Here is a 57,671-nt window from a genome sequence, read left to right on the forward strand (position 1 = left end):
ATCGCTCGTATTATCTTTAATTTCAGTGTTCTGCTTTGCCCAGAATTTCCATGATACTAAAGGAAATATTGAAGTAAACAGAGTTGGACAGCTGCAGTTTTCATTGCCCCTGGACCTTCCTCCGGGAATAAAATCAGTATCACCACAGATTAGTTTGGTTTACAACAGTGAATCAGGTAATGGTATAGCTGGATATGGATGGAGAATTTCAGGAATAACCACAATCAGCAGAACATCTAAAAACATAGAAAATACCGGAGAGGTAAAAGGACTTCAGATGGACTTCTCTGATTATTACAGTTTTAATGGTAAAAGACTGGTACTCAAATCAGGAGAATATGGTAAAGACGGCGCTCAGTATGTAACAGAGAAATATTCCAATGCGAAATTTAAATCTATAGGAACTGCCGCTGGATGGTATGGTCCGGAATATTGGGAAGTGACTTTTGAGGACGGTTCTCAGGCCTGGTATGGCCGTAGTGCAGATGCCAGAATTCCAACTGAATATAATATAAGTGAATGGCAAGATCCACAGGGAAATTATATTTCATACAATTATGTACAGGGAACTGGTGCTGCCCTGATAAGCAGCATAAGGTGGGGTGGTAATAAGGATATGAACACGCCTCACATGAACACCATACAGTTCACCTACAATGACAGAGATTTAAAAGAAGAATCTTATGTACAAGGACTCAGATCTTACCAAAACAAGATTCTTTCCGAGGTAAAAGTAATTACAGGTAATAATCAGTTTAAGAGATACAGCATAGAGTATACAGGTAATGGAACCAATTACCAGTTTGCTGGAAAAATTACTGAGTATAATGCCAATAATGAACCTGCGAATCCTGTAACTTTCAACTATCCTCCTATGGTAAATTCTTCTTATGCAGAGTATACTGCGGAGCCTGAGCCTTTTAATGATGTTAAGTTGGTAGGGGATTTCAACGGAGATTCTTATCTGGATTTTCTGATGAATAACGGTACAGTAAAGCTGGGTGCATTCAATGAGACTTTTTCAACTGTTTCTACAGGTAAAAATTTTGCCGGTAATGCTAAAGTAGTCAGTACATTATTAGATGAAGAGGGACAAGTGTATAACGGGAATGGGATTGTTGAATATAAAGACAGCAGAATTTATGGCTATATTTTTAGAAATAATGATTTTGTAAAAGTATTCGATAAAAGTCTGGGTAATACAGTATTTCACGGTTCAGGTGATAATTTAATCCTTGAAGTAGGTGATTTCAACGGGGATGGCATACCTGATGCCTTTCTTGATGATGGAGCTCCGGCTGGATTTAATGTAAAGGGGATTGTAGACCTTAAAAATCCAGCTATTCCATTAATTTCCTTGCTGCTCGCTCCGGGAATCAATGAAAATATTTATAAGGAACGGAAGTATCTGGATATAGACGGAGATGGAAAAGTGGAAATTATCAATGTCTCTGATTCACAGTATACCGTTTTTGAGTTTGTAAAATATGACGCTACGCAGTACCAGCAAAAAATAAGGTTTTCCGGAAACCTGCTTGAAACTAAAGACCCTGAATTTCCGGTCTTATACGGAGATTATAATGGCGATGGAAAGCTTGACTTTGCGATTCCTGTTACAGATTATGCCATAGGAAAACCTGACGACTGGAGATTTTACATAGGAGTAGACAATGGGTTTGTCCCTTTCCTGAAGAAGAAATTCTTTACCTACAGGAAGTTCCAAAAGGAAATGACCGGTAATTATGCCAAATTTGCAAAGCAATATTTCTTTTCGGTTACGGACATGAATAAAGATGGGAAATCTGATATTGTTCAGGTGTTTTCCTATAATCAAATCAATATGTTTAATACCAACTATAGGAATTTCGGGTATACGATAAGTGCTAAATTGGCTAATGGATCTGACGTTAACGGAACTCCTAATTTTACTTCCAACTGGTCATTCCAAAGCCCGCAGTATGAGATTCAGGACCTGTTGGATCTTACGCTGTTTACTCCAATTACCAATTCTATAAAATCCGGGAATAATTATTACAATGTTTTTTTATACTGGAAGCAGTTCCTAAAAAAAATAAAAGGACCTACTGCTGTTTCTGAGTTAGCAAGAGTGGCTTCAATTACCCAGGGAGGCGTAACTACCTCTGTAAAATACCTGGAAGTAGTTCCCGGTAATACAACTACTCCTGATTTTTATAAGAAAGAAAAGAAGGAGCTTTATCCTTACTACTCCATGGGCAGGGTCGATCAGGCCTATGCCGTTTCCCAGCTTGCAGAAGAAGGAAGAAAGCAGGATTTCCGTTACAGAGGGCTTATAGGAAATCTGCAAGGAAAAAAATTATTGGGTTTTCATCAAATCGCCCGTTCATCATGGTATGCTGAAGGTTTTGAAAACACCAAAATATGGTCGGGATCACAAATAGATCCAATTTTGGATGGAGTGCCAGTAAAAGAATGGAGCATTAGAACGAACAATGAAAGTATTATTTTTCCGGCAGATATTTCAGAGAATAATACCCAGCTGTTAAGCTTTGAATCTGTAGAATATAAAGCAGATAAGCTGCTGAACGGTCAGGTAGTTACTTCTGTACCTTCGGGATATCAATCCAAAATTGTTACGGCAATTGTTCCTAAGTTTACCAAAACAAAAGATTTCTTAACCGGGACAATCACTCAAAAAGTAACGACTTATGAAAACTATTATCTGCCTTCCAAAATAGAAGTGAGTACCAATTACGGTTACGCTGTATCTACCACAGAGTTCGACTATGCCCATAATATCTGGGGTACAGGAAAAGACTATTATTTAGGAAGACCTACCAATAAGGCTGAAAAAACGGAAGCTTATGGTGATATACAAAATACCTTTACTACTTATTCCTATGAGAATAACCTTTTAAAAAGCAGCCAGTTTTTCCCTGGAAATAATACAACCCAAGCAGTGACTGAAGGATATTCTTATGATGGGTTTGGAAACATTATATTCAAAAAAACGGTATCTGGTATTGATGGGAATTCAAAAGCTCAGAAAGATGCGTATGATTCTACAGGAAGGTTTATTGTTAAAAAAACTGATAATCTAGGACGAGAAACGCAGTTTACCTACAACAGTCTAGGGCAGATACTAACCCAAACAGATCCGGATGGCAACACTTTAGCCAATACCTTTGATGTGTGGGGTAAGCTGGTAAGTTCTGCTTCCAGCCTTGCAGGAACAACGACTTACAAGTACGCTAAAGACAACCAGTACAATGAAATGATTACCCGCAATGATCCTGATGGTGATGTTTCAAAAATTTATACCAATAAGCTGGGACAGGAATATAAAACATCTTCCAAAGCCTTTACACAGGGACAATATGTGTCTAGAGACATTCAATATGATATATTGGGTAGGAAACTCAAGGAATCAGAGCCTTATTTTGAAGGGCAGTCTGCCAGCTATTGGAATACTTTTGTTTATGATGATACCGTATTTCCGCCAAAGGTAAAGAGTACAGCATTTACCGGAAAACAAACAGAGACTATCATATCAGGATTTACTACAACGGTAAAGGAAACCAGTCCACTGGATTACGGAAGGACAACTTCCCAGACAATGGATGCTTTAGGAAATGTCATATCATCAACCGATAAGGGAGGTACGGTACAGTTTTCTTACAATGCCGAAGGCCAGCAGATCCAGGCCAAATACGCACAGCATATTGTGACCACCAAGTATGATGACTGGGGGAATAAAATACGGGTAGAAGACCCTTCTACCGGGGTATATGAATATCAGTACCTTGGTTATATGGGATCACTTTCAAGAGTTAAAAGCCCAAGAGGTGAGAAAAGATATAAGTATAATACCCTGGGACAACTTATCAGCCTAGAGGAGAAATCTACCACGGGTAACCAAACTGAAAAGATGATGAGTTTTTCCTATAATAATAAGGGAAGACTCAATGAAAAAGCAGGAATCTCCAATGGTAAAAAATATATTTACACAATAAACTATGACCCTCAGGGAAGGACAGTTTCCTCTTTCCAGGAGACCCCTGAAGCATATTTCTCAGACAAAAATATTGTTTATGACAACAATGGAAGGATAAGCTCATATGAAAAAGCAATACAGACTTCCACAGTAACAACCAATGTTGCTGTAGAAAATCTGTACAATGCATGGAATGGTGAGTTGTATCAGGTTAAGGATAAGACTTCAGGGAAAGTTTTATGGGAGCTGAAAGAAATCAATGCAAAAGGACTGCTCGTAAAGGCTAAATTGGGAGCGGCTGAGATTAATAATGAATATGATGGTAATGGATTTTTGGCAAATGTCAATCACTCCTCATCTTTAAAACCGAATATTCTTAATATTTCTTACACCTTTGATGCTATTAGAAATGAACTCAAAAGCAGAAAATCGGGAACTATTGAAACTGAATATTTTGATTATGATGATAACAACCGCCTGGTAAACTGGACCGATCCGGTGACAGGACTTAAGCCTTCTACCAATAGAAATACATATGATGTAAAAGGAAGAATCATGGAAAATGATCAGGTTGGAAACATCAAGTATGAAAATGCAGACAAAATATATCAGGCGACCGGAATGACTCTAAACAATGAGGGAATGGAAAATTATGACCAGGATCTTGTTCAGACTGTTCTTTACAATGAGAATAATGACCCGGTATATATTGCTGGGGAAAAAGGTTCTGTAGCATTTCAGTATGGACTGACCGGTATGAGACAAAGGGTGACGTGTAAAGGAGTTTTTAATCCGGAAGATGACGGAGAATTCACCAAGCTATACAGCGAAGAAGGAAGCTTTGAAGTAGTAAAAAACAATATAACTGGAAAAGAAAAACACATCATTTATATTGAGGGGAATGCATATGAGAGTAATATTGTATTTTTGAAAAACTTTGATGATAGTAACGGATCATTTAATTTTTTGCATAAAGACTATCTGGGAAGTATCTTAGCTATTAGTGATGAAGCCGGAAAAATGCTTGAGCAAAGGCATTTTGATGCATGGGGCAACTTAACCCATCTTCGTATCGGAAAAAGTAAATTAGCTGTTGGTAAAGAAAATATAGCCATTCTGATAAACAATTCCGAAGGAATGCTTATAGACAGAGGCTATACCGGACATGAGCACTTTATAGACGTGGGAATTATCCACATGAACGGAAGACTCTACGACCCACTGCTGAGAAGATTTCTGAATGCGGACGAAAATATCCAGGATCCTTTTAATACCCAAATCTACAACAGGTACGGGTATGTGATGAATAATCCAATGATCTATAATGATCCTAATGGAGAGTTTGCGTGGATCCTTGTAGGAGCAGTTGTAGGAGGCTACTTAACAGGAGTAAAAGCCAATGGCTCATGGAACCCTGTACAATGGAATTGGGGAGCTACCTGGGGGAAAATAGCAATGGGTGCTGCCGTAGGAGCATTTACCGGAGGGGTTGGAGCCGCTGTAGGTTCTGCTGCTCTTACCGCAGCCGCATCATCCGGAATACAGGGAGGTCTTTTAGGAGGAGCCATTGCCGGAGCATCTGGAGGAGCTGCTGCAGGTGCTATCAACGGATTTGCAACCGCAGTAATGTTTGGGGAAAATGTAATAGAAGGAACCATGATGGGTGGTTTGTCAGGAGCCGCTATAGGAGGTGCTGGAGGCGCACTATTAGGAGCTGGAGGGCAGATTGTCAAGAATATAAAGGCGGCTGAAATAGGTGCTCCGCAAGGAACAATATTAAAGGGCGCTCCTATTGCTCAAGGTAGAAGCGCATGGACTTTAAATAATACACCGAAAACTACCACTGTAGGGGTAACAGCGCTAAAACCACAAACGGGGAACCTTGTCGTTGGAGAAGTTAATGGTGGATACGCTGATGAAGTTGTTGGTTACCAGCTTGTTGATGAGGGAGCTGCCAAAGTGCCAATATATAAGGAAACGCCTAAATTTAGCTATCAAGGTAAGAACAATTTTACTAAGACTTTTGCTGCTAAATCTACAGACGTTGTTCATGGAAATTCATTGAAAAGCGTTAGACCAACGTGGGGGTATAAGCTTTACTCAAATGATGGTACCTTTTTGAAAAATGGAATTACTTCTAAGCAAATACCAGAAACGAGATATACTCAAAAATTTATGCAGGATAAATTTATGATACGCGTCAAACAATTTGAAAATAGAAAAGCTGCTTGGGATTGGGAGTTTGATGAAAATCAGGTAAATAAAGGGCCTTGGAATAAAAATAATCATTAATACAATGGAAAATACAGATAATAATATTTTGGGATGCTTCTTCAGTATCGGCTATAATCCCAAATTAAGCGAACAAGAGAAACTTGATTTAGCTAATGACTTTAAATTATACATATTTAATGAGAAAGGTATTAGTAATGATCTGGCGAAGCTAAAGTATGAGAAGTACGGAAGGGATATAAAATTTATTCTGTTTAAATTCTATGTGAACTTCAGTCCACTTGAATTACAGCAAATAAAAGAAATAGAATCTTACCGCAAAAATGAAAAAGCTATAGGCATTCCTATCATCGTAAATGATGAAAATTTCTTCAATAAAACAGAAGAAGGTAGGTATGAATTTTTAAAACAATCTATTTTGCAGAAAATGGATTTGCTTGCAGAAGTTGTGAAGAAACGAAAACTGGACACCAATATGGATTTATTAAAATCTAATTTGGAAAAAGTTTTGCAAGAATTCATTATCAAGTAGTAATTTTTTAAATGAAGCTATCCGGATTTTCGGATAGCTTGTTTATACTTTTGGGGTCAGCTCCCGAAACGGAAAATATTTAGGGTTAAGGATGAAATCTATCATAATATTATTTTAATAGATAAAAAGTTGATTGTGCTATATTTTCCTTTTTCGTTGATCTACCTTTTTTATCCGAATGTATGTTGAGAGAATTTATACTCCTTTCAAAAGACTTAATAAAAAGTCCAATAGGAGATATAAATGAAAATGAAACAGATCAATATAGACGAATATTTGACTTTGATAATCCATTAGATGATTCTTTAAGAATTGAAAAATTAAAAGAATTATTTACGACCGCTGGTGCTCTTAGTGGATTTGCTACCGCAGTAATGTTTGGTGAAAATGTAATAGAAGGAACCATAATGGGCGGTTTGTCAGGAGCCGCTATAGGAGGTGCTGGAGGCGCACTATTAGGAGCTGGAGGGCAGATTGTCAAAAATATAAAGGCGGCTGAAATAGGTGCTCCGCAAGGAACAATATTAAAGGGCGCTCCTATTGCTGAAGGTAGAAGTGCATGGACCTTCAATAACACCCCGAAAACTACTACGGTAGGAATAACTCCAGTGAAAACAACCCCTGTGGTAATTGGAGATATTGGTGAGAGTGTTGATCAACTTGCCGGCTACAATCTTGTCAATGAGCAGCCAGTTCCAATATATAAGGAAGGACCTCAAAAAATATACGAAGGGAATTATACAAGCAGTAAAGGAAGGCTGGGAAATGCAGAGACAAGAGCACAAATATCTGAAATTTCATCAACGTTGGAAAGTAGAGGATATAAAATAGAATTTGGAGGGCAAAGAGGCTTTAAAGAAGAACATCTCAAGCCTTTGAATGGAGGAAGAAAAGGAGGCTCTTATCTTGATATTACTGCTACGCATCCTAAATACCCTACATTAAGGATAAATACGGTAGATGTATTGAAGGATGGTGTTACTCCTAATGCAAGAGAATTGAGAAATGCGATAAGAATAAGAACCCAAATTCAACCAGGAGAACATTTATTATTAATACCTAAAAAGAAATAATTATGGCAGGCAAACAATTAATGTTTTATGCAACAAAAGAAGATTTAATTCCAATATTATCCCATATAGAATCTATATTTGATATAAAATATGTATTGACAGGTCTATTTGAATATAATATTCCCACTATTTATGAATCATATGAGGAAATTCTAGACTTAGGATATATTGATAATCCATACTATGGATCATCTCAAAATAGCTTAATGATAATGGAAAAAAGTAATGAGGTTATCGTTCGAGATATTCCCCAAAGAAAAGGAGGTATTTTATATGCGGTTGATCCAATGAAAAATCTTCAAAGTATAGAACTGAGATTAGGAGGTATTTATACAAAAAAAGAAAATATATTGGTCGTAAGTAGGACTGCTTATGTTAACGAAAACTCATTTTCAGAATCTACCTATAAAGAACTTATAAAAAAGATTAAAAAATCTTTTAAGAAATATGATTTTATGGAATGGATTGGTCCGAATGCAGAACAAAAACTAAAAGAAGGTTGGCGTTTAGTAGAGGACGCAAGGCGTTCAACAAATTATGATTTGAGATATAAGGGATAGCATAAGCATTATTTCAGGCGGTATGAAAACATATCACCTGTTTTTCACCCTATTCCTTACCTGAATAAAATAGTTCTAAATAGTAAAATTAATATTATGGACATTTTAAAAGAGTTAAAAAAGGAGCCGGAGATATGATTCCAGGATTAGTAAGGAGAAACTTTAATTTACTATAACATGCTAAGGCGTACTTGTAGGCTTTATTGTATAAAAAAATAATTATGAACAGTAAAGAATTTAAAGAAATATTCGGAGAAATAGCAAAAAATAATGGATTTGAAAGTGCTTTTGGAGGTTGGTTTAATGATGGAGTTGAAAGTATCGTAGTACTTGATTTACAGAAATCAAACTATGGAGAATATTTTGAATTGAATATTAAAATTTATGTTCAGGGTATGTTTGGTAATAATTATTTTAGAAATAAAGATTTGGTAAAAAAAGAGATAGGAAATGTTTCAAGAAGGCAACCGTCTGAATATAGATCTTTATTTAATTTTGATGAACCAATGAATGATCAGGTAAGAAAAAATAGATTAGAACAATTTTTCACTGAATTCATTACTCCTTTTACAGAAAGAGCATTATCTATTTCGGGACTTTTAGAACTGGAAAAGCGTAAAGAAATTCATATTACGCCTGCTGTAAATGAAGAGTTAAATAGACTTTTAAAGTAACTATTTATAAAACACATACTTTTAAATCAGGGGCTGCCTGTATTTGCGGGGTAGCCCTTTTTTATAAAGTGCTTTTAAGTCTAAGAAATTATAAACATGTTTAGAGGTTTATTGTTAAAAAGAGATTTATCGAAAAACAAGAATTGATCAAACTTTTAGATGACATATTTATTACGGCTGGATTTAAAAGGAAGGGTAATAATTGGGTAATGAATGGAGAAGAAATTAATAAGATAATTAATCTTCAAAAATCCCAGTATAATAATTCATTTTATATTAATTATGGTTATGTAATAAATAGGTTACCATTAAACGGTTTTGTAAATCATGTAGATAATCGTTTAAGTTCAGCAAGCAATTTAGAAGATATACGAATATCAGAAAATATGAGAATAACCTATTTATTGAGTCTAGAATCAGACATAGCGGATAATGACAGGCTTGTTCAGTTGAAAGAACTCATAAATGATAAAGTATTAACTGAAATGAATTCCACAAACAATGAGCAGGATTTATTAAGCATTTTAAAAAATGGAATTACTTCTAAGTAAATACCAGAAACGAGATATACTCAAAAATTTATGCAGGATAAATATATGGAGCCTATCAAGAAATTCGAAAATAGGAAAGACGCATGGGATTGGGAATTTAATGAGAATCAAATTAACAAAGGACCTTGGAATAAAAATAATCATTAATATAGAAACATGGAAGAGAATACAAATATATTAGGTTGCTTTATGAAAATTGGATTTGATCCTAACTTAAAAGAAAATGAATTTACAGCAATATCGGAAGCATTTAGACCTTACATTTGGGGAGAAAAAGGCATTAGTAAAGAACTGAAAAAGCTTCACTGGAAAGATTATGGCAATGATTTAGAATTAGCTCTATTTCAATTTCATGTAAAGCCATATATAACAGAGCTCCAATATATAAAAGAAATAGAATCCTATCGCAAGAATGAAAAAGCTATAGGCATTCCTATCATCGTAAATGATGAAAATTTCTTCAATAAAACAGAAGAAGGTAGGTATGAATTTTTAAAACAATCTATTTTGCAGAAAATGGATTTGCTTGCAGAAGTTGTGAAGAAACGAAAACTGGACACCAATATGGATTTATTAAAATCTAATTTGGAAAAAGTTTTGCAAGAATTCATTATCAAGTAGTAATTTTTTAAATCAAGCTATCCGGATTTTCGGATAGCTTGTTTATACTTTTGGGGTCAGCTCCCGAAACGGAAAATATTTAGGGTTAAGGATGAAATCTACCATAATATTAAACGCAGTATTCATAAGGGTTTGTAGAGATTGACTATTTCCCGATACAGAAAGTTTCTCCTTACTGTTTATGGGCTGTTATAAAGATTTAGTATCCAATTTGTAAAAATCCATTATCTCATTGTAATTATTTCGTTTGATTCTCTACTAAGTTTTAAGTATTTAAAATCATATATAACCTCTTCCCAATTGTTGTTTTTAGCCTTTAAATAAAAATCTTTAAACTCAAATTTCAAAGGAGTTTTCTCTTCATCTATATCACTAAGAATCAATTTTTCAAAATTTTCTACATTATCAAAAATATCTTCAATTGTTTTTAAATGAATTTTTCCAACATCATTATCCATACCCCTCTCAATAACTGATTTAATGAAAAATTCAGCATTCTCCTCATCTTTCAGTACATTAATAATTTCCTCCTTTACTTCTTCATATATAGTAAAAACTTTAAATCCATTATCAAAGCTAAGTTTCTTACATAGTTTAAATAGTGTCCAAAAACTATTATCTAAAACAGTAGTTTCTTTTAAATATTTCAAAATATAAGATTTCAAAATACTATTTATTTCATCTGTATTTAAAATAAACTCTAACTCTTCTCTAAATGCATTTGAGTTTATAGCATATAGCACTTGCGCCAGATATGTATACGGATATACTGCATTAGTAAATATGCCATTAATAAATTGTTTAAGTTCATTTTCAGATTGATATAAGCTAATGATTTTTGTATCACCTTTATAATATTGAATTTTATATCTGAATTGTTGCAAATCAAATCCTATTTTTTGATTTTTATTTATTTGAGAATCAATGTAAACAAGCTGTAAAATAGACTTTATTGTATTTTCAAATCCAATACTATTTTTATAATTGATATTACCTAATAAGCTAAATTTCAAATCTTTTTCTTTTCCAATATTAATCCATTCAGAAATAGTTTTTCTTCTATTTTCTTCGTCAAAACTTAATAATTTTCCGAAATCAACCTCTGATATATTCCCCCTAAAAACTGTACTTGAAAAATATCTTTCGAATTTATTTGAATAAGATATTGATAGTTTTTTCTCTTCACTTTTTGATGTTGAAGAACTAATTCCAGTTTTATCGTAAATTCCAAAAAGATTCAACAATAATAATTTTATCTTTTTCTTTTCAATCTCTATTATATTATTTTGTATGCAATATTTCTCTAATATATCTCCTATAACTGTTTCTTCAAATTTAGCTTTATTTTTTGCATCTAAAATTGAGCTTTTTTTTGTCTCAAAATATTCTGCTAAATTATTTTTCTCATCTAAATATCTAAAGTACAACATGTTAGACCTTTCTCTTAATAAAGTCTCTTTCTGTGAATATAATATTTTATATAAATACGGATATTTTAATTTTAATAATTCAATGTAAAAAAGATCAACAAAGTTTATTTCATCGAAAAAATCATTAAAATTTATATAAATGGAATTAATCAGCTTTTTAATTTGCCTGATATTGTTAACCCAATTATTAAAGTTATTATTTATATTTTCTTCATAATCAAAAACATCAGAATTATCCATTCCAATATCTAAAGCATAATCAACTCTTTCCTTATATTTTTCACCAATTTTTTCTATCAAATTTATTCTGAATATTTCTTTAAGAATATTTCTATCAAAATATGGAAGCATTAGTTCTGTATTTATAATTTTATCTAAATAGTTTATAGAAGAATATTCATTTAAACCATTTATGCTACTAACAACATATTCTCTATCATAGGCCATAATAAAATATGTCCTCTGAAAATTTGCTGTGTTTCTTATCAATTTCAATAATTGAAAAATCTCTTCATTATCTAATCTGTCAATATCATCTACAAAAACGACTATTTTTTTATTCAATAATTTTATTTTGTTATTGATATTATTGAATAAAGTTTCTAAGGATTTTTCTCTGTAAAAAATATTCTTTATCGTTTTCAAAACAGAATTATCTGTTACACTAACTAATTCTTCGGAGTATTGATAAACCTCATTTGAAATATCATTTTCTGTGAGTGATTCAGATAAAGAATTAAAGAAATCCTTTATCAAAACTTTTTTATCAAATCCCATCCAAGGATTAAAATCTACTATAATTTTATCTGAATCATTTTTTAATTCATTTTTCACCATTTCTAAAATAGTAGATTTCCCATTTCCCCATTCACTATTTATTCCAATGGTATAAGAAGTTTCAAAACTATTTTTGTCAATTATTTTTTTTATTTTTTCAACAGTTTTAGAAAACAAATTATCTAATTGATCATCTCTTCTATTCTTAATAGGAGAATCTTCTTCCAACGTGTTTTTTTCCTTATTTTTTTTAACTCCAAAATATTTTAAATAAGTTCCTAAATAAACTAAGACGATTATGAAAATTACATCAAAATACATTAAGCGATGCAATAATTCAAAATTTAAAAATTCAAAATGATTATTTATAAATCTTTGGTAGTAATAAAATCCACCAATTAATAACAATAAAAGTGTTGACCTTATATTCGGAATTAATTTTATTGTTATTAATATGGTAGCTATTAAAAATCCTATAAGCAAAGAATCTAATAAATATGAATTTTCTACATCATAGATTTTAGAATTCTCAACTATATAATCAAATGTTGATTCCAACAAAGGGGTAAATATTATGATTGAAATAATACTTACAATAATTAAAAAAATGTTTTTAACCGGCGGCTTTTTAAATATAAATTTATTAATCAAATTATCTTAAATTACGTTGTTTTGGATTGTTGAGGCAGCTAATCAATGGATAGAACAACTGCTCTAATTTTACTGAGAATATCTAATAGCTCCTTCTTATAGGGTTCAATAAACTCACTGCGTATAAAAGCACTCAATTCTTCAAGTTGTTCTGATGATAGTTGATAATCCATCGGATTTCTACCGTCAAATAATCCAATTTCAATTTTTTGGGAAATATTTTCAAAAAAATCATAAATGGATTGTTTTCTTGCATTTAAACTGTTAAGTATATTAATATAGGGAACTTTTATATTGTTTTCCGTAAATTCTTGATTTAATTTTAGCTTTACATGTTTATTATTTATACTACAAATAGTTTGAATATCACTTAAACCTGAAGTTTCATAACATTTTCCAATATCACTAAGAGATAATTGGCTTTTATGATATATTGAATCAAAAAAAGTTTCCCAAATACAACCCGAGTAAAGAGATAAAATTGTAGTACAACATAAATCTATATCCTTTGGAAGTTCCCAAGAGTCAGAACCTTCTTTTGCTGTGTATTCAATTCTACCCCAAGGTTTTTTATACTGCTTACTCCACGATATGACTATCATCTCAACCTTTGGTTCAGGCTGTATATCATTTAAAAGAATGTTAGCTATTAAATGACCCGTTTCATGCGCCAAAACTTTATTAATTAATCTAACATCTCTTTTTTTAGCTAAATCTCCCATAAATCTCATCAATAATTAGTTGTAACTCTCTGATTTTCAAAATTAAATTTTATTATTAAATTCTTATAATTAATAAAAAATCAAATATTAAGCAAAGTTCTTAAAATATATTTTCGCAACTCCTTCAATATAGTTTTCACTTAAACTTTTATATAACTCTTCTTTCAATTTTTGGGATTTTCTAAATCTATCAAAATAGTATATTGTTTTACATTCTAATATCCAATAAGGATCAAAGTTTGAGTAATCATAATTATCTATATCCATTAGCCAACGATAGTATTCAAAATACTTTTTATGAGATTTATTTAATAGATTTTTTAAATCTTTATCAAATTCTAAATCGTATTTATATGCTAAGTTTATTATTTGTGATAATCGTATATTATCATAACCTCCCCAATAATTTTCATCTTTAGACATATCTGGAACTGTAGATATATATTTTTTGAACATATCTTTATCAAAATCTATTAAATCATAAATAACAGAATAGCCATAAAGCTCATCATCAAATTCTTTTTTTAGACTTTCAGTTATTTTAAATTTAATATTCTCTTTCAGTTTTTCACTCAGTAGTGTAAAAGAATAAAATAAGCTTCTAAAATACTCGTTTTCAAAATCTATTTCTATTTCCTCTAAATTCTTAATTTTTAAGATATTTTTTATGAAGTCTTCTAATTCTATTTGAGTACATTTCTCTGCATAAATATTAATTGACTTACCAAAACCATATCTATTGTAATCATCATAAAAAAATAAATCTAAAATATTTTTTATTCTTTCTTTATTTATGTTCACTTCATTTTGCTCTATAAAACTTACTAATTGATCATGCGGAATATTATTCTTATTCTTTATTATATTACTGAGTTTAATGATGTTTGATACAATTATATCTTTTTCTTTAAATTCAACATCTAACAACGATATAATGACTAATATTTTATTTAGAATTTTTTCAATCTTAATAGGCTTAAATAAACCTCCTAAGTTTTCTATGCATTCATTGGAATCAATAAGATTCAATATTAATTCATTAATTCGTTTTGGAATTTCATAATGGTCATCTAAAACAATTCTCTTTATATTATATTTCGCTAAAAGGTATTTTGAATGCTTTTCATCAATATTAAAAATCCACATTTTTATCACATTCCAATCGAACTTTTCATACCTATCAGTTGTAGAATTTTTTAGTGTATATAAAGCAAACATGCATTCTAATATTTTTTTTGACAGTTCTTCATATTCAGAATAATGGTTGAATATTATAAAATTATGTTCCAAATAAGATTCAAATCTTAAAAATGAAGATCTTAATATATCATATTTGTTATTTCCATATGCATTTCCATACTTATCTCCAAAAGAAATCTTTTGAATTTCAGAAAAACATTCATCTATACTGTCTTTGACATCCTCATAAAATCTTTTTTCCTTGATATTTTTAAAAATATCTAAAAAATATGGTGTTTTCTTCTTAATTAACGGTTCATCAATATCAAGATTTATTGAAGATAATTTTTGTAAAATTTCTTTTTCATCTTTCCCATAGTAAGACCATTTAATTAGTTTTCTTAGCTTTGTTAAATTATACGTTAATATTGTATACTTAATAGGGTTATCAATTCTATCCGCTTCATCATAAATATTATAAAAAATATCCGCAGAACTTTTGTACTCTCCTAACAAATAGTAAGTATATCCCTTTCTTAGCGTTTCGTAAAGAGTATTATTATCTTTTGTAGTTTCATTTAATAGTTCAATAGTTCTTTTAACATCTAATCTTTCTAAGCTACATCTCTCACAATTGCATTTATTAGATTGAAATAATTTATGTACACAAATCTGTTCTTTTTGTCCTTTTCCCCTCCATCTGATATGGTGAATATGATTTATTAGTAAAAAAGAAACTATATTTTTTATTTTTTCATTTTGATTATCGACAAGGTTTTCATCATCTGTTAATGTGAATTGGTCATTTGACAATTTTACTTTTTCCATTAAACTGAAAAACTCTTCATTATAAGTGTAAAAACTAAATCCACTTATGTGGCTTTTACTATCTTCAGATTCACCAAATGATAATAATTTACAAATTACTTTTGTAGGAAAAACCTTTATTCCTTCAAATAAATTTAATGTATAATCAATTTTATCAATAATATGTTTTTCACTTATTTCAGTTTCTATTTTGGAATAATTAGCTTCGTAATTTTCATTTAAAATATTTTTCTTTCTAATTTGAATTAATTTCGCATTTTCAATCTTATTAAGAAAATCACTAAATGTATTCTCATTCAAAATATTTTCTGTTGGTATATATATTTGAATAGCACCAATATCATTATTTTTTTGTTCTAAAATTCTATCTCTTAAAGTAATATCATTTTGTATATCATACCAATAAATATTATTATTCTTCAAATCACATATTGTGAAAATTATTGCTTCGTCAAATTCAGCATAATAATTAATTGCGTTTCTTAGACTAATTCTATGAGATATTTTACCAAAATTTAAATCGTCATCATTCTTTATAATCGGTAGGTCAGTAAAAGTTCCTTTATTCTGATTTCTAAAGAAAAAGATATGTTCTTCATTTTCATTTGTTACATCAAAATAAAAGTCTGTTCCATTATCTTCTCCTGCTGAAGCTGAATGTTCTTTTAGCTTCATATTATTTTGTAGAAAAAGGTTTCTGAATTTACCTTTCAGTTTGTCATCAGCTTCTTTTCTAATATAGTCATTATCATATTTCATATTATTTAACTTAAAAAAGTCTTCTTTACAGGTTTTTCTTTTAGAATAATCAATTTAACCACACTAATAATTTCCTACAGCTCTATATAGGTTTTCATTTCTTTTATCAATGTCTAAGCTGTTAATTAATTCTTTTGATTTTAATGTATTTAACAGTTTATAATTATACTCTGTTTTAGTTAATATTTTTTGGAGCAAGCGAACTTAGTAGAGTTTTGGTTTTCTCCACATCAACTTCTCTATTTCTAAAGAATTTCGAAAATAAATTTCTCTTCATAAATATGTGAATTGTACATTCTTACAAATTTAATTAAAAAAGTCCTCTTTTCAAAAGAAGACTTTTCCACAATCATCATAAAACCAATTACTTCATATCTTTTCAACTAATTTGAGAACATCTCGTTTTTACTTTTAATATTATCCTGTTCCCACTGCAATAGTTGTTTGGGAAAATCATCTGTCTCACCAAATTTATTTATTTCTCCTTCTACTATATAACCCACATATAAAATATCCTTTTTCAAATCTACTACTATAATGAAATTAGTCATATCACAATTATGAGCCTCACAACCTCCTGCTTCTAAAATGTCATTTTCGACCATAATCCCTCCTTCAACTGCCCATGTAGTTTTCATATACTCATATCTTTTCTTTCCAATTAAGCTTATTAATCTTTTTTTTTAAATAGGATTACTTAAAAGTTTCACATCATAAGAGTATTCTCCATTAAATTTTCTAAGAGAGTTCAATGAAGTTTCTTCTGTTTTTGTATTCGAAATATTATTCCTCTTAACATTTTCTTTTTTAGTAGTGTTTTCAATGGTATCTTCTACAGGCTGCGTTTCATTTTCTTTTTTCCGAAATAAGCATCCCATTAATCCAATTGTATTTTCATCAATTATATCAAAAATTAACTGTCCTCCTTCTGAATTATTAATTACAATTTTATCATTTTCAACTTTAAATGGAAATCTCATAGTAGATTTAGTTATTCCATTATAATAATATCCATCTTTTAATTCAATATAACCTACGCCAGAACAAGCACTTTCATAAACATTGTTGTTTTTTTCTTTATTTTGCACATATTCGTAAATTCCATCTAAGGATTTGCCTTGTTTACACGAAAATAATAGTGCCAAAACAAAAAATAAATATATTTTCTTCATTTTAATTGTTTTTTGTTAAATCATTATCTCCTGAAATCCTTACATAATGAACTTTACCTAAGGTTGGAACATTTAATACTAAATCGCCATCAACATATGTAAATATCATCTTGCCGTTTTCAACATCCACCTTATCATCATATTGTTTACAATTCCAAATTTCATCAATGTATTTAATTTTGTTTCCATTAATTATCAAATCTTTCTTAGAATTAGCCATTCCAAACATCTGAATATTCATAGAATACGAACCATCATATTTATGGTTTGTGGATTTATTACAGGCAGTAGTTATTAATGTTAAAAAACACAATAAAACAATTTTGATTTCTTTCATAGTTAGGGGTTTTAATATTCAATTTTATAATTCTTTTTTTGATATTCCTTGCGGAAACCCGTAATAATGTGTGAAAACAAAAAAACAGGCTTGAGACATTATCTCTACCTGTTTTTGAGGTGGTCGAATACCTATCCACAAAGTAAAGCAACGCTCAAGCCATAGCCTGAACATTTCGCTTAACTTATTCCTGTGGATATTCTGAAGTTTCGACCTTTCAAAAACAGATTTCAGTTCGCTAAATGTATTTTTTAATATGTAATTATCTTATTTCTATCTAATAATATTGGTTTTGTGGGGTAAATCTAAAACTTTTATCTAATTCTTACAACGTTTCTATTTTTTAATTTTAATTCAAGTCAATTTAAACACTGTTCTCAGTTCGATATTTCATTTAATGATAATATATCAAGATTTTATAATAAGTTTGGAGAAAATGAATTAAAACATCTCCTCCAAGCATATTATTTGTGTTACTTAATTAAATTTCATCTATTTTATAAATTGTCTCTAAGATTGTAATCATTCCTAAAATAAACATTTCCTTATCGTTCTCTGTTTTCAGTTGCCCCATCACATCTTGATATTTTTTGGAAAATGTGATATTGAGTTTAGAAGAAAATTTTTCAAAAACAGAAGTTTCTGATTTAATTTCAATTTTCATTTTAATATCCCTTAACAATTTCGGTCTCCATTGTCCAAATTCATATTTTTCACTCATATAACCATTCCCTAATGTAAATTCAATTTCATACTCAGAAAACCCATCTTCAAAATATTTCATAACACAATATTCAGTGGCTAAAACCTTATCTATCCCATAACCATTACAATTTTCGCCTAATAAGTATATAAATTTATTTCTGTATCCTTCTTCAAATTTTAAAACATTATTTGTAAACTTAATTGCATACTCTATTTCTTTTACAAAATCTTTATCAAAAATTTCTGGTGGCACTTCTTCCTGAGAAACTTTTTCCAAACTTTCAAATTCAAAAATTTCAGAATTTTCATTATAGAAAATTTCAGGATCGTAAGAATAAAAACAGAGCCGATTGACTTCATAAGTGCTTTCATCAAACTTAACATTCAAAACAGATTCAAAATATTTCATCAGTCCTTTATAAAGTTCGGGGTGCTTTTCAGAATCATTATTATTAGTTATCACAATGATTTTCATCCCTTTACCCGATGGTGACCGAAATACTACTCTAACAAAGGAGTATTTCTTAATCTTATTAAAAATTCTTTGATATTCTTCTTCATTTTGAATATTATCAATATCAAACACCATCCAACCATTATAAAACTGTAAATTTTTGCTTTCTCTACTATTTTTCAAATATTTACCAGCAATAATGAACGCAGGCAGTTCACTTTTAAATCTTTTGAAAATTGAACTTTTACCCTTTTTCTGCAGTTCATTTCTCAACATCTTAATCTTTGCTTTGATTCGATATCCAGTCCTTATTTTTTCAATAATTCCTTTTTCAGATACCTCTTCACTATTTGTTGCAAAAGAATTTTTGTATTCGTTAAACATTAAATTTTCCATCTTTTAGAGACTTTAAAGTTCAACATTGAGGCTACTTCTCTCGCTTTTTCTACACTGCTTCTACGTTTTGATAATAGATACTCATCTAAATCTGAGATTTCAAAATATAGTTTTCCATTGTTTGGTCGGTAAGAAATAATCTCTCCTTTTCCTGCTTTTCTTCGTACCGTAATCACACTTAGACTTAAATAGAACGCTGCTTCTTTTGCTGTCAACATTCTTTTGTTGAAGAAATCTAAAATATCTTCACATTCATTTTTATTACTCATAATCTTAACTTTTTTAAAATTTTCAGTAATATTAAGGTTGTGAAATGAACGTGTAATGCACGGTTTGTGCATTAGAAAATCTTTGAGAAAATATCTTCTATATTTCGATATGTTTTATTTGGTCTATTTGGTTTAAAATTATTTTCTCTCAAACGTTTAATCGAACGTGGAATACTATTACTATAATTAAACCCAGTTTCATTTTCATCTTCGGGTTCAAAACATTTTCCAATTTTTTCCGTAAATAATGCGATTGTACTATTGTTAAAATATGTATCAGAAAATCCACATATGTTTTTTAGAAAAATTATTAAGCTATCCCAATTAATTCCTTTTGTTGATAGTGGTAACCATACAATTTTATTTTTAATATCTTTCAAAGGAGATTCTGTAAAAATCAATTTAAAATCTTCAAAATTCATTTTCTGAATGATATTTTTTTCTTCTAATAAAGATTGTATCTTCCTTAATTTTGGAATATCATAAGTTGAGTTAAAAGTTTTATTTTCAGAAAAAACTTCATCAACAGAAATTTCTTTTTTATTCTGTGATTTTAGAAAAATCAAATATTTGATGTAATCATAAACGAAAGATAATTCAACAGCGAAGTTTTGTAAGGATATAACCATTTTTTCTCCCTCACTAATTTCTAAATCGGATAAAACATTTGGTTCTCTTAGTTTGAGTTTTACATACTTATAAACATTCTCACTAACTCCCGTTTTTTTAATTCTATCATAAGTTATTTTTTCCTCTGATATTATAAGTTTTGAACGAATTTCATTTGATTCAAAAAAACGTTTTTTAAGAATTTTAAACGTAGGCGTATCGAAATTATACTTTTCTGAATTGTTAGAGTACTCCTGATGACATTCCTCAATAATCCAATTTAAATATTGTAATTTTTCTTTATTCCTTTTGGGTATGATTGATATTACAGGTTTAAACTCTGTATTGTTTTCATCATAAACTATGAATTCGTATTGAAGTTTAAACAGAGAGAGATTATTATCTTTCCAAAACAACAATTTCTCTCCGTAATCTTCAATTTTACAAAATTTATTTTCAATAGATTTAATATAATCTTTAGTTTGTGGTTTACTATTTACTAATTGTACCCAAACTGCTCCTATATCAAATCTAAGTTTTGATTCTAAATATTTTTGTTCTTCAAAAGAATCCATTAAATTGTATTTCTACAAATATAAATCAGGAATTTTAGATACAGCGTCAATTTTCTTTTTATCAATCACTTTTCCGTAGATTTCTGTGGTTTTCAAATGTTGGTGTCCTAATAACTTACTCACTGTGTAAATATCAGTACCCATTGTTAATTGTAATGTAGCAAAAGTGTGTCGTGAACTATGGTAAGTAATATGTTTATCGATTCCAGCTTCTTTTACCCATTTATGTAATTTTTTGTTGTGATACGCACTATAAGTTAGATTTTCAAACAACAGTATATCCTCTTCTTTCCTTTCTCCTAAAAGCTTTATAGCCTGTTCATTTATCGGAAGGTTTTCTACACCTTTGGTTTTCTGTTGTATGTATTTTAAAATCCACCCATTTTCAGAATCATAGTACAGATCCTTCCACTTCAAAGATTTTACATCGGAAAATCTCAAACCTGTCAGTGAACTAAAAATAAATGATTCCTTTAAAATTGGTACCTCACAATCGGTTCTCAGTAATTTTTGTAATTCTTCAAAAGTAAGATACTCTCTGCTTGTTTCTTTTTCTTTTATTGTTTTTACTCTTAAAATTGGATTCTCCGAAATCATTTTGTTTGTATACGCTTCTTTCAATGCTGTCCTTACCTTATTGAAGTAAGATAACGCCGTATTCTGTGATAATCTTCCTCCGTTATTTGAAATTTTATCTTTCAAAAGATATTCTTTGAAATTCTCCAAGAATATTTCATCGACTTTACAAATCTGAATATCAATTCCTTTACAAAAAATTGTTAGATGTTTCAACGTACTATACCAATTTCCATGAGTTCCTTTTGAATCATATTTCTTCTCTACCAATTCATTAAAGTAGTTCAGAAATCCAATCTTACCACTCGCACTACTTACAAATCCGTGTTTTCTCGAATTAAATTCCAACACCTTTTGAGCTTTTATAGATTCAGCAAGTTGTAATGTTTCTCTGTTGTGGTCTTTCTCAATTATCGTTTTTGGTTTATCGTAGATATAAAGTTTCAAAAATTCATAGCTTCTTTTTTGATTTAAACTATCGTGAAACATCAAAAACAAACTATTCATTTTTACACGTCCTTTTTCAATACTTTTTTTACTAAGTTTCCCCTCTCTGATTTTTAAATAAACTTTCATTTTTCTTAGGTTTTGTTACTAATTGTGATGTAACATTCCCCCTAAGTAGGTTTGGAGACAACAGTAAACATGTGGTATTAACCTAATTATATAGATTCGTAAATCATTAGTTCACTTTCTATTAGTGAAACTAACTACATTCTAAAAGCTGTTAAGTAGTGATAGTCTGTATTGATTATTCACCTAATTTCTAAACACAAAAAAATCCAAACTTCTCGTTTGGATTCTCTTTACATTGTTAAATAAATTTTCGACCACCTCAGTTGTAAGGTGGTGTAAAGTCCTTACTTTTATTTTTATATCACAACAATTCTATAAACTTATTTTTTACTTTGTTCTCCATATTAAATAAATCTTCGATGTAAATTTCATCGTAATTGTATTTTCATCGTTGAGAACACATCTTATTTTTTGTTGTATAATGTCATTTGATACTATCATTGTTGATAAAATTGAAAATCAACTCCTAAATTTTAAACCTCACAGCAGTAAACTCCTCTGTGGTTTAAAATCTACTACTTAATTTTCTTAAACCTCTCTAAAAATCGGTAGTTTTCGGCTGAATTCCTTTTTTTATCTATGTTGTTTATTGTATTTACTACTCATTTACTCTTTAAATTCACTACTACTACTACTACTACTTAATAAAATATCCTCTTTAATAAATATTTCTTATATTATATAATATATATCTATATAATATATTCATATTCAATGGTATATACTATATAAATATATGCAGTGAAATTTTAACAAAAGAATAATGAGAGAACAAACAACTTTAAGAAAATAACAGTCAAAAACACCATTTGCGGTTTTTAAAGAAGTTACATCATTTTAAATCAGTTCATCCGTATAATTCCATTAAAAATACATTTAAAACGATTTATGAGTTTATAACATTGTAAATTTTGAATGTTTGAAGAATTATTTCAACTGATATTATTTAATTCTGATTTCAAAATAAAATGTTTCTTCCCTACACGGATCGTTTTTAGTTCTCCGTTTTTAATCAGTTTTCTGATTGTAGATTCAGAGATATTCATTAATAAACAGACTTCTTTTATAGTAAGATATGTTTTCTTCTGAACATCTTCAATGGAAACTACTTTCAGTTGTTTCAGTTTTACCTCTGTTTGGAATTCTTCTTTTGATTTTCGGATTTTTTCTTCCTTTACTTTTTTCTTATAATCCTTTTGATTACAACTGTGAGTACAATACTTTGTAGAGAATGTTTTAGCGATGAATTTCTCTTTACAGAAGATACAAATCTTCTCAATCCTAATGTTACTGCTCATTTGATACTTTCCGATTTTCTATATGTTAATAATCTCTCCCTGTATTTAGCGGTATTTGCGTGTATCTACGATTATTTACCGTTTAAATTTCTCTTAGAGTATCCTAAAATTCATTTTTTTAGAGATTAAAAACAACGGAGTATCACATTTAGTGGTATAAAATATGTCAACAAATGTCAGAAAATGTCAATTAACACTTTCTGTTTTTCTTTTATTAATGCGGGTTGTATTGTTGTATTATGATGCTTAGAAATCAGCGATTACTTCCCGATACAGAACTTAGAAAAGATATTCCCCAGCACCTCATCATTCGTTACTTCCCCGGAAATTTCCCCGAGATGTTCCAAAGCATTTCTAAGCTCGTAAGCCAATAGTTCTGTGGATATCTGGGAAGAAATAGCTTCTTTTACTTTATCTACGGCATCCAGAGATTTACGTAGGGCTTCAAAGTGACGTTGGTTGGTAATCACAACATTACTTTCTTCAGTCTTTAAATGCTCCACATAAGAAGATAGTTCATTTTTAAGATCCTGAATGTTTTGATTTTCCACTGCTGATATTTTAATAAAATCAAATTCGTGGCCAATTGAATTTCTAAAGATATCTTCTACAACTTCATATTTGGTTGGAATTACTTCATCAATTTTGGTGGCACAGATAATAAGTTTCAGATCATCCCTCAATAAAGATTGAATCATTTCAATATCTTCTGAGTAATCCTCAGTAGCGGCATCGGCCAGGTATACAAGGATATTGGCATTCTCTACCTTTTCTTTGGCTTTCTTTACTCCGATAGCCTCAATTTCATCTATCGTATCACGAAGTCCTGCCGTATCGATAAGTCTGAAAGCGTGGCCTTTGATGTGAAGGATTTCTTCAATAGTATCACGGGTTGTTCCGGCAATATTACTTACAATCGCTCTTTCTTCTTTCAACAAAGAGTTGAGTAGAGTAGACTTTCCGGCATTTGGTTTTCCGATGATGGCAACGGCTGTTCCGTTTTTTATGGCATTTCCGTATTGGAAACTTTCAATCAGGGAGTTTAATTTTAATTCGATCTTATCCAATAACCCATTCAGTGCAGTTCTGTCTGCAAATTCTACATCTTCTTCAGCAAAATCAAGCTCAAGTTCAATAAGGGAAACAAAATTCAGAAGATCGGTTCTTAAAAACGATATTTCGTTGGTAATTCCCCCTTTCAGCTGATTGATAGCCACCTTTCTGGAAGCTTCATTTTCAGAGGCAATCACATCGGCAATTGCTTCAGCCTGGGAAAGGTCAATTCTGCCATTGATAAAGGCGCGGAGTGTGAATTCTCCGGCTTTAGCCATTCTAGCTCCATTTTTGATCAGGGTTTCAAGAATACGTTTTCCGATATGCGGAGAGCCGTGAAAAGCAATTTCAACAGAATTTTCAGTGGTGAAACTTTTCGGAGCCAGAAAAATAGAAAGCATTACTTCATCAATAGCTTCTTCTTCATCCATGAAATAGCCGTAATGAATGGTATGAGATTTCTGTTTTTCCAGCTTTTTTGCCGGAAAACTTTTCTGAACTATTGGTAATGCGTTATCTCCTGAAACTCTGATAATGCCTAAAGCACCTATTCCATTGGCGGTAGCCAGTGCACATATGGTATCGTTATTCATGCTGCAAATTTACACTTTTTAATGTTAATTTCTAACGAGGACTGTTATTCAGATTATCTATTGTTTTGTTTAAATAAAATAATAGTGATGTTTTATTATATAAATAAAATTCAGAAATGTTTTGATGATTTATTTCATTGGTAATCAGAATGATATTTTTTAATATGAAGTGTGTATTTTATTCAATAAAAAATCAATATGTATAAAAAATAACATTGAATTTTTAAATAATATTAGAAATAACTTACAATTAAGTGTAACTTTTCAATGATATAATGTATTGTTCATAAATAGATTATACAACTGTTGAAGATGAGTTTGGTATGTTAATTGTTTATTAGCCGGTTCTTGATATTGAATAATTATATTTTTGGCTAAAAAATGATAATAATTTGTTAAAATTTTATAAATATACATGAATAGCTTATTTATTTTAAATATTAATAAAAAAATGATTTTTTTATTAATGCTTGTCTTTTACAGTGTTGCCGGCGCGCAGTGTATTCCCTATACAGGGCAGGCAATGACAAGCGGGAGTACCTATTGTCTAAACGGAAACCTTACTGTAGGAAGTAATATAAGTATACCGAATGGGGCAACACTTATTATCCAGTCCGGGCAGTTGCAGTCCGTGAGTATCCAGGTTGATGGAGTGTTGGACATCAGTCCGGGAGCAAGTGTAAAGTCCATAGGTTCTATTCTGATAGGAACATTTGGAAGTAATCTGAGTTCAAAGGTCATTTTGGGAGAGAAATCATTTTTATCACTTGGTGGATCTGTAGTTCAGGGAGACCCTTCTTTTTATGGAAATTATCCTAATGTGACTTCCACTATTGAAATGGGGACTAATAGTGTAGTGGAAATATGTGGAACATTTACTCAGCAGTCAACCACTTACCCTTCTGTTAAATATGTAGGGATACCTACCGGTAAAGCTTACTGTATTGCTAAAGCAGATGTAAGCGGCGGGGGCGGCGCTTCGGTGATCAGTAATGACAGCCAGATTGTAGCAATTGCTATGGGATCTGTAACTGGTCTGGGGATGGGGAATTCGAGCTTCTGCGGTCCCAATGCAACACAGGCTCTGTGTCCCGCTTTATGGCCTGAAGGTCTGTCAGGAGATAAATTAAGCTGTGGTAACGCACCTATTATTATTGATGATATGGATGGGGTGTGTACTAAGCTGCCTACTTCAGGAACTCCGGATGGCTTTACCAGTTTTGGAATTACTGTACAGCAGAAAAGCTCATCATGGCCGGGGAATATTCCTAATGGTTTTCTGGCTATGGAGTCAAAAGATAAAGGTTTTGTGATTACCAGAGTGCAGCATGTAAGTCAGACCCCGCAGCCCGGAGATGCTATCGCTGAGCCGAAAGAAGGAATGCTTTTATACGATATCCAGGACAAATGTGTAAAGCTCTATAACGGGACCCAGTGGAAGTGTGTAGAAAAGAGCTGTAATGATTAATTTAATTGATAAAGTTAGTATGAAAAATATAACAATAGCAGTTGCTCTGATTTTTTTTAATATTTCTTTTGCTCAGGTAGCAATAGGGAAACAAACAGTTGACGGGAATAGTACAGTGTTGGATTTTGATAATATATCAGGAAATACAAAAGGGGTAATTCTTCCTGCAACATTGGGATTTCCTACAGGATCGCTGGTAAATGGAACGTTTATTTTTGACGTTACGGATAATAAGATTAAAATGTATGAAAATGATCTCTGGAAATCTTTATCAGATGCTGGTGACTCAAGTTCGGTTGTTGCCAATAATTCCTCAGAACTTGGAAAGGGAGTTGTTATCGGGAACTCTTCCAGTACGGCGGATGGGGTGTTGGTGTTGGAAGCTCCGGATAAGGCCATGATTCTTCCTCAGGTTGAAAAACCTCATCTCAATGTGAAGAACCCGTATCCCGGAATGATATGTTATGATACAGCGAGTAAGACATTGGCGGTTTTTGACGGGAAACTCTGGAATTATTGGAAATAAATTTGGTGCAAATACAGGATTAAGTCTGATTTCTAAACTTCACGCTTACAATAAAAGCATAATAACGGATTTGTACATTTGTACAGAACAACTTCCCTGATTAGAAGAGGTTTTCTCAAAAGTACCTTCTCTTGGAATCCCGTAGGACAGTTTTTGTCATTTATGAGATTTTACCTTTTGAGACCGCTTCTTTTTATTTATTAAACAATCTGTGCGCTTTCCTTTATGCTGCTCATAACGAAAATACTCTTCGTCTGTCCAATGCCTTCAATTTCAGAAAGCTTGTTCACAAAAAACTCATGAAACTCATCCATATTTGGAGAAAGTATTTTAAGCATAAAATCAAAGTCTCCGCTGATGTTATAGAATTCCACAACCTCTTTCAGTTTACTGACTTCCTCAATGAATTTTCCCGCAGTTTTTTTATTGTGGACATTCAGTGCAATCATACAGATCACCATCATTCCTTTATTCACTTTCTTACGGTCCACCACGGCTGTGTATTCTTTAATGATTCCCTGTTTTTCCAAACGTTTAATGCGTTCATGAGTAGGAGTGGGGCTCAGGTTGATTCTTGCGGAAATATCACGCACACTCATTTTAGCATCTTTCTGAAGAAGGCGTAGGATGGACAAGTCTTTTTCATCCGGAATATAGTTTTCTGCTGCCATTTTGTTCTGTTTTAGAAGTTATTATTTGTAGGAACAGGTGTTTTGTTCTTTAAAATATTTTATATTTTTAATATTGTTCCAAATTTAATGTTAAATTTTTATATATGTTCTGTTAATTTTAATTTTGCAGGAAATTTGAATATATGGATACGAGGAAGAATGTAATATTAATACTGGCATCAGTAGGAACTTTTGTAGAGGCGTTGGATATTGCTATTATTAATTTAACGATTCCCGCTATTCAGAAACAGTTTCAGATTGGAGCAGAGACCGTTCAGTGGCTGCAAACCCTCTATGTATTATTCTTTGGAGGATTCCTGATTATTGGCGGTAAGCTTTCCGACCAGATTGGAAGAAAGAAAATGTTTATGTGGGGAGCTTTGATTTTTATGCTGACTTCCCTGGGTGCAGGTTTGTCTGAGAGATTTGAAGTGCTGGCTGTATTCCGTGCCCTGCAGGGCTTGGGAGCAGCTTTAGTAATGCCTTCAGCCTTATCTATTGTTACCAATACTTTCAGAGGAGAACAGGAACGGAACCGTGCAATCGGAATTTTTAGCTCTTTTGCGGCAATTGGCTCCGGGAGCGGACTTTCGGTAGGAGGAATTATAAGTACTTATATGAGCTGGCACTGGGTTTTCCTTATTAATGTACCTGTTCTTCTTATAACGCTGGTGCTCTCATATTACTATCTGCCTGCAGATGAGAAAAATGAAACCGGTCAGAAAACAGATCTTATTTCCGGACTCATGATGGTACTGGGGCTTTTAAGTTTAACGTATGGAACCCATGAGCTGCTTCATATTAATGAACAACCCCTCCTTGTGGTAGGTTCGCTTATTCTTGCTGTATTTCTTTTGATCATAACGTTTTTCCGCTTAAAATCTGTTGCAGAACCTTTATTTGATTTAAAACTTTTTAAGCACAGGTCGCTGGTGGTTTCTAACTTAGCTTTCTTTGCCCTGGGAGCATTTTTTATCGGATTTTTATTCCTTATTTCCCTGATGCTTCAAAAAGATATGGGCTATAGTGCTGCTTCTGCAGGGCTGATGCTTGTTCCCTTCAGTATTGTATCGGCATTGACTGCAAAGTTTATTTTGCCTTATATTTCAAAAAGGCTAAGCTCTTCCCAGATGGGCGTGTTCGGATGGCTCTTTATGCTGGCGGGAGGATTGCTGTTATTGACATCAGTATATACAGGACACCCGCTGTCATTGGTTTTATTAGGTGCAGCATGCATTTCCGGAGTAGGAATGACATTTTGTTTTACAGCCCTTTCAGTAATGGGAATTCAGGATGTTGAACCTTCAAATTACGGATTGGCATCAAGTTTGAGTTCTACAAGTTACTTCCTGGGAGCTGGGATTGGATTATCATTCATGACCTTAATGAGCCAGGTCTTTCCTTCGGAATCTGCTGTAGGAAGCCTGAATCTGATTATCCTCATAGGATATGCTCTTCTGGCGATCGGAATGTTATTTTATTTTATACTAAGAAGCTTAAAAGTGAAGCAGGCTGATGTAGCCGTTTTACCATAAGCGGCCTTAAAATTACACAAACTATATGAGAGAGAATCGGTGCTTAAGGTGTCGGTTCTTTTTTTTTCTACTTTTTTATTAATCTTTTGCCGGTTTTTTTCTGTTGCCTACTTTTGTGATATGAAAATACAAATCATCAGTGATCTTCATCAGGAATTCGGAAGTACGGAATTGTGTTTTGATAATTCCGATGTTGTTGTGCTGGCAGGAGATGTCAATCTGGGGACAAAAGGGATTGACTGGATTAAAGAGAAAATATCCGATAAACCGGTGATCTATGTCTTAGGTAACCATGAATATTATAAAGGTTCTTATCCAAAAACTCTGAATAAAATTAAAGAAGCTGCCCGGGATTCAAACGTCTTTGTGCTTGAAAATTCTTTTGTAGACATTGAAGATATCCGTTTTCATGGTGCGACTCTGTGGACTGATTTTTCAATCTTTGGAAATCCCATTCATTACGGAATGATCTGCCAGCCCAAAATGAATGATTACAAAATGATCAGGAGAGATCCTTCTTATTCTAAAATGAGAACAATGGATACCTTTAAAATTCATCAGATTTCAAGACAATGGTTAAAAGAAAGCCTTGAAACGTCAAAAGGACTCAAAAATATAGTGGTTACCCATCATGCTCCAGATATCCGGTCTGTTCCGGAAGAGTATAAAGAAGATCCATTGACTTCGGCCTACGCTTCCAATCTGGAAGATATAATAGCAGAATACCAGCCATTGTATTGGATTCATGGGCATATCCATACCCCAAACCGTTACAAAATAGAAAATACGGAAATCATATGTAATCCTCATGGCTACATCGATGAAAAATATAACGGCTATGAAAAAGAACTGATCATTGAAGTTATGTAGTAAAACTGTAAAAGAATAGATGGACGCATCCTGTTATTGGCTTATTAGGCTTCTTTGTTCTTTTGCGATTTCTCCTTTTACCGACAAAAGTATTACCTTCGTGTTATAATTTCCTTTCAATGGCTAAAAAAATCCTCCAGGAGCCTGAGTTTGTTTCACAGTTGGCTTTTGATGAAGTTTTGCAACAGGTAGAATTTGATCTTAGGATCAAAGAATTTGTGGTGATGGAAATTGACAGGGAAAATTACGCGATAAAGCCTAATATTCCTTATCGTGCAGACTATTTCTGTATTTTTCTCGTACAGCAGGGAAGTGTAAGCTTCAGGCTTGATGATAAAAGCTATGAAGTTTCAAAAGGAGATATTGTTTTTTGTCCCATTTCCGAAACATTTTGGGTGGATCAGATTTCTGACGATTACCATTCAAAATATATCTTCTTCTCACTGGACTTTATTTCTGATGCGGGTTTTAATTATAAATCCAATAATGTTCTGAAAAGTCTATCATCAGATCCTACACATATTATCAGAAATGAGCCGGATGTGTACAGGAAAATAACCTTTCATCTAGATGAACTGAAGGTTCTGAACAATAAGGAAAAAGAAAATTATTATTTCAATGAAATGATCTGGCATCACTTTTCGCTGGTGATCTACGAAATTGACAATTATTTTAAAAAGATAGAGAAGCCTCATGTGGTAACCCATAGAGAAGATGAGCTCACAACTGGTTTTTTTAAGCTGGTTCAGGATCATTTCAAAGAAGAGCATAACGTTCAGTTCTATGCTGATAAGCTTTGTATCAGTAGGAAATACCTTACAAAAGTGATCAATAAAGCCGTACTGAAATCCCCAAGAGATATCATTCATCAGGTGCTGGCAGTAGAAGCCAGGCTGCTGCTCAGGAATCCCAATCTTAATGTCAGTGAAGTGGCTGCCCAGCTTAAATTTTCTGATCAGGCTTCTTTCAGTAAGTTCTTCAAAAAGCATACAGGGAGATCTCCTTTGGAATATCGTAAAGATGATTTGTATTGATAATGAATGGGTTGTGTTTTCAGGTGTCTTTTTGATAAAATCGCGTCTTTTTTTGATTCAAAATAGTAAATTATCTCATTTATGTTATCTATAAATGATATTTCTCATGTTTTCGAAAATGAGGAGTCTTTTTGACAAAATAAGGAGTTTTTTGAATAATCCTATTGAATTTTTTTCGCTCGATTTTTGTGCGGAAAATTTAAAAGGAATATTGTTATGCAAAGATTTTTTATTCAGAAATCAACCATACTTTTCCTCTCGCTCATTGTTTTGGCGGGATGCAGGAAAAATAATCAAAATCAGTCTTATCAACAGCAGGCACCGGAGCTTCCCGTAGAAATCGTGAAGCAGGGAGATGCTTCTGTTTCCAGAGAATATGCAGCATCCGTAGAAGGAATTTCCAATGTGGAGATCAGACCACAGATTACAGGATATTTAAGCAAAATTTTTGTAGATGAAGGAGACTTCGTAAGGGCAGGGCAGGTATTGTTCAAAATTGAAGATCAGATATTTCGTGAACAGTTGAAAAGCGCACAGGCAGCTTTGATTACTGCACAGGCTAATCTTTCAACTTCAAAAATTGATCTGGACAGGAAAAATGAACTGTTTAAAAATAAAATGGTTTCGGGGATTCAGGTCAAAGAAGCAGAGGCTGCTTATAATGCGGCAAGGGGAGCGGTAAGCCAGTCGGTTTCTTCCATCGAATCTGCTAAGATTAATCTTGATTTCTCTACGATTAAAGCTCCTGTAAGCGGGTTTATCGGAAGATTCAATTATCGTCTGGGAAGTCTTATGACGCCGGGTAATCAGGATCCGATCACTTTGTTGTCGGATATTCATCAGGTGTATACCTACTTCAGTTTAAGTGAAAATGACTTTAATAATTTTCAGAAACAATATGTGGGAAGCAGCATTGATGAGGTGATCAAAAACACTCCTGCGGTATCGCTGCTGCTATCCGGTGGTGAAAAATATGCCGAAGCCGGGAGAATTGATGCCGTGGAAGGACAGTTTAACAAAACTACAGGTTCTATTACTTTGAGGGCAAAATTCAATAACCCGAAGAATCTTTTAAGAAGTGGAAATACCGGGAAAATCCTTTTGGACCAGTTTTACAGCAATGTGGTTCTGCTTCCGATTGCTTCTACCAGAACCATTCAGGATAAAGTTTTTGTATTCACAATCAAAGACGGGAAAGCGGCAATGCTGCCTGTTGAAGTAAATGGAAAAGCAGGAGATAATTTCATTGTATCCAAAGGTCTTAAAGCTGGGGATCAATACATTGTCAGCGGTTTCGACAGATTGCAGCCGGGGACTCCTGTAGTGGCGCAAAAGAAAAATGCTCAACAGAAAAAATCGTAAGAAAAAATCATGTTAAAGAAAATTATAAAAAGACCCGTACTGGCAACGGTTATTTCCGTATTGCTGGTTATTCTGGGGGTTGTCGGCATGGTCAGTCTGCCGATTACCAAATTTCCGGATATTGCACCGCCTACCGTTATGGTAACTGCTGCTTATCCGGGAGCCAATTCCGAAACCATTGCAAGATCAGTAGCACCGCCACTTGAAAACGCGATCAATGGAGTGGAAAATATGGACTACATTACTTCTACAGCGAGTAATGACGGAACATTAAGTATTACCGTTATCTTTAAACTGGGCACAGATCCAGATCAGGCGGCCATCAACGTTCAGAACAGAGTAGCACAGGTAACCAACCAGCTTCCGGCAGAAGTGATACAGGCGGGAATTACCACCGTGAAAAGACAGAACAGTATGATTGCGATGGTTTCGCTGACCAGTAAAGATGGTTCTATGAACGATCTTTTCCTTGAAAACTATGCGAAGATCAATATTGTACCGGAACTGAAAAGGGTGAAAGGAGTAGGAGATGCCATGGTTTATGGGAATAAAGATTACTCCATGCGTATCTGGCTTGATCCTAATAAACTGACTTCATATAACCTTACACCTTCGGACGTTTCCCGAGCCATTCAGACCCAAAACCTGGAAGCAGCACCCGGAAGATTGGGGGAAAGAAGTAAGGAAGTCATGGAATACGTCCTTCGTTACAAAGGAAAATTCACTGAGCCGGAACAGTATGAAAATATTACCATTAAAGCACTGAATGACGGTTCTGTTTTGAAATTAAAAGATATTGCCAAAGTAGAATTCGGAGCATACAGTTATACGGTTTCTTCCAATTACAACAAAAAACCTTCTGTGACGATGGCTATTTTCCAGATGGCAGGATCTAATGCAAATGAAGTACAGATCGCCCTTCAGGAAAGAATGAAAGAACTGGAAAAATCTTTCCCCGAAGGAATGGATTATGAAATCCCGTATGCTACAAAAGAAGCATTGGATCAGTCTATTGAACAGGTAATTCATACCCTGATAGAAGCATTTATCCTGGTGTTTATTGTTGTATACATTTTCCTTCAGGATTTCCGTTCAACTTTGATTCCGGCCATTGCAGTTCCGGTATCTATTGTAGGAACATTCTTCTTTATGAAAGTTTTCGGATTCTCTATCAACATCCTGACACTGTTTGCACTGGTGCTGGCCATTGGTATTGTGGTAGATGATGCTATTGTGGTGGTAGAGGCCGTACATGCCAAGATGGAACATAAAAAACTGAACCCCAAAGCAGCAACCATGTCTGCAATGAGTGAAATTACAGGTGCTATTGTTTCCATTACTCTGGTGATGTCTGCGGTTTTCGTTCCCGTGGCGTTCATGAGCGGTTCCACAGGATTATTTTACCAGCAGTTTGCATTAACCTTAGCGATTGCTATTGTTATTTCTGCGATCAATGCACTGACGCTGAGCCCCGCATTGTGCGCTTTATTTTTAAAACAGCATCATCCGGAAACTCATGAAAAAATGAATTTCAAAGACCGTTTCTTTGCAGGATTCAATGCTGGTTTTAATAAACTGACATTCCGGTATGGGAAAGCTGTCCTGTTCCTTTTAAAAAGAAAATGGATCGCATTGATTATAATTGTTGTATTCGGTGGATTATTTGCGTGGATGTCTGTGACTACCCCTAAAGGATTTATTCCGGATGAAGACCAGAGTTTTATTATCGTAACTGCTAATCTTGCTCCCGGGGCTTCCAAAGACAGAACTTCAAAAGTGGTTTCAGATACAGAAGACCTCCTGATGAAAAATCCGGCAGTAGAAAAAGTAATTTCGGTAGATGGACTGAATCTTTTCAGTGGTTCTATGTCATCTTCAGCAGCTTCTATTTTTGTTAAATTAAAGAAAGGAGGAGAAAGAGGGCCTGTTCATAATATCAATGACATTATAGGACAAACTCAGGGAATGCTTTCTAAGGATAAAAGAGCCAATTTCCTGGTGATTAATACACCTACTGTAGACGGTTTCGGAAATACCAGTGGTATGGAGCTTGTGCTTCAGGATCGTACAAACGGAGAACTTCAGAACTTAGGAAATATTTCCTATGGAATGATGGGAGCGCTTATGCAGAGGCCGGAAGTGGCTGTAGCTTTTACAACATTTGATGTTACCTATCCGCAGTTTGAAGTACTTGTGGATGAAGTGAAATCTGCTCAGCTGGGAGTAAACGTTTCTGATGTGCTGGGAGTAATGCAGGGATATTACGGAAGTATTCAGGCTTCGGATTTCAACAGATTCGGGAAATATTACAGAGTACTGGTACAGTCCACACCGGAGACCAGACAGGATAAAGAATCTCTGAATGGTGTTTTCGTTAAAAACAATTTAGGCCAGATGGTTCCTATCAATACCCTGGTAAGCCTGAAGCAGGTAACAGGAGCAGAAGTGGTAGACCGTTTCAACCTTTTCAATTCTTCTAACTTAACGGTAATGGCTGCTCCCGGATACAGTACCGGACAGGCAATGGCTGCGGTAGAAGAGGTGAGCAAACAGGTACTTCCTCCGGGATATACTTATGATTATAAAGGAATGAGCCGTGAAGAAGCAGGTTCCAGTTCACAGTCGGTAATGATTTTCGGATTGTGTATTGTATTTGTATTTTTCCTTCTTTCTGCGCAGTATGAAAGTTATATTCTTCCATTAGCGGTACTTATTGCTATTCCTGTAGGATTATCAGGTGTGTTTGTAGGAATTACGTTTGCCGAGCTTTCCAATAACATTTATGTACAGATCGCTTTGGTAATGCTCATAGGCCTTTTAGCGAAGAATGGTATTCTGATCGTGGAATTTGCGATTCAGAGACGTAGAGCAGGGAAAAGTCTTATTGCATCGGCTGTTGAAGGTGCCAAAGCACGTCTGCGTCCTATTTTGATGACTTCCTTAGCATTTATTACAGGATTACTTCCATTACTTTTTGTGGTAGGTCCTTCAGCAATGGGGAACCATTCTATTGGATATGCAGCGATTTCGGGAATGCTTTTCGGGACAATCTTAGGAATTTTTGTGGTTCCCGTTCTCTTCGTGGTATTCCAGGCTTTGCATGAGAAAATCAATGGGAAAGAAGTAACGGATGCTGACTGGGAATATTAATTCAAATGATTTTAAAAATGAAAATTAAAAATATAGCCTATATCGCGCTCATTTCGGGTACAGCTGTTTCCTGTAAGGTTCAGCAATATGAACAGCCGGAAATCAAAATGCCTGAAGCTTATAGAAGTGACAGTATTGTGGCAGAACAAGATGAAAATATAGCGAAGATCAGCTACAAAGACTTTTTCAAAGATCCCGTTCTTGTAGGATTGATTGATAAGGCCATGATACAGAATAATGATCTTCAGGTGGCCTTAAAGCAGATTGAGTTTGCTTCATTAGCTTACAATCAGAGCAAATGGGGAAATATTCCTACAATAAGTGCCGGAGCCAATGCCAATATCAACCGTCCGTCAGACAACAGTATGAACGGAATGATGGCAGGACAGTTCATGGGAAAAAGATATATGGAAGATTATACTACATCTGTCAATTTTTCATGGGAAGCTGATATCTGGGGGAAGATTAAAGGAAGAAAAGAACAGGCTTTAGCTGAATATCTTAAAACTCAGGAGGCGGCAAAGGCTGTAAAGACACAGGTTGTGGCTGCAGTGGTTCAGGGGTATTATAATCTGCTGATGCTGGATACTCAACTGGAAATTACAAAATCTAACCTGACCTATGCTGACAATACCCTGAAGTTTCTGACTAAGCAGCAGGAACTGGGGCTTACAACAGCTTTGGCGGTGCAGCAACAGGAAATTGCAAAAGATCAGATTCTGAAATCTGTTCCAGCTATTGAAAGTTCTGTGACCTTGCAGGAAAATGCACTGAGTTTACTGACGGGCTCAATGCCCGGGAAAATTGAAAGAAGTGCAAGCCTCAATAATGTACAGTCTCCGGATCATATTACAGCAGGGGTTCCTTCAGAATTGCTAAGCTACAGACCGGATATCAAAACAGCCGAGCTTGGGGTAAGAAAAAGTGCAGCTGCCATTCATGTTGCAAAAATGAGTATGTACCCTTCATTGAATATTACCGCTCAGGGAGGAGTGAATGCTTTCCAGATCAGTAAATGGTTCAGTGTTCCCGGATCTCTTTTCGGAATGGTTGCCGGAGCAGTTGCCCAGCCTATTCTGAACGGGAAACAGCTGAAAACACAGTATGAGCAGTCTAAAGTATTGGCAGATCAGGCCGAAATAAGCTTTAAGCAATCGGTCTTAAAAGCCGTGGGAGAAGTTTCTGATGCATTGGTACAGATTCAGAAACTGGAAGAACAGCAGAAAATTTCTGAAGGACTGGTTGTGAAGACTAATGAAGCTGTTAAGAAAGCTGATTTGTTATTTAAATACAACTCAGCGACTTATGTGGAAGTAATCATTGCCCAGACCAATAAGCTTCAGGCAGAATTGGAACTGGCTTCTCTGAAAACCCAGAGACTGAATGCCATAACAGCCCTCTATCGCTCTGTAGGAGGCGGATGGCAATAAAGTAAAATTGAATCTGCTTCGTCTTTAAGGATGAAGCAGGTTTTTAATCTATTATCATTATGAAGACAACTATACAAGAGGGGATCATTCTTATTCCGGATTTCAGCGGATTTACAGAATTTGTATTCAATACGAAACTGTATACCGGTGAATATATCGTAAGGCAGCTATTGTCTACACTTATTGATGTGAATGATCAGTATTTTGAAATTTCTGAAATTGAGGGAGATGCTATTTTATTTTACCGCTACGATGAAAATCCTTCTTATCAAAGGATTTCCGGAATGCTTTTGAAAATGAGAAATGCCTTCAACAGGAAAATAGAAGAATTATGCAAAAGCTTAAGTACCACCATTGATCTGTCTCTAAAGTTTATTGTTCATTATGGGTCGTTTTCACAATATAATATAGGGAATTTCAGAAAGCTATACGGAAAAACGATTGTAGAAGCCCACCAGTTTCTGAAAAATGGATTGGCAGAACAGCCTTCCTATGCCCTTTACAGTAATTCCTTCCTTGAAAATACGAAGAATCAGGAACCTGAGTATAATCAGGATAAACACCACCTGCCGGAAGTAGGTGTTATCCATTATTTTGAAAGTTTAAACTAGCATATTTTTTAATATTAATCCTTGTAATTTTGCTATTGCTAGCAGCCCGGGTGAGATCCGGGCTTTTTTTTGATGAAAGTTTATTGAACAAGGACTTTGGATCCGTTTAACGGGAAGTATTTATAGATGATTTTTAAATAATTTTTTTTTGCGTTAGAATGAATTTTTTAAGATATTTTATTATGGAGTTTTTTGGTATTGTTTTCTTTTGTTGAAGAATTGTTATCATTTTCATATTTATGTTTGAGAAATTATTTGTTATATTATTGGGAATTAGATATTTATTTCATTTTTTTTACTTTTAGATGTAACAATTAGGGGGAGATAGTGGTCTTATAGATAAAACTAAACTTCTCATGAAAGTAATTTTATTTCCGATCGCGGTATTAACGGGTTCTTTGGCATTTGCCCAGACCCAGACTGCAAAGGATACCGTAAAAACAAATGCAAAAGAAATAGAAGCGGTTACCCTTGTTGCCAGAAAGCCCACAGTAGAATCCAAAGTAGACAGAACCGTCTTCAATGTAGCAAACAGTGCTATTCTGGCTGGAAACACTACCTGGGATGTTCTTAGAATGACTCCCTTAGTAAGTATAGATAATAATGATGCTGTAAAAGCAGAAGGACAGACCGTCACTGTATATATTAATGACCGTAAGTCGGTTTTTACAGGGAAAGAGCTAAAGGAATACCTAAAAACAATTCCTGCTGATAACCTGATGAAAATTGAAGTTATTACCAGCCCGTCTTCAAGATATGAAACTTCCGGATCCGTTATCAATATTGTCTTGAAAAAGAGAGATGATGAAGGGATGAAAGGAAGTATCTCACTGAACAACAGACAAAGTACCAAGAATTCTCAATATACCAATTTCAATCTTAATTATCATAAGAAGAAATTTACTCAAACATTTATAGGAAGCTATAACAACGGCACCTACGTGCAGAAAAATGAAACACTGGATACCCGTTATAAAACTAACAGGATTAATAAAACAAGTGTTGAAACAGAATCAAGAAATGAAAGCCCTTCTCTTTCTTCCACTTCAGAATTTGAGCTTAATGATAAAAATAACATCGGGCTTGTTCTGGAGTATTTTCAAAACCGAAGCTTGTCATTCGGAGAATCAGACGGGAGACTGTCAGAAGATGGAAAGCCTGATAACTTCTATCACCAGACTCAGAATACATGGGGATTCAGCCGTACTTTAGGAACCAATTTTTTCTATAAATATTATGATAAAGAAAAGAGTAAAATATTAGACATCAATATAGGAACTAATTATTCCGGGTATGATAATGATAACCTGATCAACAAGCAGGGGTCGTCAAAACCTGAAGAGCTGGGAGCAATCAGCAACAGTCAAATGCGTAATTATTACCTGAAAGTAGATTATACCCAGCCGATAGGGAAATCAGGAGGAACGCTGGAAGTAGGAGGTAAAACAGATTTTAATAATAATGTTATTCCTAACAGTCTCTACGGATTCAGTATGAATGATGTCAAATCGGAATATTATAATCTTGCGAGAAATGACCGCTTTTATTATGAGGATAATATAAGCTCTTTATATGCTAATTACAGTAAAACGTTTTTTAAAAAACTGGAAACCAGAGTAGGACTTCGGTATGAGTATATTGACTACAAGGTGGGGCAGGATGTTGCAGGCACACAAAGAAAAGATTCGTATGGTACATTTCTTCCCAATTTGTTGGTGAAGTATACCTTTTCGGATAAATACGATGTCAGCCTTACTTATAACCGCAGCATCTGGAGACCATGGTATTCCGAGTTTAATCCTTTCCTTGTTCCTGATATTAACGGAACGTATTCCAGAGGAAATTTATATCTGAATCCTAATCCCAATGACCGTCTTTATCTGAAGTTCGGAATTTTGAAGAAATACTTTATTTCTGCAAGATATATGCATACCAATCAGGATTATTGGACAACCTATGCCACGGAGAACGGGAGAACGGTTTCTGTGCCTGGGAACTTTGATGGTAAGGTAGAGAAATATTATTTGTTCGCTAATACCAATCAGAATTTTATGAAAAATAAACTGAACGTGAATGTTGGATTTGGATGGTATTATATTAACAATAAGGATTTTAATGAAAAAAATCAGATTGGGGGTAAAGATTATATCAGCTATTGGGGCGGATCTGCAAATGTATCTTACACCAATCTTTTCAATAAAAATATTAATCTGAGCGCATGGATGGAAATTGCCAATCAGAATAACGGAAATTCATATGCCAATAATACCAATGTTTTTCACAATATTTCGGTAACCAAAATATTCCCTAAAACGCAGATGGAACTGAGTATGCAGCTGATGAATATTTTTAAAAGACCTTATTCTGATACCACTACCTACAGCCAGGACGGAACGTTCAGGGATTATTCAAAATGGGATTGGTATGGGGTTTCACTTACTTTTGTGAAGCGTTTCGGAAACCAGAAGGTAAAAGAAAATACGAAGACCGATGTAGAGAAAAACTCCGGCGGAGGAAAATAATTCAAAATCTGTCAGAAGAAATACAAGCAGATCCCAGTAATGGAATCTGCTTTTTCATTGTATGGAACCTGAAAGTTTTAAGAGGGAAGAAGTGAGAGACGGAGTATTTCTACCTATGGAAAAAACTGCCTGATTCCCAATAAAAAAGGATGAGGTTTTTAAGTGTACACCTATTCACAAAGTATCTTCAAGTCAAGGGTTGCTATTTTTGTGTCTGTAAGAAAAATAAAAAAACAGATTCCCATCGGAATCTGTTTGCATTCTATCAAATAATTATTAAATAGAAGAGCTTTGCGCTCTCAACTTTCAGTTTTTTACTTATTTCAGAGTGAATTTAACTTTTGTTTTAATAGCATCTGAGGAATTTCCGATCTGTGCTTCGAAGTCTCCGGGTTCAGCTACCCAATCGTGTTTGCCGGCATCAAAATAACTTAATGCGGTTTTATCAATTGTAAAAGTTACTTCTTTCTGTTCGCCAGGATTTAAGAATACTTTTTCAAAACCTTTTAATTCCTTTGCAGGACGTGGAACAGATGATTTTAAATCACTGATGTATAGCTGGGCAACTTCCGCTCCGGCTTTTTTTCCGGTATTTTTTACACTTACTGTAAAAGTGATTTTACCGTCTTGTGAAATCATAGTTTGATCGGCCTTTGCTTTTCCAAACTCGAAAGTCGTATAACTCAGTCCGTGTCCAAAGCTGAATAATGGTTTTATATTTTTAGTGTCGTGCCAGCGGTAACCTACAAAAATACCTTCGTTATAGGTAATATTGATCGGGTTTTTCTGATCCTTTCCTTTTCCTGCAGCCAGCTCATCTTTCTGTCCAGGATATTCTCCCAGCTGATGTGCCGAGTTGTCTTCAAGTTTTACAGGGAACGTAAACGGAAGTTTTCCTGAAGGATTAGCATCACCTGCTAAAATAGCTGCAATGGAGTTTCCTGCTTCAGAACCAAGGTACCATGCCTGTACTACAGTTGGAACTTCTTTGATCCATGGCATTGCTACAGCATTTCCGGTCACTAAAACAACAGCCAGGTTTTTATTGGCTTTAGCAAGAGCAGTGATCACGTGGTCCTGATTGTAAGGAAGTCCGTAGCTTTTTCTGTCATTTCCTTCACTATCCTGGAAATCAGCTTTATTTAATCCGCCTACAAAAATTACATAATCTGATTTTTTTGCCAATTCTACAGCTTCATTGATTAGTTCAGATTCTGAACGGGTATCTTTTAAATCCTGTCCGGATTTTACGCCATTATATTCTCCGCCAATATCTCCCACATAGCCTCTGGCATACTGCACATCAGCCTGTTTTCCAAACCTGGATTTGATTCCGTCTAAAGGGAGTGCTTCATATTTTACTTTTAATGAGGAAGAACCACCACCGACCGTCATGATCTTAATGGCATTTTCACCGATAACAGCAATTTTTTTAGCCTTATTGATATCAATAGGAAGAATATTTCCTTGGTTTTTCAGTAAAACAATTCCTTCTTCTCCAATTTCCTTTGCGATTGCTTTGTGCTCTTCAGATGCAACATTTCCAAAAGGCTTGTTGCGGTTCATGGTGGTTTTATAGGCAAGGCGAAGCAGTCTGGTTACTTTGTCATCAAGTTCTTTTGTTCCTACTTTTCCAGCCTTAATCAGATCAAGATAAGGTTTGGCAAGATAGTAATTGTCGTAAGCATTTTTGGTTCCGGCAGAAAGCCCGTTGGTCCATGAGCCGAATTCAACATCAAGGCCATTGTGAATAGCCTGCTCGGTATTGTTTACAGCACCCCAGTCGGAAACTACCACTCCTTTATAATTCCATTCTTTTTTCAAAATATCATTTAAAAGGTACTGGTTCTGGCTTGCATACTGGCCTTTGTACATATCATAGGCTCCCATGATCGTCCAGGAATCCCCTTCAGTTACTGCTGCTTTGAAAGGCGGAAGGTAGATTTCATAAAGGGTTCTGTCGTCTACATTTACATTACTTGTGTGACGGAACATTTCCTGATTGTTCAGGGCAAAATGCTTTACAGAAGTTGCCACACCATTAGACTGTACTCCTTTAATATAAGGGACTACCATTTTTGAGGTCAGATAAGGATCTTCCCCCATATATTCAAAATTTCTTCCGTTTAAGGGTGTTCTGTAGATATTAACTCCAGGGCCTAAAAGGATATCTTTTTTTCTGTAACGGGCTTCTTCACCCAAAGCTTTGCCATAGTTCCATGACATTTTTTTATTCCATGTTGCAGATAAAGCAGTAAGGGCGGGATAAGCGATGATAGAGTCGTTGGTCCATCCTGCCTGGTCCCACTCGTCCCACATGACTTCAGGTCTTACCCCATGAGGGCCGTCTGTTGTCCAGAATTCCGGAATTCCCAGTCTCGGAACACCCGGTGAACTGAATTTAGATTGCGCATGAAGCATAGCTACTTTCTCCTCCAGAGTCATTCTGGAAAGTGCATCCTGAATACGCTGTTCTACTGGTTTGGATTCATCTAGATATACCGGTAGAGTAGTATTGGTCTGAGCCATATAAGAAACAGAAATAAAGGTGAATAAACTTATAATGACGGTTTTCTTTAACATAATGCCTTTCTATTTGATAAGAATAACAAAAGTAAAGAAAATTTTTATTATCTCAAATTGAGAAAATAAAAAAATGAATAATAAAAAACTGCCACATGATTGATTGACAGTTAAAAGTTGAAAATTCATCAGGAAGTTTCCGGAATATTTAAAGAAGTAAAGAGGGGAAAATTGAGAAAGAAAAAAGGTAAATGAAATGATTTACCCTTATCCACTCTCGTATTGTCATCCACTCCAATTCATTAATCCCATCCTTTTACCGCTCCTCCTTTGAAGATTTCCTTAGCTTTCTTTTCCACTTCAGGAGATTCGTAGGCTTTTACAAAGTTTTTAACTTTTTGGCTGTCTTTGTTGTCCGGTCTTGCTACAATTACATTGACGTAAGGAGAGTCTTTATCTTCTACAATGATTCCTTCCTTTTCCTGATTTAATCCGGCCTGAGCTGCAAAATTGTTATTGATAATTCCTACTACAACATCTCTGTCTTCCAGAACCCTTGGAATCTGTGCGCCTTCAATCTCCATGATTTTAAGCTGTTTCGGATTGGCTGTAATATCAGTGACTTTTGGAAGGAGCCCGACACCTTCTTTTAATTTTAAGAGACCGCTTTTTTGCAGCAGAAGTAAAGAACGTCCGCCATTGGTAGGGTCATTGGGAATCACAACGGTACTTCCATCCTGAAGCTGGCTGATATTTTTTATTTTTTTAGAATAAGCTACAATAGGGAATACAAAAGTATTTCCTACCGGTACGAGGTGGTATCCTCTCTGCTTGGACTGTTCACTTAAATAAGGAATATGCTGGAATGCATTGGCATCAATATCTCCATTAGTCAAAGCTTCATTAGGAACCACATAATCATTAAAAGGAATAAGCTCTACTTCCAGATTGTATTTCTCCTTTGCAACTTTTTTGGCGACTTCAGCAATTTCCTGTTCCGGGCCATAGGTGATCCCTACCCGAATAAAGTTGGGGTCATCTTTTCTTCCTGAACAGGCGTTGAACAGAAGTAATCCGGCTGTTAAAAAACTTAAAATCTTTATTTTTTTCATTTTATTTTCTATTTAAACAGATCTAAGGAAAAGAAAGCGAATCGGGAATATATTATTTTCCACTCCACATTCTCCATTTTTCATTTTCAACTCTCCAATCCTATAAAACATTTTCTATCTATGGTCAAAACTTTTTGAAAGCCTGTCTCCTGCGAACTGGATAATGAAAACCAAAAGTACAAGCAAGATCAATACGGTATTCATAATGACAATATCATACCCGATATATCCATATTGGTAGCCAACCTGCCCTAATCCACCGGCTCCTACAGCACCTCCCATCGCTGAGTATCCTACAAGAGTGATCAAAGTGATCGTTGCATTATTGACTAATGAAGGAAGTGCTTCGGGAAGCAATACTTTTCTGATGATCTGTAACGGAGAAGCTCCAAGGGATCTTGCTGTTTCTATAAGACCTTGTGGAACTTCAATAAGGCTGTTCTCAACAAGTCGTGCAATGAACGGAGCTGCTCCTACACTTAAAGGAACCAACGCTGCATTCACTCCAATAGAAGTTCCCGCTAAAATTCTTGTAAAAGGAATCATCCATACAATTAGAATGATAAAAGGAATAGCCCGGAAAATATTAACCAGAATAGATAAAATTCTGTGGTAAAAAGTGTTTTCCATCAGCTGTCCTTTTCTTGTTAAAAACAACATAATCCCAACCGGAAGTCCCAGTACAAATCCGAAAAATCCGGACATAAACGTCATATACACTGTTTCCCAGGTTCCTTTTGCCAAAAGGGCAATTACCGCATCACTAAGCATATCCTTTTACTGTATTTTGAATTTTATTCTGATTAAAATAGTAGATAGCCTGCTGATTTTCTTCCGCAGCTCCCTGAAGTTGCAGCAGCAGTTTTCCAAAATTGGAATCTCCCAGATATTCCACGTCTGCTTTTAAAAGTTTATAAGGGATTTTATATTGGTTGTACAGCGTTGAAAGAAGCTCTTCAACACTGATGTTTTCATTAAGTTCTATTTCGACCAGCGGAAATAAACCGTCCTTTGGCTCTTTCTGCAGTCGGTTATTGAGTTCCTGTGGCAGGGTCATGATGTCTGAATTTATAAATTGACGGATTACCGGATGTTCCTTATCCGAAATAATCTCGCTTAAAGTTCCTTTTGTTACTAATTTTCCTTGGTCTATCACTGCTACATGATTGCAGACTGCTTTGATGACCTCCATTTCGTGGGTAATTAAAAGAATCGTAATTCCGAGTCTCTTATTAATATCCCTTAAAAGCTGTAAGATAGACTGTGTTGTAGCAGGATCTAGTGCACTGGTGGCTTCGTCAGAAAGCAGCAGATGGGGATCATTAGCCAATGCTCTTGCAATAGCCACCCTTTGCTTTTGCCCTCCGGAAAGACTTTTAGGATAATCGTTGGCTTTATCTTCCAGTCCAACAATTTTTAAGAGTTCATTGACTTTTTTATTGATTTGATCTTTACCTTTATTATCCAGCTCCAGAGGCAGAGCTACATTATCAAAAACAGTTCTTGAAGAAAGAAGATTGAAATGCTGGAAAATCATTCCTATTTTTTTACGCTCTTCAGCCAGTTGCTTAGAACTTAGCTTAGTGAAATCCTTTCCATTAATAATGATCTGCCCTTCATCTGGTCTTTCCAATAGATTTACCGTACGGATCAGTGTACTTTTCCCCGCTCCTGAAAATCCGATAATCCCTACGATATCACCTTTTTCGATATTGAGGCTCACCTTATCCAGTGCCTTGAAGGACTGCTTTTTCTGATAAAATGTTTTTGATATATTTTTAATTTCTATCATTTTGATATTGTATACTTTTTAAATTGGCTGATATCGTCTGCCTGCTCTGTTAAAAAATCTTCTTAGTCTTCTGATTTTGACCTTCGACCGTTTTGAAAGCCTGAAGTACTTGGTGACATTGGTCAGAAGTACTCCCAGTAATATGATAGATAAACCATATAGCTGGCCTCCATTAATGCTTTGATGGGCAACAATCCAGCCTGCAATAACCGTTACAATAGGGTTAATGTAGGTATGGGTGCTTACTAAAGCGGCGGGTTTTACGGACAATAGCCAAATGTACGACAAATAAGCGATTATCGATCCAAAGAAAATCAAAAACAGAACCCCGAACCATGCTGATAAAGGAACAGCTGAAATAGAAAAACCAGTCCATTCTTTTCTCATAAAAGCAATAAAAAAACATACTAATCCCGCTACTATAAGCTGTTGTGCAATATTCATAAAAGTGGATTGTGAAGCCGGATTTTTCTTAGAATATAATGAACCCAGCACCCATGCTACGGAACTTAATCCCAATACGATAAATGCCGTAATACGGAGATGGCTGTTGCCCACCGCATGAGCTGCACTTGAATGGACACTTCCTTTTAAGAATAATATTAATCCTGCAAAACCAATTGCCAAACCGATTGGAATAAACTTATCTGAAAAATAATATTTCCAGTTTTTTTTGTCAATAGCGATGAACCAGAAAGGACCGGTTGCTATTGAAATTGCAGCTTCAGAAGCAGTTACATATTGTTCGCCCCAGGCTACAAGTCCGGTTCCCCCGGCAAGGATAAGAATCCCTGTGACTGCATTTTTTTTCCAGTTGATCAGTGAATTTGCTTTTTCTCCTCTTGAAAGAAGATATCCTATCATCAGAATTCCGGCAACCAGAAATCTCAATCCTGAAAGGATGAAGGGGGGGAAACCTTTTAAGCCAAATGAAATAGCTAAAAACGTAATTCCCCATATCACATAGATATTTGTAAACGCCAATGGAATCAACCATTTGTTTTTAGAATTGCTCATTTTTATTTTTTTAATGTTGTTTGTTCTTCAATAAAAAAGGCCCTACATCGTGGTAGGGCCTTTAAAAAATATGTCATATAAAAGTAAGGTCAACCACAGTATTCTTGATGTATAGGCATACAGGTAACCATCATCATTGTTTTGATGGTATGTTTCTTTATTGAATTATTCTTGAATTCTGCCTTCATTTTGTTTTATTTCCTGAATACGTTTGCAAATATATAATATAATTTTTATTAGTCCACTAAAAAAGTAGACTTTTTGAATATTAAATTATTGTTAATGGATTAATGGTTTGATTTGTAGTGTTTTGGTGTTTGTTTTTAATGCTCTCTTAATTAGGTAAAACTATTTTAAATATTTTAAAAACCAAATTTTATTAAAATACAGCGTTATAGAAAAGATAAAATAAGATGTTTTTTTTAAGAATTATATAAAGCAGTAGGTGGTTTTAAATGAAAAAGTATTTATTAAACCAGTTAAATGGACACCATTTCCCTGAGCTGTAATTTAGCATTAAAATTAAAGATATAAGTGCAGCAAAAAAGAACTGCTACCGAACTTATCATAGATCATCGGGCAGAACTATAAAGAATACTAATTTTGAATCAATAATTAAAAACAAAAAAATGGAAAGAACAGAAATCGTTTTAGAAGGAAGAAGAGGAGAAATTCAACTTTTCTCAGACAACCATAAAGCAGGAAAAATGGATATTTCAGTGATCGGGCAGAAGCTGACAGTATACCATACTGAGGTTAATCAGGAATACGAAGGAAAAGGTTTTGCCAAAATTTTATTGGAAAGACTGGTGTCCTATGCAAGGGAAAACGATCTGAAAATTGTCCCTTTATGCCCTTACGTCCATGCTCAGTTCAAAAGACACCCGGAGGAATATAATGATGTTTGGATGAAGGAGGAATTATAAAGAAGATGCGGGTAGGAGGGTTGGAGAGAATGGATAATGAAAAATTGAGAATTAAGAATTACCAATTTTTCTTTTCTTCTTTTTACCCCTCTTTATCCTTCTTCAGCTTCTACAAAGACACAACCTCATCATTTCAACTTTCAACTCTCAATTTTTAGCTTAAAAAAATGCACGAACAACTACTTTTAATTCTGGGACTCCTATTAATCGTTATGCTTCTGGTTATGCTGGCACAGCGCATCAAAATTGCGTATCCTATTTTTCTGGTCCTTGCGGGACTGGGTATCAGCATGATTCCGGGTGTTCCGGTTTTAAAACTGGATCCGGAGATTATATTTTTAATCTTTTTGCCCCCGCTTTTATATGAAGCGGCCTGGTATACCTCATGGAATGATTTCTGGAAGTGGAAACGTCCCATCAGCCTGCTGGCTTTTGGATTGGTATTCCTGACTTCTTTGGTGGTGGCTTTTACTTCCCGGATGCTGATTCCCGGTTTTACTTTGGCATTAGGGTTTTTATTGGGGGGAATTGTTTCTCCGCCTGATGCGGTGGCTGCAACAACGGTCTTAAAAGGATTAAAAGTTCCCAAGCGAACCATCGCCATATTGGAAGGTGAAAGCCTGATCAATGACGCCTCTTCACTGATCGTCTTCAGGTTTGCACTGGCTGCTGTAATGACAGGTGTTTTTTCCATGCATGAAGCAACAGGTCAGTTCTTTCTTGTGGCAGGGATGGGAATAGTGGTAGGAATAGTGGGTGCCCATATTTTCTATGCCATTCACAGGTTTTTGCCTACGACACCGGCTATTGATGCCGCTCTTACGGTAATGACTCCTTACATTTTGTTCCTTTCTGCTGAACATTTTCATTTTTCAGGGGTGATGGCTGTGGTGAGCGGAGGTTTGTTTATGTCTTTCAGGGCCCATGAGATGTTTAAAACTGGAACAACAAGGATCAATATGACAGGCGTATGGAATACCCTGATCTTTGTAATGAACGCATTGGTTTTTGTTTTAATTGGCCTTGAACTTCCGGACATTATCGACGGTTTAGGAGAAACTTCCTTAATGGATGGAATACAATATGGCTTAATGATAAGTCTCATCGTCATTGTGGTACGCCTTTTATGGATTTATCCGGTTGCTCATATTCCTAGATGGCTGAGCAAAAAAGCACGTCAGGATCCAAGCCCGGGATGGAAAAATCCTTTAATAATAGGCTGGGCAGGAATGAGAGGAGTTGTTTCTCTGGCTACGGCACTTTCTATTCCGGTGATGATGAATGACCAGGCTCAGTTTCCGATGAGAAATCTTATTATTTTTATTACCTTCATTGTTATTTTTGTGACATTGGTTTTTCAGGGACTGACGCTTCCGCTGATTATTAAATTAACCAAAATCGGAGAGATTGATTCTATTCTTCCTTCCCACGAGCAGCAGGCAGGAATTCAGATGAGACTTGACCAACTTGCTGTGAACAGGCTTAATAAGGAATATGAAAGTTCAATAGAGAGCAACAGTCTGGTTGAAAATCTTAAAATAGCATTGGAAAATGATATCACACTCCATCAAAATCATTTAAGTTCCATTGAAATGTGCAGCAACAGACAGCATGATATGAAAGAATACCACAAGATCATGCTTGATATTTTTGAGCATCAGAGAAAAGAGCTTTTTAAAATGAAACGTGAAAAACTGTTCAGCGATGATGAAATCAGAAAAGCAGAATCACAGCTGGACCTGAATGAATTGAAAATAACGGGAAATAAACATCTTTAGGAGTTGAAAATTGAAAGTGAGAAATTGAAAATGCATACCTGGAAATGATTAATTTTACGTGCAAATGATTCATTGCCCACTTTCAATTTTTAATTTTCAACTATTAAAACAATTACAATGAAAACACTCCATTTTTTAGTAATCGGAAAGAATCAGGAGATTCTGGCGGTCTTAAAAAGAATTATTGAAAACAACGAAGGCTGGGCAGCTGAAATCCAAAGCGATGAACACTTCTGTTATGAATATATAAAAGAAAATAAAGTAGATATTGTTCTTTTAAGTTCAGGTCTGGAGGACGAATTTGAAAAAGATATTAAAGTATTCTGTGAGAATTTGGATAAGGACGTAAAGGTAATTGATCATTATGGCGGAGGAAGCGGTCTTTTAAAGAATGAAGTTTACAGTCTTTTTCCTAATTTGCAGGGATAAACTTTGACTCATGTTTGAAAATATCACCAGAAACATTACAAGATTCATCACCATTACAGAGGAAGAAGAAAAAATATTTACAGACTTACTGACCTGCCAGTCGTTTCCTAAAAAGGCTGTTTTATTGAAAGAAGGGGAGATCTGCCAGTTTGAAGGATATATTCATAAAGGGTGTGTGAGAATGTATTGTCTGGATGACAGCGGTTCTGAAGTGATCTTATTATTTGCCATTGAAGACTGGTGGATCAGTGATATCGCTTCTTTTCAGGATCAGAAACCTTCTAAAGTGTATATTGAAACGCTTGAAGATTCGGAAATCTATATACTGAACCCAACAACGAAAGAAAAACTGTTAAGTGAAGTTCCGAAATTTGAAAGAGTGTTCAGAATGCTGGTACAGAGAAACCTGACAACACTTCAAAGCCGCCTGGTGAATACCATTTCAAAAACTGCTTCAGACCGGTATCTTGAATTTATCAAGGTCTATCCTTCCATTCCGCAAAGGGTGGCCCAATATTATATTGCTTCCTATCTTGGTGTTTCAAAGGAGTTTGTGAGTACCATCAGAAAGCGTCTTGCTTCAAAAGAGAAATAGGTACAACTTTTTAATAAAAGAAGTACCTACAGGAATGAAATAATTTAATCATCAATCCAAAAATCCTTAATCAACCTTTACCTGTTTATCCTTTTCCACAACCACAAGGTTTTATAGGATAAAGGCTGAGTTTACTTTAGCTGATTTTAGAGGATTATGTATCAAATTTCATATGATTGATATTATTTGTTTTTGTTGAGCCACTCCAGTCTTCTATGATCAGGAAGGTGCTTTACCTGAAAATGTTCGAATTTTGCATTAAAACCATTCCCATCCGGACAGGCAGCCATTAAGCCGACCATAACAGGAGTGTTGTCCTTCAGATGAGCATTTCTCATCATGATATAATTTTTGTCGTCGAAGGAATAGAAGATCTCAACGGCATCCAGGCGTCTGACCGCTTTGATCCAGACGGCCTGTGGTTTCTCTTTCAGTTCTATGACACTCCAGTCACTTGTGGTATGGGTAACTACGGTACTTAAATTATATTTTCCATCTACATATTCAATTCCAAATTTAATGTAATTCTGAGGGTCCGTACGAAGCATCAGTCCCATCTGGTCAAAACGGACTTTATAATCACCTGTAATTTTTACTTTGACTTCAAATTCACCACCATAGGTTGAATAATAAAACGGAGCATCATCCACCGTAAATCCATAATGTGAAATACGCCAATAGTCACTTTGCGGAGTAACAAACATGGATAATGAATTATCCTTTATTTCCCATTTTTCAGGCTCATTGAACCAATTCATCTTTTCTAAACGCTGCGCTCTGACATTGTGCAGGAATCCTGTCATGAAAGACAGTGATGCTGCTAGTAATAATTTTTTCATTAAAAAAAGTATAATATAAGCTTAGTATAAAACAGGAGGTTATTGAGTGAAACTGATCCCCTGTTTCATAGAATGATCATTAAAAAATCTATATTTACAAAGGTAATTTCCCCAAAAAAAGAATTCAATAGTTAGAAATAACCATACGATGAATATTAAAGCTAAACTTGACAAAGCATTATTAGACCAGTCTTTTGAAAACAAGGATACCTCCGGAATATGGTTAAAGTACCGGTCCGTTGCAAAAATGTATTCCGAAATTGAAAATGCCATCTGTGTGCTGACAGACCTTAAAACCAGAAGAAGCACCATTCACTATGGCGGTATGAGTTCGCTGATCGGGGATGACCGTTGTGGGGAAGAAATAGAAATATCTTCTATTTGGGAAGATGAAATACTCAGTAAAGTACATCCTGAAGATGTCAGAAAAAAGCTGGTTCTGGAACATTATTTTTTCCATTTTTTGAAAGAGGTTCCAATGGCTGAGTGGACAGATTATTATATGGCTGTTAATCTTAGAATGCGCAGTCATTCAGGAGAATATCTGACGGTCTTGCACCGTATGTTTTATGCTGTAGAAGAAGATAAGGTGAGGCTGGGGCTTTGTATTTATAATATATCCGGAAACAATGTGAATGCCCTGCTTCACGAAAATGGGGTGATTGTGAATTCCATGAATGGTGCTACGCTGTATTACAATGAATTTAAATATACCGATGTACTGTCGGCAAGGGAAAAGGAGGTGCTTTTGCTGATCGCTCATGGTAAAATGAGTAAAGAAATCGCAGAATCACTTGATATCAGCTTAAACACCGTCAACAGACACCGGCAGAATATTCTTCAGAAGCTGCAGGTAAAAAACTCCATTGAAGCTTACAGGCTGGCCAAAGCAATGGAACTGGTTTAGACAATAAAGTAAAATATTTTTTTATTAAGGTGATTTATTAAACTAGTTAAATGTGCAGCCCTTTTCATTTATCTAAATTTGTCATATCAAAAACGAACAAATAACTACTTGATATGGACAGAAAGGATTTTATAAAAAAAGGACTATTGGGAACAGGAATGTTTGTAGCATCTGCTTCTCTTACGAACACTATGGAAAATGAGATCGACGAGATTGAACCATTAGAACCTATCGGCTACAATCATCTTCCCAATACGGAATCAAAAATCAAAGAAAACTCTGTCATCCATAAAGCTGATTCAAGAGGAAAAGCGGATCACGGCTGGTTATTAAGCCAGCACACATTCAGTTTTGCCAATTATCATAATCCTGAAAGAATGCACTTCGGAGTTCTGAGAGTGCTTAATGATGACAAAGTAGAAGGGGGAAGAGGTTTCGGAACCCATCCTCATGATAATATGGAGATCATCAGTATTCCTCTGGAAGGCGATCTTGAACACAAAGACAGCATGGGCAATACAGCCATTATCAAAAGTGGAGATATACAGGTGATGAGCGCGGGAACGGGAATTATGCACAGTGAGTTCAACAGAAACAGTGATCAGTCCGTAAAATTCCTGCAAATCTGGGTATACCCGAATAAAAGAAATGTAACTCCAAGATACGACCAGATCACTCTAAACAAGACAAAAAGCCATAACCGGTTTCAGCAAATCCTATCTCCCAATGTGGATGATGAAGGGGTATGGATTCATCAGGATGCATGGTTTCATCTGGGGACTTTTGATAAAGATACAGAAACGGTTTATGAAATTAAGAAAAAAGGAAACGGGGCCTATTTCTTTATCATTAAAGGAAGCGCAGAAATTGAAGGTCAGAAAGTAGAAGAAAGAGACGGGTTCGGAGTCTGGGATATCAAAGACCTGAATATTAAAATACTGCAGGACGATACAGAGATCCTGATCATGGAAGTTCCAATGACTTTATAAAATAAAGATCAAAAAAAGAACTTTCTGTCGGCAACAAAATAACCAGCAACAAAAAATATGAAAACTATTCTAAGCCAATCACTAGTAATTGCAGCTTTAGCATTCTCTGCTTTAAATTTTGCACAGACAACTACTACAGCTGCTTCAAAGACCGCTGCCATAGGAACTTCCAAAAACTGGGGCTCGGTAGACGGAATCTCCATCATAGGTTGGGTACAAGGTCCTTCTTCAGCCAATACTGATCTTCAGGTAGCCTGTGTTTTTGAATATACGGAAGGTGACATCTTCAATGCTCCGGCTTTACCTGCCAGTTTAAATGGTTTGGTACACCTGGACGAAGCTTTAAAAGGTGAACTGACCAATATCAGAAAGTCAGGACAGTTTCAGGGACATTCTTTGGAAACGATTTTAATAACGCCTCCCGCAGGATCAATGTCTGCAAAGAAATTATTATTGATCGGTTTAGGTGATCGTAATAAATTCACACCCGATTTAATGACTTCTGTAGGCGAAGTGGCGGCTCGTGAAGCTATGAGATTGGGCGTTACCAATTTTGCTTTTGCCAGCGATCTTAAAGATGCCGGAATAGACTCTCCAACCGCCTTGATAGCCGGAAATGTAGTAAGAGGAATTGTCCATGCCAACCGTTCTGAAAACTATTTGAAAGAACATCAATTATCCACCACCAAAAAATTAGAAAAAGTATATCTGCTGGCTGGCCCTGCCTTCTTTGAAACTGCAGGGGGCGGGATCTCAGAAGCCATTGCAGAAGTAAAAAAGAAATAATGAACTTAGTTTCGTTACTATTGTTGATAGAGCCCTCTTTTTTTAAGGGGGCTTTTTGTTATATTTACTTTTTAAGAAAAAGATATGGGATTGGGACTCGAAATAAGTTTTGTATTTGATAAAGAGGAGCCTTTGTGGCAGTATTTCGACTTGAGAGATCAATACCATTTTGACGGAAGAGACGGTTTAAATCTGGTTATGACAGGCGATGGTCCGGAGGACGAATTTGAAAAAGATATTGAGATATTCTGTTAGAATTTAGATAAAGGCGTAAAGGTGATTGATCATTATGGCGGAGGAAGCGGCCTTTTATAATAAAAATAGTATTGGATATCTGAATATTTGATGCTCATGACCTGTGAGGTTAGAGCGTATCTGTTGTTGTTTAATATACCCAATCAATTTCTATACAGTAATGAGAGATCAGTAAGATCCGAAACTGCCCGGCGAGGGTGCAGGGAGATTTCAGGGTTTCCCGCAAAGGTGGCGCAGGGGTGATACTGCCTTTCGGGTGCTCCCGAAAGTATGCCACAGGGCAGCAGCAGGCTTCCTGGGAAGAAAAGACATATTATGGCTTTTTAGCTTTACTTTTCCAGTATTCTACCTGGTCTTTCAGCTCTCTGATGCGTTCTTCGTACTGTTCTATCAGTTTTTCAGGTGTATTATAATTAATGGTTTGGTTTTGAATTACGCCACTACCGTTGTCATTTGAAGAATCATTATTGTTATTCAGTTGTACATATCCTTCTTCAGGTTTCATAATCTCTTCCATATTAACGTCCAGAGACGCACATATATTCTGGATATGATTGACCCAGGAGTTGGTTTCTCCGTTTTCTATTCTCTGGTAGGTAGACCGGGAAATATGAAGCTTTTCTGCCAGCTCTTCCTGTGAGATGCCTTTCTCTTCCCTGTACTTTCTTATTCTTTTCCCAATAGTAGTGTTCATAGCCCGAAATATTTTTTTGAATAGAACAAATATAATTTTTTTCCCAACATAAACCTGCATCAAAAACAGGGCATTGTTATTTTATTTTTATTTCACACTTTTGTAGAGTTATAAAAATAATTTATATATTTAACTAACAAAAAAACAAAATGATTATGACGAAAAATTTAATTTTCCGGCTTTTACAGCTGGTGATCTTTTCTTTCCTTCTGCATTCCTGCCGTAACGATTATATCCCTGAACAGAATAGAGGACATAATGGTTCTAATGCTTCAAAATTCAGGATTGTTACCCTGAAAGATATCCCAAAAGTTGAAGAATATATCCATAAGAAGACAGGGAGACAGGATTTCAGCATTACCCTTTCAAAATCAGCTGCCCGTAAAGAGAATTCCTTACCCTCTGGCATAGACCCCTCGTTTATTATAGAAAAAAAGAAAGGCTCAGTGACCTATTATGTATTCGGGATGGAAAATACGTCTCGTGAAAAGGCCTTTTATACCTTTGAAATAAAAGAAAACAACGGCGTTTTTGAACGGGCAGAAATTATAGAATACAAACCTGATGGTGGTTTTTCAGGAGATCCAATAGATGAGTTGACCTCATTCAGCGGAACCGTAGCATCTTATGATACTGACGGAGTAAAGACAGCAGAACAAACCTATACAAAAGGCTATACGCCATGCCCTAGTGATGATATGGGAGGAGAAAATGACGGAGGCTCCGGAGGCGGTGGTATAGGCGGAGGCGGCGGCTGGGATTCGGGAGGCGGAGATGGTAATGGAAGCGGATCCGGCGGTGGCGGAATAGGCAATGGAGGAGGTATGTATGGTGGCGGGGCCGGCGGCGGTGGTGGCGGTGGCGGCACTCCAGGTCCATCTGGAGGAAGCTGTGGAGATTACCAACTGAGTCATCATTTATTTTCCGGAGGAACACTTATTGGTGCAGTATATATTGACGGATGCGGACAGACTAAGGTATATATGATGTCTGAAAGTATGAACAGACTCACTCCAAGATGCAATGACGGTTCCGGTGTAGAAGTTTGGGATGAGTCTACAGATCCTTGTGAGAAAACAAAAGGTATACTTGACAACTCTGCTTTACAGGATAAAGTAAAAATATTAAAACAAAAGGTGAACATAGATGGCGCAAATGAATTTGGCTTCAAAGTGAAAATGGATGGTAGCACAACAAATGTAACTGAAGGAAAAAAGAGAGAATGGGATGTTGGAAGTTTACAGGGCATTAAAGGATTTTATCATTCACATCCTGGGCCAGGGATAAACATTTTCTCACCACCGGATATTCAAAGTCTTTTTACAAACATAATTACTTCCGGAAGTCCAAGTACTGTTAGCGATATTTTTATTGGAGTGATAGGTTCGGAAAATTTCCAGGGAGGAGTAAAGTACTTTCATTACATTATACGCTATAATGGCTCTATACAAGATGCAGGAACAATTTCTTCTGCAAATTATGATATGAATTCTATCGTATTGGGATATTCACGAAGAGAAAATGAATTGGCCTCTATATTACCGGTTTCTCCTTATTCGGATAATGATGGAGCTACATTGAATCACAAAGGGGTAGAGCAATTATTTTTTGATATCTTAGATAATATGAATATCAATAAAAATAAGATGATATTGCAGAGAGTAGATGATAATGGCAGTGTAAATACAATAACTTTAAATTCGGATGGAACAATAACTGAAATTCCTTGCCCATAATTTATAAAAAATAACAATCATGAAAACATTATACTTAAACATTATTTTTTTTCTAACCCTTACCAATAGCTTTTCATGTAAAGCTCAACAAAATTCTCTTCCATTAAATACCTGGATGGAAAATATACCACAAGGAGGATATGTTAAAGATCTAGATAATGAATTATTACCTTATGTCGGAACATATAAGACTCATCATGAGGGAAATGAAATTACCTTATTTATTACTAAAGAAGATAATAGGCCCACAAAAGTAAATAGCAAACAATTTTACCAAGATGCTTTGGTAATAAAATATATTGTTAAAAATGCAACAGGGCAAGTATTACAGGATACTCAAAATGGGATAACTCTTTTGAATAATATTATTAGCCTTGGTACCAACCCTAATTTAGGTAGTGTAGTTTTATATTATGAAGGTACTAATTGCAGAGTCGGTTGGGGGAAGATTCTATTAAAAAAGCTTAATGCAACACAGATCTCTTGGACATATAGAGCTAATAGTACAGTTATCACCGAACAGAATTGTCCAGGAAACCCTGACAGGACTATATATCTTCCGGAAACAGAAGGTTTAATTTTCACGAAACAATAATGAAAAGGAGACTTATATTTTTAATGGTATTACTTGTTGTGTTTTTTTGTAAAGCATAACAAGTTTATCCTTTAAATACTTTGATGGAAAATATACCTAAAGGAGGATATGTAAAAGATCTAGATAATGAATTATTACCTTATGTCGGAACATATAAGACTCATAAATAAAACCTCCAAGATTGGAGGTTTTAAAATCTAATCTGGTACAATTGAAGAATGCATTAAAAAAATAACCTGACTTCTATAAAAGATAGCGTATGGACATGATACTGAAGAGGGTTATTTGAGGGAGAAGTTTGCTGAGGATGTAAATTTTCTTATTGAAAGGCTGGTTCTGAATAT

Annotated in this window: 47 protein-coding genes; 27 read left to right on the top strand and 20 right to left on the bottom strand. The window is 34.7% G+C overall.

Going from position 1 to position 57,671, the window contains the following annotated elements; genetic code table 11:
- The first annotated feature begins 25 nt into the window (after window positions 1-25).
- From AC27VX_RS18590 to AC27VX_RS18620, 7 genes are all read left to right on the top strand, one after another.
- Window positions 26-6,265 carry an RHS repeat-associated core domain-containing protein gene (locus AC27VX_RS18590; protein WP_488697213.1) on the top strand — a complete coding sequence of 2,080 codons (6,240 nt, stop codon included), beginning with the start codon at window positions 26-28 and terminating at the stop codon, window positions 6,263-6,265.
- Window positions 6,266-6,269: 4 nt separating this feature from the next.
- Window positions 6,270-6,737 (top strand): Imm44 family immunity protein, encoded by a 468-nt coding sequence (locus AC27VX_RS18595; protein ID WP_488697215.1) that lies wholly within the window; start codon window positions 6,270-6,272, stop codon window positions 6,735-6,737.
- Window positions 6,738-6,919: 182 nt separating this feature from the next.
- Entirely contained in the window at window positions 6,920-7,810 is an 891-nt protein-coding gene (locus AC27VX_RS18600; RefSeq protein WP_488697217.1) for a hypothetical protein, read from the top strand.
- A 2-nt stretch (window positions 7,811-7,812) separates the two neighbouring features.
- Window positions 7,813-8,370, top strand: a complete 558-nt coding sequence (locus AC27VX_RS18605; RefSeq protein ID WP_236855305.1) for a hypothetical protein — start codon at window positions 7,813-7,815, stop codon at window positions 8,368-8,370.
- 221 nt (window positions 8,371-8,591) lie between these two features.
- Entirely contained in the window at window positions 8,592-9,044 is a 453-nt protein-coding gene (locus tag AC27VX_RS18610) for a DUF4304 domain-containing protein (protein WP_488697219.1), read from the top strand.
- A gap of 143 nt (window positions 9,045-9,187) precedes the next feature.
- Window positions 9,188-9,595 (top strand): DUF4304 domain-containing protein, encoded by a 408-nt coding sequence (locus tag AC27VX_RS18615; protein WP_236855308.1) that lies wholly within the window; start codon window positions 9,188-9,190, stop codon window positions 9,593-9,595.
- 156 nt (window positions 9,596-9,751) lie between these two features.
- Window positions 9,752-10,216 (top strand): Imm44 family immunity protein, encoded by a 465-nt coding sequence (locus tag AC27VX_RS18620; RefSeq protein WP_488697221.1) that lies wholly within the window; start codon window positions 9,752-9,754, stop codon window positions 10,214-10,216.
- Window positions 10,217-10,440: 224 nt separating this feature from the next.
- On the opposite strand, the gene AC27VX_RS18625 is transcribed toward AC27VX_RS18620, so the two are convergent.
- The 12 genes from AC27VX_RS18625 to mnmE form a co-directional block, all read right to left on the bottom strand.
- On the bottom strand, window positions 10,441-12,984 hold the full coding sequence (locus AC27VX_RS18625; protein WP_488697223.1) for a KAP family P-loop NTPase fold protein: 2,544 nt from the start codon (window positions 12,982-12,984) through the stop codon (window positions 10,441-10,443).
- A gap of 128 nt (window positions 12,985-13,112) precedes the next feature.
- The gene (locus tag AC27VX_RS18630) at window positions 13,113-13,796 is read right to left on the bottom strand and encodes a hypothetical protein (RefSeq protein ID WP_488697225.1); all 684 of its coding nucleotides are present in this window, start codon (window positions 13,794-13,796) and stop codon (window positions 13,113-13,115) included.
- An 87-nt stretch (window positions 13,797-13,883) separates the two neighbouring features.
- Window positions 13,884-16,562 carry a DUF4365 domain-containing protein gene (locus AC27VX_RS18635; RefSeq protein WP_488697227.1) on the bottom strand — a complete coding sequence of 893 codons (2,679 nt, stop codon included), beginning with the start codon at window positions 16,560-16,562 and terminating at the stop codon, window positions 13,884-13,886.
- A gap of 383 nt (window positions 16,563-16,945) precedes the next feature.
- Window positions 16,946-17,233, bottom strand: coding sequence for an Ivy family c-type lysozyme inhibitor (locus AC27VX_RS18640; RefSeq protein ID WP_488697361.1), 288 nt, complete (start codon window positions 17,231-17,233; stop codon window positions 16,946-16,948).
- Between the two features lie 12 nt (window positions 17,234-17,245).
- Window positions 17,246-17,734 (bottom strand): hypothetical protein, encoded by a 489-nt coding sequence (locus AC27VX_RS18645; protein WP_488697229.1) that lies wholly within the window; start codon window positions 17,732-17,734, stop codon window positions 17,246-17,248.
- Between the two features lies 1 nt (window position 17,735).
- Window positions 17,736-18,071 carry a hypothetical protein gene (locus AC27VX_RS18650; RefSeq protein WP_488697231.1) on the bottom strand — a complete coding sequence of 112 codons (336 nt, stop codon included), beginning with the start codon at window positions 18,069-18,071 and terminating at the stop codon, window positions 17,736-17,738.
- Between the two features lie 481 nt (window positions 18,072-18,552).
- A complete protein-coding gene (locus AC27VX_RS18655; RefSeq protein ID WP_488697233.1) occupies window positions 18,553-19,626 on the bottom strand; it encodes a BT4734/BF3469 family protein in 1,074 nt (357 codons plus the stop codon).
- Window positions 19,614-19,895 (bottom strand): helix-turn-helix domain-containing protein, encoded by a 282-nt coding sequence (locus AC27VX_RS18660; RefSeq protein ID WP_488697235.1) that lies wholly within the window; start codon window positions 19,893-19,895, stop codon window positions 19,614-19,616. The genes AC27VX_RS18655 and AC27VX_RS18660 overlap by 13 nt, the downstream gene beginning before the upstream one ends.
- A 71-nt stretch (window positions 19,896-19,966) precedes the next feature.
- On the bottom strand, window positions 19,967-21,079 hold the full coding sequence (locus AC27VX_RS18665) for a hypothetical protein (protein ID WP_488697237.1): 1,113 nt from the start codon (window positions 21,077-21,079) through the stop codon (window positions 19,967-19,969).
- A gap of 12 nt (window positions 21,080-21,091) precedes the next feature.
- Window positions 21,092-22,231 carry a tyrosine-type recombinase/integrase gene (locus tag AC27VX_RS18670; protein WP_488697239.1) on the bottom strand — a complete coding sequence of 380 codons (1,140 nt, stop codon included), beginning with the start codon at window positions 22,229-22,231 and terminating at the stop codon, window positions 21,092-21,094.
- A gap of 932 nt (window positions 22,232-23,163) precedes the next feature.
- Window positions 23,164-23,529, bottom strand: coding sequence for a helix-turn-helix domain-containing protein (locus AC27VX_RS18675; RefSeq protein WP_488697241.1), 366 nt, complete (start codon window positions 23,527-23,529; stop codon window positions 23,164-23,166).
- Window positions 23,530-23,789: 260 nt separating this feature from the next.
- The gene (mnmE, locus tag AC27VX_RS18680; protein WP_300687201.1) at window positions 23,790-25,175 is read right to left on the bottom strand and encodes a tRNA uridine-5-carboxymethylaminomethyl(34) synthesis GTPase MnmE; all 1,386 of its coding nucleotides are present in this window, start codon (window positions 25,173-25,175) and stop codon (window positions 23,790-23,792) included.
- Window positions 25,176-25,626: 451 nt separating this feature from the next.
- Here mnmE and AC27VX_RS18685 point away from each other — a divergent pair, with 451 nt between their 5' ends.
- A complete protein-coding gene (locus AC27VX_RS18685) occupies window positions 25,627-26,643 on the top strand; it encodes a hypothetical protein (protein ID WP_236855283.1) in 1,017 nt (338 codons plus the stop codon).
- A 19-nt stretch (window positions 26,644-26,662) separates the two neighbouring features.
- Window positions 26,663-27,169, top strand: coding sequence for a hypothetical protein (locus tag AC27VX_RS18690; protein WP_488697243.1), 507 nt, complete (start codon window positions 26,663-26,665; stop codon window positions 27,167-27,169).
- Between the two features lie 200 nt (window positions 27,170-27,369).
- Here AC27VX_RS18690 and AC27VX_RS18695 read toward each other — a convergent pair whose 3' ends face one another.
- Window positions 27,370-27,840, bottom strand: a complete 471-nt coding sequence (locus AC27VX_RS18695) for an Lrp/AsnC family transcriptional regulator (RefSeq protein ID WP_236855281.1) — start codon at window positions 27,838-27,840, stop codon at window positions 27,370-27,372.
- A gap of 143 nt (window positions 27,841-27,983) precedes the next feature.
- Here AC27VX_RS18695 and AC27VX_RS18700 point away from each other — a divergent pair, with 143 nt between their 5' ends.
- The 8 genes from AC27VX_RS18700 (at window position 27,984) to AC27VX_RS18735 (ending at window position 40,354) form a co-directional block, all read left to right on the top strand.
- The gene (locus tag AC27VX_RS18700; protein ID WP_488697245.1) at window positions 27,984-29,375 is read left to right on the top strand and encodes an MFS transporter; all 1,392 of its coding nucleotides are present in this window, start codon (window positions 27,984-27,986) and stop codon (window positions 29,373-29,375) included.
- A 120-nt stretch (window positions 29,376-29,495) separates the two neighbouring features.
- Window positions 29,496-30,245 carry a metallophosphoesterase gene (locus tag AC27VX_RS18705; protein ID WP_236855279.1) on the top strand — a complete coding sequence of 250 codons (750 nt, stop codon included), beginning with the start codon at window positions 29,496-29,498 and terminating at the stop codon, window positions 30,243-30,245.
- A 119-nt stretch (window positions 30,246-30,364) separates the two neighbouring features.
- Entirely contained in the window at window positions 30,365-31,279 is a 915-nt protein-coding gene (locus tag AC27VX_RS18710; protein WP_236855278.1) for an AraC family transcriptional regulator, read from the top strand.
- 216 nt (window positions 31,280-31,495) lie between these two features.
- Entirely contained in the window at window positions 31,496-32,641 is a 1,146-nt protein-coding gene (locus AC27VX_RS18715) for an efflux RND transporter periplasmic adaptor subunit (RefSeq protein WP_488697248.1), read from the top strand.
- 9 nt (window positions 32,642-32,650) lie between these two features.
- Window positions 32,651-35,791, top strand: a complete 3,141-nt coding sequence (locus AC27VX_RS18720) for an efflux RND transporter permease subunit (RefSeq protein WP_488697250.1) — start codon at window positions 32,651-32,653, stop codon at window positions 35,789-35,791.
- 17 nt (window positions 35,792-35,808) lie between these two features.
- Window positions 35,809-37,221: an efflux transporter outer membrane subunit gene (locus AC27VX_RS18725; protein WP_488697252.1), complete on the top strand. Its 1,413-nt coding sequence runs from the start codon at window positions 35,809-35,811 to the stop codon at window positions 37,219-37,221.
- A gap of 59 nt (window positions 37,222-37,280) precedes the next feature.
- Window positions 37,281-37,832 carry a DUF2652 domain-containing protein gene (locus tag AC27VX_RS18730; RefSeq protein WP_236855274.1) on the top strand — a complete coding sequence of 184 codons (552 nt, stop codon included), beginning with the start codon at window positions 37,281-37,283 and terminating at the stop codon, window positions 37,830-37,832.
- 356 nt (window positions 37,833-38,188) lie between these two features.
- Entirely contained in the window at window positions 38,189-40,354 is a 2,166-nt protein-coding gene (locus tag AC27VX_RS18735; RefSeq protein ID WP_488697254.1) for an outer membrane beta-barrel protein, read from the top strand.
- Window positions 40,355-40,672: 318 nt separating this feature from the next.
- Here the strand turns inward: AC27VX_RS18735 and AC27VX_RS18740 are convergent, their stop codons facing one another.
- The 5 genes from AC27VX_RS18740 to AC27VX_RS18760 all read right to left on the bottom strand — a co-directional run bounded on the left by AC27VX_RS18740 (window position 40,673) and on the right by AC27VX_RS18760 (window position 46,798).
- Window positions 40,673-42,883, bottom strand: a complete 2,211-nt coding sequence (locus tag AC27VX_RS18740; RefSeq protein WP_410681167.1) for a glycoside hydrolase family 3 C-terminal domain-containing protein — start codon at window positions 42,881-42,883, stop codon at window positions 40,673-40,675.
- Between the two features lie 296 nt (window positions 42,884-43,179).
- Window positions 43,180-43,989, bottom strand: coding sequence for a methionine ABC transporter substrate-binding lipoprotein MetQ (gene metQ, locus AC27VX_RS18745; protein WP_488697256.1), 810 nt, complete (start codon window positions 43,987-43,989; stop codon window positions 43,180-43,182).
- A gap of 114 nt (window positions 43,990-44,103) precedes the next feature.
- Window positions 44,104-44,760 carry a methionine ABC transporter permease MetI gene (gene metI / locus AC27VX_RS18750; protein ID WP_236855270.1) on the bottom strand — a complete coding sequence of 219 codons (657 nt, stop codon included), beginning with the start codon at window positions 44,758-44,760 and terminating at the stop codon, window positions 44,104-44,106.
- Entirely contained in the window at window positions 44,753-45,781 is a 1,029-nt protein-coding gene (locus AC27VX_RS18755) for a methionine ABC transporter ATP-binding protein (RefSeq protein ID WP_236855269.1), read from the bottom strand. Before AC27VX_RS18755 ends, metI begins: the two co-directional genes overlap by 8 nt.
- An 18-nt stretch (window positions 45,782-45,799) precedes the next feature.
- The gene (locus AC27VX_RS18760; RefSeq protein WP_488697259.1) at window positions 45,800-46,798 is read right to left on the bottom strand and encodes an EamA family transporter; all 999 of its coding nucleotides are present in this window, start codon (window positions 46,796-46,798) and stop codon (window positions 45,800-45,802) included.
- 629 nt (window positions 46,799-47,427) lie between these two features.
- On the opposite strand from AC27VX_RS18760, the gene AC27VX_RS18765 reads away from it, so the two are divergent.
- The 4 genes from AC27VX_RS18765 to AC27VX_RS18780 all read left to right on the top strand — a co-directional run bounded on the left by AC27VX_RS18765 (window position 47,428) and on the right by AC27VX_RS18780 (window position 50,526).
- On the top strand, window positions 47,428-47,724 hold the full coding sequence (locus tag AC27VX_RS18765; protein WP_236855267.1) for a GNAT family N-acetyltransferase: 297 nt from the start codon (window positions 47,428-47,430) through the stop codon (window positions 47,722-47,724).
- 167 nt (window positions 47,725-47,891) lie between these two features.
- A complete protein-coding gene (locus AC27VX_RS18770) occupies window positions 47,892-49,502 on the top strand; it encodes a Na+/H+ antiporter (protein ID WP_488697261.1) in 1,611 nt (536 codons plus the stop codon).
- A 117-nt stretch (window positions 49,503-49,619) separates the two neighbouring features.
- Window positions 49,620-49,931, top strand: a complete 312-nt coding sequence (locus tag AC27VX_RS18775) for a hypothetical protein (protein ID WP_300687223.1) — start codon at window positions 49,620-49,622, stop codon at window positions 49,929-49,931.
- A 10-nt stretch (window positions 49,932-49,941) separates the two neighbouring features.
- Window positions 49,942-50,526, top strand: coding sequence for a Crp/Fnr family transcriptional regulator (locus AC27VX_RS18780; protein WP_488697263.1), 585 nt, complete (start codon window positions 49,942-49,944; stop codon window positions 50,524-50,526).
- A 182-nt stretch (window positions 50,527-50,708) separates the two neighbouring features.
- On the opposite strand, the gene AC27VX_RS18785 is transcribed toward AC27VX_RS18780, so the two are convergent.
- The gene (locus tag AC27VX_RS18785; RefSeq protein WP_488697265.1) at window positions 50,709-51,365 is read right to left on the bottom strand and encodes a DUF1349 domain-containing protein; all 657 of its coding nucleotides are present in this window, start codon (window positions 51,363-51,365) and stop codon (window positions 50,709-50,711) included.
- Between the two features lie 148 nt (window positions 51,366-51,513).
- Between AC27VX_RS18785 and AC27VX_RS18790 the strand changes: the two genes are divergently transcribed.
- From AC27VX_RS18790 to AC27VX_RS18805, 4 genes are all read left to right on the top strand, one after another.
- Window positions 51,514-52,272: a response regulator transcription factor gene (locus AC27VX_RS18790; protein ID WP_236855263.1), complete on the top strand. Its 759-nt coding sequence runs from the start codon at window positions 51,514-51,516 to the stop codon at window positions 52,270-52,272.
- Window positions 52,273-52,385: 113 nt separating this feature from the next.
- The gene (locus AC27VX_RS18795; protein ID WP_488697267.1) at window positions 52,386-53,261 is read left to right on the top strand and encodes a pirin family protein; all 876 of its coding nucleotides are present in this window, start codon (window positions 52,386-52,388) and stop codon (window positions 53,259-53,261) included.
- Window positions 53,262-53,318: 57 nt separating this feature from the next.
- A complete protein-coding gene (locus tag AC27VX_RS18800) occupies window positions 53,319-54,047 on the top strand; it encodes a M17 family peptidase N-terminal domain-containing protein (protein WP_488697269.1) in 729 nt (242 codons plus the stop codon).
- Between the two features lie 90 nt (window positions 54,048-54,137).
- Entirely contained in the window at window positions 54,138-54,302 is a 165-nt protein-coding gene (locus AC27VX_RS18805) for a hypothetical protein (RefSeq protein WP_488697271.1), read from the top strand.
- 313 nt (window positions 54,303-54,615) lie between these two features.
- On the opposite strand, the gene AC27VX_RS18810 is transcribed toward AC27VX_RS18805, so the two are convergent.
- Window positions 54,616-54,996 (bottom strand): helix-turn-helix transcriptional regulator, encoded by a 381-nt coding sequence (locus AC27VX_RS18810; RefSeq protein ID WP_488697273.1) that lies wholly within the window; start codon window positions 54,994-54,996, stop codon window positions 54,616-54,618.
- 155 nt (window positions 54,997-55,151) lie between these two features.
- Here AC27VX_RS18810 and AC27VX_RS18815 point away from each other — a divergent pair, with 155 nt between their 5' ends.
- Window positions 55,152-56,732 carry a hypothetical protein gene (locus AC27VX_RS18815; RefSeq protein ID WP_488697275.1) on the top strand — a complete coding sequence of 527 codons (1,581 nt, stop codon included), beginning with the start codon at window positions 55,152-55,154 and terminating at the stop codon, window positions 56,730-56,732.
- Between the two features lie 19 nt (window positions 56,733-56,751).
- Window positions 56,752-57,327, top strand: coding sequence for a DUF6705 family protein (locus AC27VX_RS18820; RefSeq protein WP_488697277.1), 576 nt, complete (start codon window positions 56,752-56,754; stop codon window positions 57,325-57,327).
- Window positions 57,328-57,671 lie beyond the last annotated feature (344 nt).

It is taken from the genome of Chryseobacterium sp. 14P4.3.2, from assembly GCF_057799275.1.

Excerpts from the sequence above, each read along its gene's own strand:
- AC27VX_RS18665 (WP_488697237.1), bottom strand. The coding sequence starts at position 21,079 with ATGGATTCTTTTGAAGAACAAAAATATTTAGAATCAAAACTTAGATTT.
- AC27VX_RS18605 (WP_236855305.1), top strand. The coding sequence starts at position 7,813 with ATGGCAGGCAAACAATTAATGTTTTATGCAACAAAAGAAGATTTAATT.
- AC27VX_RS18655 (WP_488697233.1), bottom strand. The coding sequence starts at position 19,626 with ATGGAAAATTTAATGTTTAACGAATACAAAAATTCTTTTGCAACAAAT.
- AC27VX_RS18595 (WP_488697215.1), top strand. The coding sequence starts at position 6,270 with ATGGAAAATACAGATAATAATATTTTGGGATGCTTCTTCAGTATCGGC.
- AC27VX_RS18775 (WP_300687223.1), top strand. The coding sequence starts at position 49,620 with ATGAAAACACTCCATTTTTTAGTAATCGGAAAGAATCAGGAGATTCTG.
- AC27VX_RS18675 (WP_488697241.1), bottom strand. The coding sequence starts at position 23,529 with ATGAGCAGTAACATTAGGATTGAGAAGATTTGTATCTTCTGTAAAGAG.
- AC27VX_RS18735 (WP_488697254.1), top strand. The coding sequence starts at position 38,189 with ATGAAAGTAATTTTATTTCCGATCGCGGTATTAACGGGTTCTTTGGCA.
- AC27VX_RS18800 (WP_488697269.1), top strand. The coding sequence starts at position 53,319 with ATGAAAACTATTCTAAGCCAATCACTAGTAATTGCAGCTTTAGCATTC.
- AC27VX_RS18740 (WP_410681167.1), bottom strand. The coding sequence starts at position 42,883 with ATGGCTCAGACCAATACTACTCTACCGGTATATCTAGATGAATCCAAA.
- AC27VX_RS18700 (WP_488697245.1), top strand. The coding sequence starts at position 27,984 with ATGGATACGAGGAAGAATGTAATATTAATACTGGCATCAGTAGGAACT.
- metQ (WP_488697256.1), bottom strand. The coding sequence starts at position 43,989 with ATGAAAAAAATAAAGATTTTAAGTTTTTTAACAGCCGGATTACTTCTG.
- AC27VX_RS18765 (WP_236855267.1), top strand. The coding sequence starts at position 47,428 with ATGGAAAGAACAGAAATCGTTTTAGAAGGAAGAAGAGGAGAAATTCAA.
- AC27VX_RS18660 (WP_488697235.1), bottom strand. The coding sequence starts at position 19,895 with ATGAGTAATAAAAATGAATGTGAAGATATTTTAGATTTCTTCAACAAA.
- AC27VX_RS18645 (WP_488697229.1), bottom strand. The coding sequence starts at position 17,734 with ATGAAGAAAATATATTTATTTTTTGTTTTGGCACTATTATTTTCGTGT.
- AC27VX_RS18685 (WP_236855283.1), top strand. The coding sequence starts at position 25,627 with ATGATTTTTTTATTAATGCTTGTCTTTTACAGTGTTGCCGGCGCGCAG.
- metI (WP_236855270.1), bottom strand. The coding sequence starts at position 44,760 with ATGCTTAGTGATGCGGTAATTGCCCTTTTGGCAAAAGGAACCTGGGAA.
- AC27VX_RS18820 (WP_488697277.1), top strand. The coding sequence starts at position 56,752 with ATGAAAACATTATACTTAAACATTATTTTTTTTCTAACCCTTACCAAT.
- AC27VX_RS18815 (WP_488697275.1), top strand. The coding sequence starts at position 55,152 with ATGACGAAAAATTTAATTTTCCGGCTTTTACAGCTGGTGATCTTTTCT.
- AC27VX_RS18695 (WP_236855281.1), bottom strand. The coding sequence starts at position 27,840 with ATGGCAGCAGAAAACTATATTCCGGATGAAAAAGACTTGTCCATCCTA.
- AC27VX_RS18635 (WP_488697227.1), bottom strand. The coding sequence starts at position 16,562 with ATGAAATATGATAATGACTATATTAGAAAAGAAGCTGATGACAAACTG.
- AC27VX_RS18690 (WP_488697243.1), top strand. The coding sequence starts at position 26,663 with ATGAAAAATATAACAATAGCAGTTGCTCTGATTTTTTTTAATATTTCT.
- AC27VX_RS18790 (WP_236855263.1), top strand. The coding sequence starts at position 51,514 with ATGAATATTAAAGCTAAACTTGACAAAGCATTATTAGACCAGTCTTTT.
- AC27VX_RS18795 (WP_488697267.1), top strand. The coding sequence starts at position 52,386 with ATGGACAGAAAGGATTTTATAAAAAAAGGACTATTGGGAACAGGAATG.
- AC27VX_RS18650 (WP_488697231.1), bottom strand. The coding sequence starts at position 18,071 with ATGAAAGAAATCAAAATTGTTTTATTGTGTTTTTTAACATTAATAACT.
- AC27VX_RS18620 (WP_488697221.1), top strand. The coding sequence starts at position 9,752 with ATGGAAGAGAATACAAATATATTAGGTTGCTTTATGAAAATTGGATTT.
- AC27VX_RS18730 (WP_236855274.1), top strand. The coding sequence starts at position 37,281 with ATGAAGACAACTATACAAGAGGGGATCATTCTTATTCCGGATTTCAGC.
- AC27VX_RS18630 (WP_488697225.1), bottom strand. The coding sequence starts at position 13,796 with ATGGGAGATTTAGCTAAAAAAAGAGATGTTAGATTAATTAATAAAGTT.
- AC27VX_RS18755 (WP_236855269.1), bottom strand. The coding sequence starts at position 45,781 with ATGATAGAAATTAAAAATATATCAAAAACATTTTATCAGAAAAAGCAG.
- AC27VX_RS18720 (WP_488697250.1), top strand. The coding sequence starts at position 32,651 with ATGTTAAAGAAAATTATAAAAAGACCCGTACTGGCAACGGTTATTTCC.
- AC27VX_RS18670 (WP_488697239.1), bottom strand. The coding sequence starts at position 22,231 with ATGAAAGTTTATTTAAAAATCAGAGAGGGGAAACTTAGTAAAAAAAGT.
- AC27VX_RS18610 (WP_488697219.1), top strand. The coding sequence starts at position 8,592 with ATGAACAGTAAAGAATTTAAAGAAATATTCGGAGAAATAGCAAAAAAT.
- AC27VX_RS18725 (WP_488697252.1), top strand. The coding sequence starts at position 35,809 with ATGAAAATTAAAAATATAGCCTATATCGCGCTCATTTCGGGTACAGCT.
- AC27VX_RS18715 (WP_488697248.1), top strand. The coding sequence starts at position 31,496 with ATGCAAAGATTTTTTATTCAGAAATCAACCATACTTTTCCTCTCGCTC.
- AC27VX_RS18810 (WP_488697273.1), bottom strand. The coding sequence starts at position 54,996 with ATGAACACTACTATTGGGAAAAGAATAAGAAAGTACAGGGAAGAGAAA.
- AC27VX_RS18710 (WP_236855278.1), top strand. The coding sequence starts at position 30,365 with ATGGCTAAAAAAATCCTCCAGGAGCCTGAGTTTGTTTCACAGTTGGCT.
- AC27VX_RS18780 (WP_488697263.1), top strand. The coding sequence starts at position 49,942 with ATGTTTGAAAATATCACCAGAAACATTACAAGATTCATCACCATTACA.
- AC27VX_RS18760 (WP_488697259.1), bottom strand. The coding sequence starts at position 46,798 with ATGAGCAATTCTAAAAACAAATGGTTGATTCCATTGGCGTTTACAAAT.
- AC27VX_RS18785 (WP_488697265.1), bottom strand. The coding sequence starts at position 51,365 with ATGAAAAAATTATTACTAGCAGCATCACTGTCTTTCATGACAGGATTC.
- AC27VX_RS18705 (WP_236855279.1), top strand. The coding sequence starts at position 29,496 with ATGAAAATACAAATCATCAGTGATCTTCATCAGGAATTCGGAAGTACG.
- AC27VX_RS18770 (WP_488697261.1), top strand. The coding sequence starts at position 47,892 with ATGCACGAACAACTACTTTTAATTCTGGGACTCCTATTAATCGTTATG.
- mnmE (WP_300687201.1), bottom strand. The coding sequence starts at position 25,175 with ATGAATAACGATACCATATGTGCACTGGCTACCGCCAATGGAATAGGT.
- AC27VX_RS18600 (WP_488697217.1), top strand. The coding sequence starts at position 6,920 with ATGTTGAGAGAATTTATACTCCTTTCAAAAGACTTAATAAAAAGTCCA.